Origin of the sequence: Myxococcus eversor (genome assembly GCF_010894455.1) — a bacterium.
GTDB classification, from domain to species: domain Bacteria; phylum Myxococcota; class Myxococcia; order Myxococcales; family Myxococcaceae; genus Myxococcus; species Myxococcus eversor.
In genome coordinates this window covers 1-49,726 of sequence record NZ_JAAIXY010000023.1, presented here as the reverse complement: position 1 = coordinate 49,726, position 49,726 = coordinate 1, and the positions used below count along the sequence as shown (strand labels likewise).

At 67.7% G+C, this 49,726-nt stretch carries 32 protein-coding genes and 1 pseudogene; 17 read left to right on the top strand and 16 right to left on the bottom strand.

What is annotated here, in order from left to right; translation table 11 throughout:
• The 5 genes and pseudogenes from G4D83_RS35955 to G4D83_RS35935 form a co-directional block, all read left to right on the top strand.
• A pseudogene (locus G4D83_RS35955) lies at positions 1-198 on the top strand (hypothetical protein); the annotation flags it as partial.
• Positions 199-254: 56 nt separating this feature from the next.
• The gene (locus tag G4D83_RS35950) at positions 255-1,784 is read left to right on the top strand and encodes a ChaN family lipoprotein (protein ID WP_163869419.1); all 1,530 of its coding nucleotides are present in this window, start codon (positions 255-257) and stop codon (positions 1,782-1,784) included.
• Between the two features lie 65 nt (positions 1,785-1,849).
• Positions 1,850-3,232 carry a formimidoylglutamate deiminase gene (gene hutF / locus G4D83_RS35945; RefSeq protein ID WP_163869418.1) on the top strand — a complete coding sequence of 461 codons (1,383 nt, stop codon included), beginning with the start codon at positions 1,850-1,852 and terminating at the stop codon, positions 3,230-3,232.
• An 85-nt stretch (positions 3,233-3,317) separates the two neighbouring features.
• Positions 3,318-4,454, top strand: coding sequence for an acetylornithine deacetylase (gene argE / locus G4D83_RS35940; RefSeq protein WP_163869417.1), 1,137 nt, complete (start codon positions 3,318-3,320; stop codon positions 4,452-4,454).
• 106 nt (positions 4,455-4,560) lie between these two features.
• The gene (locus tag G4D83_RS35935) at positions 4,561-5,166 is read left to right on the top strand and encodes a flavodoxin family protein (protein WP_163869416.1); all 606 of its coding nucleotides are present in this window, start codon (positions 4,561-4,563) and stop codon (positions 5,164-5,166) included.
• Between the two features lie 75 nt (positions 5,167-5,241).
• On the opposite strand, the gene mfd is transcribed toward G4D83_RS35935, so the two are convergent.
• On the bottom strand, positions 5,242-8,835 hold the full coding sequence (mfd, locus tag G4D83_RS35930) for a transcription-repair coupling factor (RefSeq protein ID WP_163869415.1): 3,594 nt from the start codon (positions 8,833-8,835) through the stop codon (positions 5,242-5,244).
• A gap of 238 nt (positions 8,836-9,073) precedes the next feature.
• On the opposite strand from mfd, the gene G4D83_RS35925 reads away from it, so the two are divergent.
• Positions 9,074-10,576: a PAS domain-containing sensor histidine kinase gene (locus G4D83_RS35925; RefSeq protein ID WP_163869528.1), complete on the top strand. Its 1,503-nt coding sequence runs from the start codon at positions 9,074-9,076 to the stop codon at positions 10,574-10,576.
• Here G4D83_RS35925 and G4D83_RS35920 read toward each other — a convergent pair.
• The 9 genes from G4D83_RS35920 to G4D83_RS35880 form a co-directional block, all read right to left on the bottom strand.
• The gene (locus G4D83_RS35920; protein WP_163869414.1) at positions 10,570-10,896 is read right to left on the bottom strand and encodes a hypothetical protein; all 327 of its coding nucleotides are present in this window, start codon (positions 10,894-10,896) and stop codon (positions 10,570-10,572) included. The genes G4D83_RS35925 and G4D83_RS35920 overlap by 7 nt on opposite strands.
• A 68-nt stretch (positions 10,897-10,964) precedes the next feature.
• A complete protein-coding gene (locus G4D83_RS35915) occupies positions 10,965-11,288 on the bottom strand; it encodes a c-type cytochrome (protein ID WP_163869413.1) in 324 nt (107 codons plus the stop codon).
• 51 nt (positions 11,289-11,339) lie between these two features.
• The gene (locus G4D83_RS35910) at positions 11,340-11,975 is read right to left on the bottom strand and encodes a pilus assembly FimT family protein (RefSeq protein ID WP_163869412.1); all 636 of its coding nucleotides are present in this window, start codon (positions 11,973-11,975) and stop codon (positions 11,340-11,342) included.
• 1 nt (position 11,976) lies between these two features.
• Complete coding sequence (locus tag G4D83_RS35905) at positions 11,977-13,191, bottom strand: PilW family protein (protein ID WP_163869411.1); 1,215 nt, start codon at positions 13,189-13,191, stop codon at positions 11,977-11,979.
• Positions 13,188-13,712 carry a type IV pilus modification PilV family protein gene (locus tag G4D83_RS35900; protein ID WP_240357007.1) on the bottom strand — a complete coding sequence of 175 codons (525 nt, stop codon included), beginning with the start codon at positions 13,710-13,712 and terminating at the stop codon, positions 13,188-13,190. Before G4D83_RS35900 ends, G4D83_RS35905 begins: the two co-directional genes overlap by 4 nt.
• Entirely contained in the window at positions 13,709-18,157 is a 4,449-nt protein-coding gene (locus G4D83_RS35895) for a pilus assembly protein (RefSeq protein WP_163869410.1), read from the bottom strand. Before G4D83_RS35895 ends, G4D83_RS35900 begins: the two co-directional genes overlap by 4 nt.
• Positions 18,158-18,198: 41 nt before the next feature.
• On the bottom strand, positions 18,199-18,918 hold the full coding sequence (locus G4D83_RS35890) for a hypothetical protein (protein ID WP_163869409.1): 720 nt from the start codon (positions 18,916-18,918) through the stop codon (positions 18,199-18,201).
• Between the two features lie 254 nt (positions 18,919-19,172).
• Positions 19,173-20,873 carry a hypothetical protein gene (locus tag G4D83_RS35885; RefSeq protein WP_163869408.1) on the bottom strand — a complete coding sequence of 567 codons (1,701 nt, stop codon included), beginning with the start codon at positions 20,871-20,873 and terminating at the stop codon, positions 19,173-19,175.
• A gap of 55 nt (positions 20,874-20,928) precedes the next feature.
• On the bottom strand, positions 20,929-22,278 hold the full coding sequence (locus tag G4D83_RS35880) for a bifunctional glycosyltransferase/class I SAM-dependent methyltransferase (protein WP_163869407.1): 1,350 nt from the start codon (positions 22,276-22,278) through the stop codon (positions 20,929-20,931).
• Positions 22,279-22,492: 214 nt separating this feature from the next.
• Between G4D83_RS35880 and G4D83_RS35875 the strand changes: the two genes are divergently transcribed.
• From G4D83_RS35875 to G4D83_RS35855, 5 genes are read left to right on the top strand one after another with little or no spacing between them, the layout of a single operon-like run.
• Positions 22,493-24,688: a GumC family protein gene (locus G4D83_RS35875; RefSeq protein ID WP_163869406.1), complete on the top strand. Its 2,196-nt coding sequence runs from the start codon at positions 22,493-22,495 to the stop codon at positions 24,686-24,688.
• Positions 24,685-25,941, top strand: coding sequence for a glycosyltransferase (locus G4D83_RS35870; RefSeq protein ID WP_163869405.1), 1,257 nt, complete (start codon positions 24,685-24,687; stop codon positions 25,939-25,941). Before G4D83_RS35875 ends, G4D83_RS35870 begins: the two co-directional genes overlap by 4 nt.
• Positions 25,942-25,950: 9 nt before the next feature.
• Positions 25,951-27,069, top strand: a complete 1,119-nt coding sequence (locus G4D83_RS35865) for a glycosyltransferase (protein WP_338041960.1) — start codon at positions 25,951-25,953, stop codon at positions 27,067-27,069.
• On the top strand, positions 27,066-28,520 hold the full coding sequence (locus G4D83_RS35860) for a hypothetical protein (protein ID WP_163869403.1): 1,455 nt from the start codon (positions 27,066-27,068) through the stop codon (positions 28,518-28,520). Before G4D83_RS35865 ends, G4D83_RS35860 begins: the two co-directional genes overlap by 4 nt.
• Positions 28,489-29,631, top strand: coding sequence for a glycosyltransferase family 4 protein (locus G4D83_RS35855; protein WP_163869402.1), 1,143 nt, complete (start codon positions 28,489-28,491; stop codon positions 29,629-29,631). Before G4D83_RS35860 ends, G4D83_RS35855 begins: the two co-directional genes overlap by 32 nt.
• A 3-nt stretch (positions 29,632-29,634) precedes the next feature.
• Here the strand turns inward: G4D83_RS35855 and G4D83_RS35850 are convergent, their stop codons facing one another.
• Together G4D83_RS35850 and G4D83_RS35845 are read right to left on the bottom strand one after the other, a co-directional pair.
• Complete coding sequence (locus G4D83_RS35850) at positions 29,635-30,780, bottom strand: glycosyltransferase family 4 protein (RefSeq protein WP_163869401.1); 1,146 nt, start codon at positions 30,778-30,780, stop codon at positions 29,635-29,637.
• A gap of 51 nt (positions 30,781-30,831) precedes the next feature.
• Complete coding sequence (locus G4D83_RS35845; protein ID WP_163869526.1) at positions 30,832-32,052, bottom strand: glycosyltransferase family 4 protein; 1,221 nt, start codon at positions 32,050-32,052, stop codon at positions 30,832-30,834.
• A gap of 244 nt (positions 32,053-32,296) precedes the next feature.
• On the opposite strand from G4D83_RS35845, the gene G4D83_RS35840 reads away from it, so the two are divergent.
• A complete protein-coding gene (locus tag G4D83_RS35840) occupies positions 32,297-33,868 on the top strand; it encodes a serine/threonine-protein kinase (RefSeq protein WP_163869400.1) in 1,572 nt (523 codons plus the stop codon).
• Position 33,869: 1 nt separating this feature from the next.
• Here the strand turns inward: G4D83_RS35840 and G4D83_RS35835 are convergent, their stop codons facing one another.
• From G4D83_RS35835 to G4D83_RS35825, 3 genes are all read right to left on the bottom strand, one after another.
• Positions 33,870-34,979, bottom strand: a complete 1,110-nt coding sequence (locus G4D83_RS35835; protein WP_163869525.1) for a glycosyltransferase — start codon at positions 34,977-34,979, stop codon at positions 33,870-33,872.
• A 139-nt stretch (positions 34,980-35,118) separates the two neighbouring features.
• Positions 35,119-36,261: a glycosyltransferase family 4 protein gene (locus G4D83_RS35830; RefSeq protein WP_163869399.1), complete on the bottom strand. Its 1,143-nt coding sequence runs from the start codon at positions 36,259-36,261 to the stop codon at positions 35,119-35,121.
• 3 nt (positions 36,262-36,264) lie between these two features.
• Positions 36,265-36,933, bottom strand: coding sequence for a class I SAM-dependent methyltransferase (locus G4D83_RS35825; protein WP_163869398.1), 669 nt, complete (start codon positions 36,931-36,933; stop codon positions 36,265-36,267).
• 233 nt (positions 36,934-37,166) lie between these two features.
• On the opposite strand from G4D83_RS35825, the gene G4D83_RS35820 reads away from it, so the two are divergent.
• The 5 genes from G4D83_RS35820 (at position 37,167) to G4D83_RS35800 (ending at position 48,768) form a co-directional block, all read left to right on the top strand.
• Entirely contained in the window at positions 37,167-38,684 is a 1,518-nt protein-coding gene (locus G4D83_RS35820) for an oligosaccharide flippase family protein (protein WP_163869397.1), read from the top strand.
• 19 nt (positions 38,685-38,703) lie between these two features.
• On the top strand, positions 38,704-39,654 hold the full coding sequence (locus G4D83_RS35815; protein ID WP_163869396.1) for a glycosyltransferase family 2 protein: 951 nt from the start codon (positions 38,704-38,706) through the stop codon (positions 39,652-39,654).
• A 1-nt stretch (position 39,655) separates the two neighbouring features.
• Positions 39,656-40,573 (top strand): glycosyltransferase family 2 protein, encoded by a 918-nt coding sequence (locus G4D83_RS35810; protein ID WP_163869395.1) that lies wholly within the window; start codon positions 39,656-39,658, stop codon positions 40,571-40,573.
• 169 nt (positions 40,574-40,742) lie between these two features.
• Complete coding sequence (locus G4D83_RS35805) at positions 40,743-41,771, top strand: ROK family protein (protein WP_163869394.1); 1,029 nt, start codon at positions 40,743-40,745, stop codon at positions 41,769-41,771.
• A 1,243-nt stretch (positions 41,772-43,014) separates the two neighbouring features.
• On the top strand, positions 43,015-48,768 hold the full coding sequence (locus G4D83_RS35800; RefSeq protein WP_163869393.1) for an RHS repeat-associated core domain-containing protein: 5,754 nt from the start codon (positions 43,015-43,017) through the stop codon (positions 48,766-48,768).
• Positions 48,769-49,213: 445 nt separating this feature from the next.
• On the opposite strand, the gene G4D83_RS35795 is transcribed toward G4D83_RS35800, so the two are convergent.
• Positions 49,214-49,582 carry a transposase gene (locus G4D83_RS35795; RefSeq protein WP_240357005.1) on the bottom strand — a complete coding sequence of 123 codons (369 nt, stop codon included), beginning with the start codon at positions 49,580-49,582 and terminating at the stop codon, positions 49,214-49,216.
• Between the last annotated feature and the right edge of the window lie 144 nt (positions 49,583-49,726).

Genomic DNA, 49,726 nt, shown 5'->3' with positions numbered 1-49,726 from the left:
AAGGGCAAGGACAACGGCGAGCGCTACTTCGTGCACACGTGGGACTCGGTGAACTCGGAGGGCTACCACGGGGTGTTCTACGTGGGCGCGGTGAACGCGTCGGCGCCGGCCATCCGCGTGGGTGAGCGAGGTCCGGGCAAGGAGGGCAGCAAGAAGCCCTTCGCAGTCGAGGCGGAGACCTTGGCGTCCTTCCGCTGACTCGGGGGCGATATTCCACCCTCCTGCCCGCGTTTCCTGCATGGCACGGAGGGTGGATGCGTCAGATAACGTATACGTTGTTGCTGTTGTCCTTGGGTTGGTTGGGTTGCACGGCCCACCGCGGCGCGCTGGACTATCCGGACCGGGAGGCCATCTACGACCGGCCGCTCGCGGAGATGTGGCCGGAGGTTCGGGAGTTCTTCACGCGCAACCAGCTGCCCTTCCGCGAGGACCAGGGCAGCATGGTGCTGGAGACGGACTGGCGGCAGGAGTTCGGAGGCTCGAAGATTTCGGGCTTCTTCCACCGGTACATGGTGGTGGGCCGGCGCGAGACACCCACGTCGAGCAAGCTCCAGATTTTTCGCATCACCAAGAGCCTGAACAAGACCCTGGCCAACTCGGGCAATCAGGTGGATTGGAGCCCCACCCGCGCCTGGGACATGGGGCCGAGGGGACCTCGTTCGGAGGAGGAGAAGGACGCATACCTCGCTGAGCCGACTCAGCCACAGAGCGCGCCGCTGACCTCGTCCGAGGACTGGGAGGAGGTCATCGCCACGCCTCGGGGAGAGACCTCGTTCTTCGCGGAGTCGGGGCAGGGGCAGCGAGACCTGGTGATGGAGTGGCGGGTGTTCCGCGAGGTGGCACCGCTGCTGGCGAAGGAGGAGAACGCGCCCAAGCCGGTGAGGGTGGCCAAGGCGCCGAGCGCGAAGGAGGCCCCGTCACAGTTCGCGGTGGAGTGCGGCCTGCCCATCATCGGCCTGGGCAAGCAGGCGAAGCCGGGCGCGGTGCTGCTCCTGGGCGAGGTGCATGGCACGCGGGAGGTGCCGCGCTTCGTGGCGCAGGCCGCCTGTCAGGCGATGGTGGCGGGCACTCCGGTGACGGTGGGCCTGGAGCTGCCACTGGAGAACCAGGGGCGCGTGGATGCGTTCCTGGACAGCCAGGGGACGGAGGCGGACTGGTTGAAGCTGATGGAGGCGCCCTTCTGGCGCAGCCCGTATCCGGATGGCCGTGGCAGCGAGGCGATGGCGAACATGCTGGAGCACCTGCGTCAGTTGCGCTCGCAGGGCCTGGATGTGGACGTCTTCGTGTTCGACCACCCGAAGGCGAACGGGCAGCAGCGTGAGGACGCGATGGCGGCGACGGTGGCATTCCAGGTGGAGTCGAGCCCGCAGCGCTTCCACGTGGTGCTGTCGGGCAACATCCACTCGCGCACCAAGAAGGGCCTGCCCTGGGACCCCCAGCACCGGCCCATGGGCTTGCTGTTGAAGGAGAAGCTGGACGACGTGGTGGCGCTGGACATGGCCTACGCCACGGGGACCACGTGGATCTGCTCGGTGGACTCGAAGGGCGTGAAGAGCTCGCTCGACTGCGGTGTGCGTGAAGCAAAGGGCAAGGACAATGGCTCCCGCTTCTTCGTGCACACGTGGGACTCGGTGAACTCGGAGGGCTACCACGGGGTGTTCTACGTGGGCTCGGTGAACGCGTCCGCACCGGCGGTGCAGCGCGGCCTGGGGCGTCCGGGCGCGGATGACAACACCGTTCACCCGGCCTCGGACCAGGGGTCCAGGGTGGCGTTCGTGCGCTGACAGCATCGCTGGCGGACCGTGTCTTGGCTGCTGCGGGACGCGGTCCGCTGGCATACGTTGTCGGGGTGAGCGACATCACTGTCTACCAGCCGGACTTCCTGTACGTGGGAGGCCGGCTCATCGAGGGGCTCGCCCTGGCCGTGGGCGCCGAGGGCCGCGTCGTCGACGCGTCGTCCGTGCCCACCGGGGCGAGCGTCGTCCGGCTTCCAGGCCGCGCGCTGTTGCCGGGCCTGGTCAACGGCCACTCCCATGCCTTCCAGCGCCTGATTCGCGGACGCACCGAGTACGTCGTCTCCGGGCGCGAGGCGGATGACTTCTGGAGCTGGCGAGAGGCCATGTATCGCGCCGCCGAGGCCCTGGGGCCCGAGGACGTGTACGTGGCCTCGCGGCAGGTCTTCGTGGAGATGGCGCTGGCGGGCATCACCACGGTGGGCGAGTTCCACTACATCCACCACCAGCATGACGGCACGCCGTATGCCGACCGGAACGTGCTGGCCCACGCCGTCATCCGAGCGGCGCGGGACGCGGGGCTGCGCATCTGCCTGTTGCGCGTGGGTTATGCGCGCGCGGGCTTCCAGGTGGCGGCGAATCCCCGCCAGCGTCGCTTCATCGACCCGGACGTGGACACCTTCCTCGCGTCGGCGGAGTCGCTGGCTCGCGAGGTGGGCGACGACGCGGCGGTCAGCGTGGGATTGGCGCCGCACAGCGTGCGCGCGGTGACGAAGGACTGGCTTTCCGCCGTCTCGAAGGTGCGAGGGTTCCCCGTGCACATGCACGTGGCGGAGCAGCCGAAGGAAATCGAAGCGTGTCTCGCCGAGCATGGGCGTCGGCCGGTGGAGCTGCTGTCGGACCTGGGGCTGTTGACCCCGGGCTTCACCGCCGTGCATGGCGTGCACCTGACGGACGAAGAGGTGGCCATGCTGGGCACCGCCCACGCGACGGTGTGCGCGTGTCCGTCCACGGAGCGCAACCTGGGCGACGGCATCGTCCCCGCGGACGCGCTGGCGAAGGCGGGGGCGAGCATCAGCCTGGGCTCGGACAGTCAGGCGCTGGTGGACCTGCTGGACGAGGCGCGGCAGCTCGAAGGGCACCTGCGGCTCGCGAGGCTGCGGCGCGCGGTGCTGGACCCGGGGGGCGGGGAGGTGTCGGGCCTGGCGGCGCGGCTGTTGGGCATGGCCACGGTGGAGGGGGCGCGCAGCCTGGGCCTGTCCTCGGGGACGCTGGAGCCCGGGGCGCTCGCGGACTTCTTCACGGTGGACGTGGGGCACCCGTCGCTGGTGGGCGCAAGTCCTTCGTCTTTGCTGGCCTCCATCGTCCTGGGCGCGGACAAGGCGGCGGTGCGCGAGGTGGCGGTGGCGGGGCGGCTGGTGGTGCGGGACGGCCGGCATCCGCTCGCGGAGGAGAGTGGACGCGCCTTCCAGGCGCTCGCGCGCACGCTGTATCCCTGACGGGGCGTGGGTGACAGGAGGCCCTTCCGGGGGCTGGCGCCAGACGCCAGGGGGTGGCATGACGCGGCCACCGGAGGTTGTCTTCATGAGCGACACGCTGCCCGCGCTGCGGGCCACCCTGACGGAGCTGGTGGCGATGGACACCACCTCCGCGCGACCCAATGCCCCGCTCATCGACTACGCGCAGGCGCGCCTGGAGAAGGCGGGCTTCAGCGCCGAGCGTCAGCGCTACACGGATGACGCGGGTGTGGAGAAGGTGAATCTGGTCGCAGTGAAGGGCGGCACCGGACGCGCTGCGCTCGCGCTGGTGGGGCACTCCGACTGCGTGCCGTACGACGCGGCGTGGACGGACGCGCTGAAGCTGACGGAGAAGGAAGGCAAGCTCTACGCGCGCGGCGCCTGCGACACGAAGGGCTTCATCGCCTGCGCGCTGCACGCCGCCGAGCGGGCCACGAAGCTCCAGGCTCCGCTGATGGTGGTGCTCACCGCGGATGAGGAAGTGGGACTGGTGGGCGCCAAGAAGCTGGTGGCGGCGGGACTGGGCCGCGCGCGGCACGCCATCGTCGGGGAGCCCACGAAGCTCACGCCGGTGCGCGCCAACAAGGGCTACTGCCTGGCGGAGGTGGAGGTGCTCGGCAAGGAAGGGCACAGCGCGTATCCGGACACGGGCGCGTCCGCCATCTTCCGCGCGGGGCGCTTCCTGAATCGCCTGGAGCAACTGGCCATGACGGTGCTGCGCGAGGAGCTGGACGAGGGCTTCCAGCCGCCCTTCACGACGGTGAACGTGGGTGTCATCCAGGGGGGCAAGGCGAAGAACATCCTGCCCGGCTCGTGCCGCTTCACGGTGGAGTGGCGGCCCATTCCGGGGCAGCCGACGCAGCGGGTGGCGGAGCTGCTGGAGTCCATCCGTCAGGAGCTGGTGCGCGACGAGCCCGCCTACGAGGCCCACATCCGCGTGCTGCGCACGGACCGGGGCGTGAATACGCGCGCGGACGCGGAGGTGGTGCGCTTCCTCACGGAGGCCAGTGGCAACGCGTCCACCACGGTGCCGTTCGGCACGGAGGCTCCGCAGATGACGGAGCTGGGCGCGGAGGCCGTGGTGTTCGGCCCCGGCGACATCCGCGTCGCGCACCAGACGGGCGAGTACGTCCCCACCGAGGACCTGGTGCGGTGCGAGGCCGTGCTGTCGCGCGCGGTGGCGCACTTCTGCGGCGAGCGGTGAAGGGCGCGCGGCTCCTCGTGCGTCGCGGGGCTCCCGTCGTTATGAAGTCGCAGACGGCGAACACCCCGTGCTCGCACTCCGGCCTCTTCCTTTCTGGACCGACGACATGAGCCCCTCCGCCGCGACGCCGCGCAAAGTCCTCTTCCTGCTCGCCAGCGCCCGTGAGAACGGCAACGCGGAGCAACTCGCGCGCAAGGCCGCTGAGCCGTTGCCACCCGGCACCGTGACGGACTGGCTCCGCTTGAATGAGTACCGGCACGAGGCCTTCCAGGACCTGCGCCACGCTCCCGGCGGCTACGCGGCACGGCCCGCGAACCCGGAGATGCTCGCGCTCGCCGAGCGGACCCTCGCCGCCGACGAGCTGGTCATCGTCGCTCCTGTGTACTGGTACGGCCTTCCCTCCAGCGCGGTGTCCTATCTGGAGCACTGGTCCTGGTGGTTCCGGCTGCCGGAGCTGCGCTTCCGTGAGCGGATGCGCGGCAAGGTCCTGTCGCTCGTGACCACGCACTCCTCCGACGAGGATGACGGCGTTGCCCAGCCCTTGTTGATGAGCCTCCAGCTCAGCGCGGACTACATGGGGATGGGCTGGCGAGGCGCCCTCATCGGCCACGGCAACCAGCCCGGAGACGTGCTCCAGGATGCTCGCGCCATGGCGGGCGCCCGTGAGTTTCTCCTGCGTCCCGTGGCTGTCGCGAAAATCGAAGCTGCCTGAGCTTGAGACGTGCTGGAGTGCGAGACAGAGGCTCGGGACTTCATTGTCCCGGGCCTCTTCTCGTTTCGGGACGGCTCAGCTCCGGGGCAGCGAGCAGTGGTCCAAATCCCTCAGCACCTTGCGCGCCTCGGCGATGAGGTCGTGGCCCTGGAGCCCCTGCGCCACGCGGGCGATGAGCTTCATGTCGGGCGTGAGGCGGTAGTAGCCCTTCGAGCGCTGCACCAGCCCGGCGACCTTCAGTCCATCCAGGAGGGCGTCCGCGCCCAGCGTCACCGCGACCCGCTGGGTGCCGACCTCCAGGCCGCGCAGCCGCAAGTCGCGCATGTCGATTTTCAAGAGCGTCAACTCGGAGAGGTGGTCCACCTCGTCGGGCGCCTCGCCGTAGCGGTCCACCAGCTCCGCGCGCAGGTCCGTCACCTCGTCGGGGTGGCTGGCCTGGCTGAAGCGCTTGTAGAAGACGAGCCGCTGGTGCACGTCCGCGACGTAGTCGTCGGGGATGAGCGCGGGCATGGGCAGCGTGACGTCCGGCTCGATTTGCACCTTGGGCGGCTGGCCCTGCAGCTCCGCGACGGCCTCCTCCAGGAGCTGCGCGTACATGTCGAAGCCAATCTCGGCGATGGCGCCGGACTGCTTCTCGCCCAGCAGGTTGCCCGCGCCGCGAATCTCCAAATCGTGGCTGGCGATGGAGAAGCCCGCGCCCAGCTCGGTGAAGTTCTGGAGCACCTCCAGTCGCCGCTGCGCGTCCCTGGTCACCGCCCGGCGCGTGGGCACCAGGAGGTACGCATACGCGCGCTCCTTGGAGCGGCCCACGCGGCCTCTCAGTTGGTAGAGCTGCGCGAGGCCGAACTGGTCCGCCCGGTTCACAATCATCGTGTTGGCGCTGGAGATGTCGATGCCGCTCTCGATGATGGAGGTGCACAGGAGCACCTGGTGCTTGCGCTCGGTGAACTCCAGCATCACCTTCTCGAGTTGCCCGTCGCCCATCTGTCCGTGCGCCACGCCGATGGAGAGCTGCGGCACCAGCTCTCGCAGCTGCTGCTCCATGGACGGCAGGGACTCCACGCGGTTGTTCACGAAGAACACCTGCCCGCCGCGAGCGACTTCCCGCTCAATCGCCTCCTTCACCACCATCGCGTCGTACTTCATGACGAAGGTGCGGATGGCGCGCCTGTCTTGAGGCGGCGTGGCGATGATGCTCATGTCGCGCACGCCCGACATGCTCATGTGCAGCGTGCGGGGGATGGGCGTCGCCGTCAGCGTCAGCACGTCAATCTGGGAGCGCCACTTCTTCAGCGACTCCTTCTGCTTCACGCCGAAGCGCTGCTCCTCGTCGACAATCATCAGCCCCAAATCCTTGAAGGCCACCTCTCCGCCCAAGAGCTTGTGGGTGCCGATGAGGATGTCGACCTTGCCCTCCTTGGCGCGCTTGAGGATTTCCCGCACCTCCGGCGGCTTCTTCATGCCGGAGATGACCTCCACCGCGACGGGGTAGTCCTTGAAGCGCTTCCTGAAGGAGAGGAAGTGCTGCTGCGCCAGCACCGTGGTGGGCACCAGCACCGCCACCTGCTTGCGGTCCAGCGTCGCCTTGAAGGCCGCGCGCATGGCGACCTCCGTCTTGCCGTAGCCCACGTCGCCGCAGACGAGCCGGTCCATGGGCTCCGGCTTCTGCATGTCCGCCAGCACGTCCTCAATCGCCTTGGCCTGGTCCGGCGTCTCCTCGAACTCGAAGTCCGCCTCGAACTGGGCGAAGTAGCGGTCCGGCGCGCTGAAGGAGTGGCCCGGGTGGGCGCGGCGCGAGGCGGCGATTTGCAGCAGCTCCGCCGCCATCTTGAGGAGCTGCTCCTTGACGCGCTTCTTCGTCTTCTCCCAGCTCGTCGTCCCCAGCTTGTCGAGCTGGATGGTGTCCGGGTTGCCGCCGGTGAACTTCTGGATGAGCCGCATGCGGCCCACCGGCAGGTAGATTTTGTCCCGGCCCGCGTACTCCAGGACGAGGAAGTCCCCGGGCACCCCATTCACCTCCATCTTCGTCAAGCCCGAGTAGCGGCCGATGCCGAAGTCGGTGTGGACGATGAGGTCGCCTTCCTTCAGGTCCTTGAAGCCCGCGCCGAAGGCCTCCATCTTCTTGCCGCGCTTGACGCGCCGACGCGCGCGGACGCCGAAAATCTCCTCGTCCGACAGCACCGCCAGCCCGCCCGAGCCGTCCACGAAGCCCTGGCTCACCTCCCCCGTGAAGAGGTGCGCCCACACCGACGACTCGTACAGCGTCGACGCGTCCGTCATCGGCTCGGTGTGCACCTTCACCATGACGTTGCGGTCCAACAGCAGCCGCTTGAGCCGGTCCGCCTGGCTCAGCGTGCCGCACGCCACCGCGCACGCGACGCCCGAGTCCCGCCAGCGCTGGAGCCGGTCCACCAGCGGGGACAGCGCGCCCTCCTCGCCATGGTGCGCGAGAATCGCCTCCCGCAAGTCTTGAGTGCCGCCGAACTGGAAGAGCACCGGCGGCTTCTCGGACTGCGTGAGCGACAGGCCTCCGCCCTCGACGACGCGGTATCCGCCCAAGAGCTCCGCGACGGCCTCGCGCGAGAGGAAGTGCTCGGCAGGCGGGCGCACCAGGTCCTTGCGCTCCTCGGCCGCGGCGAAGGTGCGCTCCAGCTCGTCCCACAGCGCGTCCGCGGCGCGCCCCAGCTCCAGCGGGTCGTCCAGGTAGAAGACGGGCGCTTCCGTGCTCCACGCGCGCAGGAAGTCGAACACCGTGGCCAGCCCGCCCTCGAACAGCGCGGGCAACAGGCCCTCGAGTCCGAAGCCGGGCATCCCCTCTCGCAGCGCGTCCAGCCGCTCGCGCAACTGGATGGTGGGCAGGTTGATGTGCTCGGCCACCGCGCGGGCGGCGGCCTCGGCGCGGGGACGGGTGTCCTCGGTGAGCAGCAGCTCCCGCGCGGGCACCAGGTCCACTTCCTTCAGCGCGTCCACCGTGCGCTGCGACTCCGGGTCGAAGGCGCGGATGGAGTCGATGGTGTCCCCGAAGAACTCCAGGCGCACCGGCTTGTCGTAGAGCGGGCTGAAGACATCCAGCAGGCCGCCGCGCACGGAGAACGTCCCCACGTCCTCCACCAGCGGGCTGTTCTGGTAGCCCATCCGGGACAGCTTCCGCGCGAGCGCGTCCCGGTCGTAATCCTGGCCCACCACCACCCGGTCCGTGAGCGCGGCCATGACGTCGGGGCGCAGCACGCGGCGGTGCAGCGCGCGCAGGGACAGCACCAGCACCGGGAAGCGCGTGCCTTGAGACAGGTGAAACAGCGCGCCCAGCCGCTCGGTGACGGCGGCGGCCTCCGGGGACAGCTCGTCGTAGGGGAGCACCTCGTCGGCGGGCAGCCGCAGCACGCTCGGCCGCAGCAGCGTGCCGGTGCCGCCCAGGAAGAAGGCGAGGTCGGCGGCCAGGGCATCGGCTGCCTCCTCGTCCGCCGCCACGCAGACGAGCGGCGCGCGGGCCTCACGGTGCAGGCGCGCCAGCACGTGGCCCCGGGCGGAGCCCTTCAGGCCCTGCGTGCGCGCGCGGTGTCCCGGGCGCAGCTCCGCCAGCAACCGGGCGAAGGTGTCACCCGCCACGCGAGGCTCGCCGCCCTGCCGCGCCGCCTCGCCATCCAGCCTCTGTGTGAAAGGAGTGTCCATGAGTGGACCCCTGAGGGCCGCAGGGTAATTAGGGGCATGCCCCTGACAGGTCAACGACAGAGCGCATTGCCTGTCGTGTGTCGGAGCCGACGCGACCCCGAATGCTGTGTCCTCCACGAATCAGCCATACCAGGGGTGGGTTGGCCGCATGCCCGGGGCAGGACCTACTCTCCTGCAAGGCATCGCTGGGGGGTGCCACACGCCAGCCATGCAATCCGGCCGTTGGATCAACAGGGTGATGAGCGGGGCGGGCGCACCCCCCTCCGAAGCAGTGATGGTGCTGCGCAGCGTTCGCTCCGCTGGGCACGGCATCCTGGACTTCGAGTGTGTCTCCGCGAATGCGCACGCGGAGCGCTGGCTGGGGCGCGAAGAGCGCTCGCTCGTCCGCCAGAGACTGCTCGAGGAAGCACCGTGGGTGGGCGAATGTGGCCTCTTCGCGGCATGTGTCCGGGTGGCGGTGCGCCGCGAGCCCGAGGTGGTGCGGATGGCCCGACAGTCGTCGGTGGGGCCCGTCTGGCTGCTGGCGCGCGTCTCTCCGTGGGAGGACGGCGCCGTCGTCTTCCTGGAGGATTTGACGGAGCGGATGGCCGCCGAGGAGACGCTGCGCAGGGACCATGACCTGCTGCATGCCGTCATCGAGAGCGCCACCGACGCCATCTACGTGAAGGACGTGGATGCGCGCTACGTGCTCATCAACCCCGCCACCGCGCGGGCCTTCAACCGGACGCCTCAGGACATCCTGGGGCGCACGGACCTGGAGCTGATGGGCGGAGACGTCGCGGGGCCCACGCTGGCGCATGACCGCGCGGTGATGGAGTCCGGCGTCACGGCCACCTACGAGGACTCCGAGGGCGGGCCGGGCAGCGACTGCATCTGGCAGACGACCAAGGGCGTGCTGCGCCGCGGCGATGGCACCGTCTACGGCCTGTTCGGCATCAGCCGGGACGTCACCGCGCGCCGCCGCCAGGAGCTGGAGCGGGACGAGGAGGCGCGCTTCCAGGAGCGCTTCATCGGCGTGCTGGGGCACGACTTGGGCAACCCGCTGGCGGCGGTGCGCCTGTCCGCCGCGGCCCTGCTGGCCCAGGCCACGCTGACGCCGGAGGTGCGGCGCGTGGCGCAGCGCATCGACGGGAGCGCCGAGCGCATGACGCGGCTGGTGAAACAACTGCTGGATTTCACCCGCGCGCGCATGGCGGGAGGCATTCCCCTGCGCCCGCGCGAGGTGTGCATGGAGTCGGTGTGTCGTCGCATCATCTCCGAGCTGGAGCCGGCCCATCCCCAGCAGCGGGTGGACCTGGAGGTGGACGGCGAGTCAACCGGCGTCTGGGACGAGGAGCGGCTGGGACAGGTGCTCTCCAACCTGGTGGGCAACGCCCTGCAGCACAGTCCGAATGGCTCGTCGGTGCGCGTGCGGCTGGCGGCGAGTGATCCGCTCTTCCAGCGCGTGGAGGTCCACAACGTGGGGCCGCCCATTCCGGACTCGCTGCGCCCGCGACTGTTCGCGCCCTTCCACCGCGCGACGCCCGAGCCGGGCATGCCCCGGCCGCACCGTCACGGGCTGGGCCTGGGGCTCTACATCGTCTCGCAAATCGTCACCGCCCACGGCGGGTGGGTGGATGTCGCGTCCTCACTGGAGGCGGGGACGTGCTTCTCGGTGACGCTGCCCCGCGTGGTCCAGGCCCAGGACGAGTCCCAGATACGCACCGGGCCTGAAGTGGGGCGGGCCGCCAGGCTTCAGTAGCGGCCGTAGCGGGCGGCCGCGCGCAGGCGAATCAAATCGTTGAGGACGCCGGGGTCCACCAGCTCCAGCGCCGCGGCGCCGGAGATGCCCGCGTAGCGGGAGCGGTAGTCCTCCTCGTCCTCCTCGTCGTCGCCCTTGTCGTCGCCGCCCTTGTCATCCCCGTCCCCACCGCCCTTGCCGTCATCGGGACGCAAGGACAGGGGCTCCGGCCGGGACACGCCCGGCTCGATTCGGGGAGTCGTCAACGCGTCCGCGCGCACGGAGGAGAACAGTCCCGCCATGGCCAGGCAGAACACGAGGGCGGTGGAGAGGGTCTTCATGGGCGGCTCCGTTTCTGTGTTCGGCTGACGCGGCCTCTCCCGGGGTTATTCAGCGCGCCTTCCGGCCCCTACTTCGCCTTCATGGTGCGGATGTATCCCACCAGCGCGTCAATCTGCGCGGCGGTGAGCTTGTACTTGAAGGCCTTCATCTTCGTGTTGCGAGGGGAGCCGTCGGCAATCGCCTGTCGGATTTCCGCGTCCGACTCGGCCGCCTGCCAGGCGGCCTGGCTCATGTCGACGATGGACTCCTTCTGACCCATCTTGGTCTGCGCCTTGCCGTCATCACCGTGACAGGACTTGCACTTGGCCTTCCACACGTCCACGACGTCATCCGCCGCGTAGGCGCTCGGGGCCAGACACAGGCTCATCACCAGGGCGAACCGCTTCATCATCGTCACTGCCTCCTCCTTGGGAGGAGGCAACTGTGGCACGGAATCTCGTGCTCAGGGAGTGCAGCCGACGGCCGTGGGCGCCAGCTCGCAGTCGGTCATGGTGACGTTGCCGGTGAGGGCGTCCACGTTGAGCACCCGGTCCGGCACGGCGACTTCCTGCGGCCCCAGGCGCTTGCGAAGGATTCGCAGCGTGCCCGCCGCCGGCGCCGCGCGGGAGGCGTCACACATGGCCGTGGGGGTCCCGGAGACGGGCCGGCCGGACTCCCCCAGCCAGCACACGCCGTGCAAGCTGGTGATGTCCAACTCGGGAGGCAGGGGGATGGCGTCGCCGACCTGCGCGCACGTGCAGCCGCTCGTGCCACAGGCGGCGGAGATGCACTCGGTGCGAGGACACTGGGTGCCCCAGGTGTCTCCCGGAGCGCAGTCCGGCTTCTCCCAGCGCAGGGCCGGGACGCTCACTCCGTTCTCGAAAGTCGTCGTCCGCGCCAGGCGCACGGCCTGCCGGGAGATCCGGGCCTGCTGCCGCGCCTCCTGGGCGGCGATGAGGATGGTGCGCGTGGCGGCGCCCGCGCGCTGGTTGCGCGTCAGCGCCTGGAAGCCCGTCGTCGCCAGGCTGGTGAGGAGCCCGAGGATGGCGAGCGCCACCATCAGCTCCAGCAGTGTCATGCCGTGTCGTGTGTTCCGCATCTCAGCCCCCCGCGTACCCGAAGTTTCGCGGCAGCACGCGAATGAGGAAATGCCGCCGCTTGTAGCCATCCTGGGGATTGCCCTCGTCGTCGAGCGTCGTGCCGGCGTCCCCCAGGAGCTTCAATGCCTGGGTGTCCGGCCTGTTCGAGCGCGCGGTGATGAGCAGCTCCACTACGCGCACGCGCCGCATCAGCTCGTCGCGCGCGCTGCCCGGTCCGAACTCGCTGGCCCCCATCGTGCCCGCGTCGCCCGGGATGAGGCTCCAGCAACCGGCGTTGTCGCACTGGTCCACCGCGGGCCTGGGGGGCACGGCCGCCGTGTCCGGGAAATAGCGAAGGGGGGCGGCCGGATTGTCCAGGTCGGCGACGCCCAGGCGGACGCGCAGCTGCTCGATTTCCTCCGAGAGCTGCTGGAACTCCTGGGCGCCCAGCGCGCCGTCCGGGTCCATCTCCAGCACGGGCCTGCCGCTGATCCAATTGACGCGGAAGATGCGCGACGAGAGGGGCAGCAGGAGCGGGTCCTCGTCGGTGTTGGCAATCCACAGCGCGGAGGTGTCCGCCCCGGTGCCGGTGCAGAAGCTGGTGGGGGAGTACGCCGAGGCGGCGGGCGCGCCCGGTATCCAACCCAGGTTGTTGTTGCCGCCGGGGGAGGGGACGTTGCGCGTGGCCTGGGCCACGCCCACGCAGGCGCCGCGCACGCCCGGGTCGGCCAGGACGAGGGGGGCTCCGGCGGGGATTCCCGCGTCGGTGTTGGCGGGGGCCGGAGTGTCCAGGCAGAGGGGCCCGACGCCTCCCTGACGGGAGTCGGTGCCGCTGCCCGCGCAGCCAATCATCCGCAGCGCGCGCGTGGCATCCGCTTCATAGATTTCCAGCACGTCGGAGCGCAGGTTCACGTAGACGCCGGTGGGCTGCGCGAAGCCGGCGGAGGGCCCCGCGTTGGTGTTCGCCCAGACGGCGTAGCGCACCTCGGCGTTCGAGCCGCCCAGGAACAGGGGCGCGCTGCCGAACCCCTCGCCCGCGCGTTGAATCGCGGGGGTGAACAGGTCGCGCGCCGCGCGCCCGGCGTTCTGGGTCTCCATGGTGCGCTCCTCGAGCAGGCCGCGCCGTTGGAGGTAGGTGCCCGCGGACACGGCGCCGGCGATGACCACCAGCGCGATGGTGCTGGCAATCATCATCTCGATGAGGCTGAAGCCCCGGGGGGGATGGAGTGGTTTCATGGTGACATCCGTGTCTGCAGGGCCACGGCGCGGCGGCCCGCGTCCGGGTCCAGCCAGCTCACCGTGACGCGCACGTTGACGACGTTGAGCAGCGTCTGGCTGGCGACGACGCGGACGAGCTGCGGTGAGCCTCGCTCCTCGCCCTCCATGGGCGGGTCCACGTCCACCGCGACGTCGTACTTCAGGCGGATGGGGTCTCCCGCGCCGGGGAGGACATCCCGAGGCGTGCCATTGGAGCTCCACCACACCGGACGCGTCTGGCGGTCCAGCGCTTCGATGTTGGCGCAGGGCCGGGCCGGGGCCGGGGTGACGCACTTCATGGCGGAGATGCGCTCCAGCTCCTGCTCCGCGATGAGGCCCGCCTGGGCCTGGATGAGGTTGCGGCGGTTCTGCTTGGCGGAGGCGAGCACCGCGAGCGCCACCCCGAGGATGCCGAACACCACCACCGTCATGGTGGCCATGGCCTCCAGCAGGGTGACGCCCCGGCGCGTACGTCGTGACGCGAGCATGAAGGTCCTCACGGGATGATTCCCTGGATGTTGCCGCCCGGCCTCACGTCCCAGATGAGCGTGCGGGACGTGCTGCCGTTGCCGGTGCCCGTCTCGTTGTTGAACTGCTTGCCGGCGCCGGTGCTGGTGATGCCGTTGGTGCCCTGGAAGAAGACGCGCTTGTCGAAGGCCACCGGCTGCGTGAGGCCATGGCCCTCCAGGCTCTTTCCGCTGTCCGACGTGGGCGTGCCCTGGGCGGCGCTGTAGGCATACATCCGTCCGCTCTCGTCCGCGTCGAGGCTGCACAGGTTGGCGGACGTGCCCACCGCGGTGGCTGTGTGCACGGTGCCTTCGTCGTCCACCGTGACGCCGCCCCAGACCACCTGCCGGTCGTCCAGCTCCCGCACCCACGCGACGCTCCTGCCCGTGCAGTTGACGCTCAGCGGGTTCGGGTCGTCGAAGGCCATGACGTGGTAGCGCGGACGCGGGTCCTGGTCGGCGACCTCGTTGTCGTCGTCCGGGTTGTTGCCCGTGCCCACGAAGATGCGCACGGACGTACCCGCGCCGGTGCGCTCCTGCGTCACGGCGATGTTGGAGTAGATGCTCTGCTGGTCGTTGTTGCGCACCCTGGCGTTGGTGGCCGGGTTCCGGTCATTGCGGGCGTCCGCGATGACACACGCGCTGACGGCCTTGCCCAAATCCCTCGACGCGTCCACGTCCCGGAGGTTGACGCGGAAGATGCGGCCCTTCGTGGTGGCCACGTAGACGACGTCGTAGTTGCTGTCGTTGTCGGCGTCGATGGCGACCGGGGCGCTGCCGATGCCCTCGCCCGCGTCGCCCAGGACCACGACTCCCGCGAGCTTCTTCTTCTGCGCCGTCCCGCCGCTCTGGTTCACCTGGATGGGCAGCCCCGTCTTCACGTCGACCAGGTACAGCGTGGCTCGCGTGGCCTTGTTGTTGTAGCTCTTGGGCGTGTAGTCGCTGGCGAAGGCCGCCACCCACTTCTTGCCGCCCTTGGCGCCGAAGTCCATGCGCACCAGGAGGGGGTTGTGGCGCGAGCCGCTGGTGTCCGGCAGCAGGTTGGGGTCCGGCGAATAGTCCCGGAAGGTCTCTTCCAGCGTCAGACAGCTGTTGGACGCGGTGGCGCAGGGGACTCCCGCGGTGGTGAAGCGGTCTCTCTGGGCGTCGAACTCCCAGAGGATGCCGGGGTAGCCGTTGGCCGTATCCGCGGGCTTGGTGACGTCCAGCGCGAAGAAGACGCTCTGCCGGGGGCCCGTGGGGCTGACGAGCACCGTCTTGGCGCCCAGCCGGTCCCCGGGCGTCGTGCTCAGCTTCCACATGTTGCCCGTCGAGGGGTCGTGGCCCTTGTCGGCCGTGTATTCGGCGTCCGAGCGCAGGTCCACCGCCGCCACCGCCGGCGAGGCGTCCACCGTGGCGCGCTTCGTCTTGTCCTGTCCGCGCACGTAGTTCTCCGCGAAGAAGCGCAGGAGCTTGCCGGGCAGGTACGCATACAGCTCATCACCGCTGCCGTACTCGCGCGACGACGAGCAGCCCGTGGCGTGGGCGAAGTAGCCTCGGAAGTCCTTGAAGCTGGTGCAGGTGTCGTCCCCCGAGCGCAGCTCTCCGAGGGACAGCGCGTGCAGGTAGCCCGTGGTGCTGCCGATGAAGGCCACCGCGTCCCGGTTCTTCAGGGCGTTGTTCCCGATGAAGGTGTTGCTGCGGAAGGCCTCCTGCTCGTTGGGCGACGCGCGCTTGACCCAGGTGGGCTCGCTGGCCGGCCCGACGATGGCCGCCGTCGACAGGTTGATGCCACCCATGGGCCAGGTGCGCCGTGTGACGGTCTCCCCGCCCGGCACGGTGGTGAACTTGTTGCTCTCCCAGCCATAGAGCCAGTTGCGCAGGGTGTTGCGGTCATTCTGGTTGCAGAGGCCGTCCTGGTTCAGGTCGTAGCGGCCCGCGAGCGAGCCGATGCAGAAGTTCTTCGTCTCGTCGTTGGAGGCCGGGGCGGTCAGCGCCGTGGGGAACAGCGGGCTGGCGTTGTTGCCTTCCGCTGACACGCTCTCCAGCGTGACGCGCTGCGGGGTGGTGCCAGGCAGCGTGGTGAAGAGCTGGCGCTCCAGCGGGTTGGTCGTCCGGATGAATTGGTTGAGCTGGTTGCCCGCGTTCCACTGGTCCCAGTTGTCCGATGCGTCGTTCTGGCTGGAGGGGTTCTCCGGCTCATAGAGGCGGCGCAGGTACACGTGGCCGCGCTCGGACACGTCCAGGCGCCGGTCATAGATGCGGTAGGACGGATAGAGCCGGTTCGAGGGAGTCGGTGAGTTCTCGTACCACGGGTCGGGCGAGTACCAGGTGCGGCCCGGAGTCTCGGACAGGCCGAAGATGATGGTGTTCGCCACGGGCAGCACGGAGGCGCGGCCGTACTGACCGGCCTTCTGCGCCTTGTAGGAGATGTTGACGTTGGAGATGGTCGGCTGGCAGGACTCGCCGGGGCTTTCGAAGATGGCGCGCCAGCACAACTGCGAGCCGGTGTAGCCGCGCTCCAGGAAGTCATTCACCGACCGGGTGATGTTGACGCGTGAGCCCGGCGTGGCCTGCGCGTCCGGGAAGGGCACCGTCACCCAGGACGGGTTGGGATTGGGCTGGAAGTCGGGGTTGGTCGTCTCACAGCGGTCCACGCACATCTTGCAGTCCAGCGACACCTGATAGGTGATTTGGGGCCGAGGCTGGTACGTCCCGCTGCCGTCGGGCTTGGGCAGGTTGATGTTGGGACTGCAGTCGGCCTGCACGCCATTGACGTTGTGGTACGGCGTGTCGTCGATGGTCATCTCGACGGAGGTGATGGTGTAGTCCTGCGCCACGTCGAGCGAGATGCTGGACACGATGTCCGACTTGAACGTGCCGTTGTTCTGCTTGTTGATGAGGATGACGGTGTCGTCGTAGGTGCGGTTGCCGCCCGAGTTCTGGTCTTCCCAGCCCAGAATCCAGACGCGGGGGTTGTCCACCGGGGCTCCCACCAGCGTGTGGGCGGCGCGCTGGAAGTAGGAGTAGACCGTCTGGTTCTGGGCCGAGTTGAACCGGACGTCTCCATACGTGGCGGAGCGCAGCCGGTTGTAGGCAACGGTGTCCAGCCAGCCGCTCCTCAGCTCCTTGGTGGTGACGATGTTGCCCGCGGTCTGGTGCAGGTCCAGGTTGAGCAGCGTCTTCGTGAAGAACACGTTGATGTCGCCGTGCCCCCACAGGTTGCACTGCAGGCGCGTGGTGCCATCGGGACGCGTTATCGTCTGGGTCATGAAGCAGGTGTCCGTGGCGTCGCCGTAGACCTGCTCCACGTAGGTGACGAGGAAGAAGACGATTTCCCGCCCGCCCTCGATGCGCCCCATCTTCTGCCGGCGGTCCTCCTCGTTGGGGGCGGCCTGCGGGTTCTTCCCGGGAATGAGCATGCCCCGGTTGTCGAAGGCACTGGCCTTGTAGTCCGGCAGGCCGTCCTCGGCGTCGCCCGAGGGCCTGTCCCAGATGGGACCGACGGGAGTCCTGACGCCGTTGATGTCGCTGTAGGCGAAGCGCGGCTGGAAGCACTCCGCGGTGGGCGAATCGCCCGCCGTGTTTCCATTGGGGCAGTGGTTGCCGTCATCGTCCGTGGCCAGATAGATGAGCTTGCCGATGCCCCGGTTGCCGTTCTCCGTCGCGCGCGGCTCGAGCAGGTTGGGGATGTGGGGGAACAGGCCCCGGTCGCTGAAGTACTCGTTGACGAGGTCGAGCGCGGCGCTGCTCGTCTTCATGTAGTCGTTGGTCAAGAGCGCGCTGGCGTAGTCCACCACCCTGCGGCCCACGACGCCTCCTCCCGGCTGGGCGCCATACCCGCCGCCGGGCCAGCGACGGGGGCCTCCCGTGGCGGCGTAGCTGGTGGGGGCATTGCAGGGGCCGGTGAGCAGGTCCGGCTCGCGGAGCGTCACGTTGGTGCCGTCGGGCCGCTTGTGGACGAAGGTCTTCGCCTGGCCGCCACAGCGGGGGCCCAGGCCGATGTACCGGTTGGGACTCAGGTTGTAGAGGTCCTCGTGGAAGTCCGGCACGCCGTTGTTGTCGGTGTCGAGCAGGATGTCGTCGTTGTTGTTGGCGGGGTCCTGGATGTCGACGTACCCGCCCTTCACCAGGTCGTCGTAATAGAACCAGCCCAGGGTGTTGGAGGCGCCGCCGCCGGCGTTGTCATGGACGATGAGCGCCTCCAGTTCCTGGTCGAACGGGAGGATGATTCGCTCCGGGTCCAGCACGCTGCGGTTGGTGTTGAGCCGCAGCTTTCCGTCGGGCGTCAGGATGATGGCGCTGGGGGTGCCGGCATCCGCCGTGAAAGGGGGCTGTTTGTCTTCGCCCGTGGTGTCGATGCAGGGGTTGTAGGAGGCGGTCCCTCCGTCCTGGGCGAAGGCCGCCAGGGGGACGGTGAGGGCCAGCGCGGCGATGATGAGTCTGTAGAGGCGCGGCATGGCGAAAGTCCTGGGGTAGGAACTGAAAGGAAGAGAAGGGGTCAGCACTCGCCGTTGTTGGCGGAGCCGTTGGCGTCCTCGGGCGAGCAACTGCCGCCGGCGCCGAGGCCGCTGGTGATGAGGGCGCGGATGATGACGCGCTGGGGTTGGGTGTTGTCGCGACCGCGGACCTCACCCACGGCCACCAGCCAGACACGGTTGTTGATGTCGGCGCTGCGGTTGCCGTCGCTCTCGTTGTCGTCGACCAGGAAGACCCGGTAGAAGAGCCGCTCCTGGGTGGGGTAGTCGAAGATGCGCACCCCGTCCGGGCCGGTCAGCTCCTGGTTGGCGGAGGCGACGTCCGAGTCGATGGCCGCTCCGGAAGACGCGGCCGCGAGCGAGTAGGGCGTCCAGGGGATGACCTCGTACCAGGGGACGGCGGCGGTGCTGGGCAGGCCCGCCTCACCCTGGACGTAGCCGTTGAGGCCCGTGCTGTTGTAGGCGTTGCCCAGCGCGAGGAAGACGGGGCCGAAGGAGCGATTGCCTCCGAGCAGCAGCCGCACCGTCTCCCGGGCCTCGGCCAGCCCCGCCTCTGCGGCGAAGTGGGCCTCGCGGTTGCGGCGCTCCTGGGCCTGCAACGCGCTCTCCGCCGCCACCTTGCGCAGGGACACGACGACGGCGGCACTGATGAAGGCGATGATGCCCAGGGCCATCAACAGCGCCATGCCCCGGGAGGCATGGCGGAGGTTTCGCGACATCGGGATGACGGACGGGGGATGCACCAACGGCTCCTTGCCGACGCGCGGCGGGACGAATGCCGGGGTGCACCTGAGCAAGCCTTGGGCCCGCTTCCCGGGAGCCCTCGCGCCAATGTTCTCGGCCGCTTGTCTTTGACGCTGGGTGAACGCTGACGCACCTGGACTGACAAACCTTTGCGGACATCGCAAAAGTTGCGAGGGCCACTTCTACCCATGTCAGGACGGGCGGTGTGTTTGTCCTTCAAGCAAGACAGGACAAATCACGAAATCGCGCAGTATCAGCGACCCGGGTGGGGCCAGAAGGACACTGCCCCGCTGGGAGGTGCGAGCCACACGGATTTCAGGAATTGGGTGGCTTTGCGGTCCGCGTCGTCATCCCGGGTGAAGCCGTGGTGCAGGGTGGCCAGGAGGAGCAGCGTCGCGAGCGCGGAGCCGAGCGCCGCCAGGGTGGGGCCGCGTCGTCCAGGAGACGTCGCCAGCACCCCGAGGACCCAAAGTGTCACACCGCAGAGGGCCCCCAGGAAAAGGATGCCAGCGATTGGCTGGGGGACGCCCAGGAAGGAGAGCACGGAGGGCGGGTAGAAGCCCGCGCTCAGCAGGGGCAATGTCAGCCCCCCCAGGACGTCCGACACGTCGTCTGGGATGTAATTGACGAAGGTGGCCAGCCCCGTGGTGAGGATGGCAGCCCCGCACAGCATGGCCGCCATCCCCAGGGCCCACGTCCGTCCGCCCGCGCGCAGCCGCTCCAGCCACAGGCCACAGGGCAGCAGGAGGAAGGGAATCAGCCCGGTGAGGTGGCGGGGGCCCGTCGTCCAACCCCAGGAGTCATAGGAGAAGGAGGACGTGAAGTAGAGGTAGCCGGCGAGGAGCGCCGCCGTCATCCACGCCAGGGCGCGCTGTTCGGCGGAGCCGTCCACGCCGCGCCGGAAGCACAGCCGTGTCAGGCCGGGAATGGCCAGCAGCAGGAACGGCGCGAGGGTGAACAGCCCTCGCAGCGGCGAGACGAGCGACAGGGTGAAGGCGCGCGGGTCCGGGGTGCGGATGCCCAGGAAGCCGCCCAGGTGCCACGGCTGGTAGCCGGAGTCGTTGAGGTACTTGTACCCACTTGTCAGCGGATGCCCGAAGGTGGCCTGGTGGTACGCCATCAGCGCCAGCACGAAGGGCAGCGCGCCCAGCGTGGCGAGCACGGCGGCGCGGCCCAGGCCCTTCCAGCGCTCGCGGGCCGGAGCGTCGCGGAAGAGGAAGGTGAGCGTGGCGTACAGCACCAGCCCGAGGACGCCCAGCGCGCCGGTGTACTCCGCCGCCACCGTGGCGCCGGCGCATGCGCCCGCGAGGACGTAGCCCCGCTCGCGCCACTCCCCGCGCGCGCAGCGCCACAGCGCGAAGAAGCCGGCGAAGAGCAGCACCGCCGTCGTCTGGTGGCTCATGAACAGCAGCGAATAGCTGAACGCCAGCGAGCCCAGGCCGTACGTCACGGTGAGGGCGTCGGCGACGGGCGCCGACAGGGATGCGCGGAGGTAGCGCCGCACCAGCCACAGCAGGCCGAGGGTGGGCAGCACGGTGAGCCACAGGCGAGAGAAGAAGACGAGCGGGACTTCGGGCACCGGCTCCGGGCCGGAGGCGGCGCGCAGCACGGCGTACACCGGCGCGGCGGCGAACGAGAGCAGCGGCGCCTTGCTGGGGTAGTACTTCCCGTCCTTCACGGACAGGTCGCCCACGTAGCCCCGCTCGCGCAGCACCTGGTTGATGTCCAGCGTGCCGTGCTCCACCAGCGAGATGCTCTGCCAGAGCCGACACAGCTCGTTGGGGGAGCGCAGCCCCGGGTGGTACGGAAACAGCAACACATACAGCGCCGCCAGGGCGACCCAGACCGCGCGAGGAGCGCCCCGGGAGGCCAGCAGGGGCGTCCCGGTGGGGCTGGGGGCCGAGGACTCCGAAGCGGGCTGTGACTCGGTGGCGGGCCCGGGCGCCACGCTCACGGTGCGGCGCTCCTCGGGGTGTTCCAGGTCGTCGATGAGGGGCTCGCGGGGAGGCTCACGCCTCGCCTCCGGTGACGCGAGCCACGGCGAAGAGGCTCATGCCCACCGGCAGCGTCACGTTCGCCTCGGCGCGGGCGAACAGCGGGGCCAGCGTGTCGTAGATTTTCAGCTGGAGCTTCGGCACGGAGCGGCGACGCAGGAGTCGACTGTTCACGAACCAGCCGGGCATGCCCACCAGGTTCATCCACTCCAGCTTCTCCACCACGAAGCCATTCTCTTCCAGCACGGCGCGCAGGGTGGCGGGGGTGTAGCGGCGGTAGTGGCCCACGGCCTCGTCGATGCTGCCGAACAGCTGCTCCAGCGCGGGGACGAGGATGAGCACCCGGCCTCCGGGCGCCAGAATCTGGCGGAAGCGGCGCACCGCGGACCCGTCGTCGGGGATGTGCTCCAGCACGTTGGAGAGGACGATGGTGTCCAGGCGCTCCTGCTTGAGCGACTCCCAGTCGGCCAGGGCCACGTCGGACAGGTACGGGCGGACGTGGGGGCGGCCCCGGAAGAGGTTCTTCAGGCGGTCGACGTAGAAGCGGTCGACCTCCAGCGCGATGAGCAGCTCCGCGCCGGATTCCAGCTCGCGGGTAATCGTGCCGATGCCGGCGCCAATCTCCAGCACGCGACGGCCCAGGTGCGCGCGGAAGCGGCGGCCCAGCCACTGGTTGTAATGGGTGGCGCCGTCCATGCGCTCCAGCGTGGTGTAGCCCTCGTGCTGGTTGTCCGCGTCGTCGCGCACGGTGGCGTAGCGCATCAGCGTGCGCAGTTGCGACAGGCGCGCGGCGCGCGGGCGGCGGGGCACGGCCTGCATCGGCGGCAGGGAGACCTCGGTGAGGCGGTAGAGCTGCGCGGCCAGCTTCACCACCAGCTCCGCGTCCACCGCGTCGTCGTCGCTGGTGAGGGTGACGGAGCGCAGGGCCTCCGTGCGGAACGCGCGCACGCCGCTGAGCGCGTCATTCACCGGCACGTCCGTGACGAAGCGGGTCATCTGGCCCAGGGCGCGCTCGGCCCACAGCTCCGGCTTCAGACCCGGCGGGCCCCGGCGACCGAAGACGGCGTCCGCGGTGTCCGCCTGGAGCGGGCCCATCAGCGACTCGTAGGCGTCCGTCGCGTAGGCCTCATCCGGGTCCTGGAGCACCGTCACCGCGCTCGTCACGTGGGACAGGGCCGCGCGGATGGACGCGCCCTTGCCTCCCTGGACGCTGAGCACATGCAGCCCGGGTCTCGAAGCCACGTCCGGCTGGCCGTCTCCGGCGAGCACCACTTCGGCGCGGCCGGCGAGGGCGCGGGCGAAGTGGGAGGCGGCATCCACGGTGGAGGAGTCAAAGGGGATGATGACGGAGTGCGGGAAGCTCACGTCGCGCTCCCTAGCACAGGCCGTCGGGATGCGCGCGTTCCACCCTGGAAGAAGGGTGGACGGGGGGCTTCCAGGCGACGGCGGAACGATGGACAACCCGAGGCGGACACGGCACGCTCGATGGCTGTTTCACGGGTGTGGGTGAAGGTCGGGGCCGGCATCCGCCGGAACGGGGCCGCACCGAAGCAATCCAGGCTCGCGGGAGAGACAAGACGTGGAAGGAACCGTGTTCGACCCGGCCGGTGGTAGCAGCGGCCCGACGCCCGCGGGATTGATGCTCCGCGCGCGGGCGCTGTGGCGACGCAAGTGGGTCGTGCTCGGCGTGGCGGTGGTGGTGGCGGCGCTGTCGGCCGTCTACACGCTGCGCCAGCCCAAAATCTACTCCGCCAGCACCTCGCTCATCATCGACGTGACGGCGCCTCGCTTCCTGGACGGCGAGGTGAAGGAGGTCATGGGCGAGGAGCGCAGCAACTACTGGTTCAACAAGGAGTACTACGCCACGCAGAGCGAAATCATCACCTCGCGCGCGGTGGCCAGCCGGGTGGTGGACAAGCTGGGGCTGTCCACGGACCCGGGCTTCCTGGGGCTTCTGGGGCTGCCGGACGAGAAGGCCCGGGTGCAGGCGATGCAGGGCGCGGACGCGGTGGGACTGCTCCAGTCGCGCATCCGCGTGCTGCCCGCGAAGGACTCGCGGGTGATGAACATCGCCGTGGACGACCTGGACGCGCCGCGCGCCGCGCTGCTCGCCAACGAGGTGGCCGGCGCGTACATGGCGGAGAACCTGGCGCTCAAGCTGCGCATGACGGAGGACGCGCGCAGCTGGCTGGAGGGGCGGCTGGAGGACCTGGAGAATCAATCCAAGGCGAGCGAGATGGCCGTCTACGACTTCAAGAAGGACGCGGACATGTTGTCCACGTCGCTGGAGTCGCGGATGAGCATCGTCAGCGACCGCATCAACAGCTACAACCTGAACCTCACCGAGGTGAGCACCCGCATCGCCGCGATGCAGGCGCGCGTGGAGGCCATCCAGAAGCTGCGCAAGGCCTCGCCCGAGGACGAGCTGTGGGCGGAGGCGCTGCCGGGGGCCAAGGACGGCTCCATCCAGGACCTCAAGAAGGCCTACACGGACGTGCGCGTGGCGTGCGCGGAGCTGTCCGAACGCTACCTGCCCGAGCACCCGAAGCTCCTGGAGTGCCAGGGCAAGCTGGCGGTGATTCAGGGAGACTTCCTCAAGAGCCTGCGCAACCTGGTGCGCTCCGCGGAGACGGAGCTGTCGGAGGGGGAGGCGCAGCGCAAGAACCTGGTGCGGCTGTTGGACGACGCCAAGGCCGAGGCGTTCCAGGTGAACAAGAAGTCCATCGAGTACGACCGGCTCAAGCGCGAGTCGGACAACAATCAGCGTCTCTACGAACTGGTGCTCAAGCGGCTCAAGGACATCGAGCTGTCGGGCCTGTTGCGCACCAGCAACGTGCGCGTGTTGGACCCGGCCCGGCCGCTGTTCGCGCCGGTGAAACCGAATGTGAATCGCAACCTGATGGTGGGGTTGGTGATGGGGCTGCTCGCGGGCCTGGGCGTGGCGCTGCTGCTCGACTTGCTGGAGAACAGCGTGGCCACGCAGGCGGACGTGGAGGAGCGGCTGGGGCTGGCGTTCCTGGGCGTGATGCCGCGCATCGAGGGCAGCCGGGTGCCGAAGGACCGGGACCTCTACGTGCACCGTGAGCCGAAGTCGTCGGTGGCGGAGTGCTGCCGGGCCATCCGGACCAACCTCCTGTTCATGTCGCCGGACACGCCGTTCAAGACGCTGGTGGTGACGTCCAGCGGACCGCAAGAAGGCAAGTCCACCACGAGCATCAACCTGGGCGTGGCCATGGCCCAGAGCGGCAACCGGGTGTTGCTGCTGGACACGGACATGCGCAGGCCCCGGCTGCACCGCGCCTTCGGGGTGCCCAACGAGCTGGGCATCTCCTCGCTGGTGGTGGGCGAGGGCACGCTGGACGCGGCGGTGAAGAGCACCGAGGTTCCCGGTCTGTTCGTGCTGCCGTGCGGCCCCATTCCGCCCAATCCGGCGGAGCTGTTGCACACGCGGGCCTTCGCGGAGCTGTTGAAGGCGGCGGCGGGGAAGTTCGACCGCGTCATCCTGGACAGCCCGCCCCTCAACGCGGTGGCGGACGCGGCGGTGCTGGCCACGCAGTGTGACGGTGTGGTGCTGGTGCTCAAGGCGGGCAAGACGAACCGCGAGTCGGCTCGACGCGCGCTGCGCTCGCTGGCGGACGTGCAGGCGCGCATGTACGGCGCCATCCTCAACGACGTGGACTTGAAGGCGCCGCGTTATGGGGACTCGTATCTGGCCTACCAGCAGGGCTACGGGCAGTACGCCGAGGAGTCGAAGGACGGGGTGACGCAGTCGTGAGCGCGCCCCGGGTGGGAGCGGGCCCGCGGGTGTTGCACCTGGGCAAGTTCTATCCGCCCGCGTCGGGTGGCATGGAAGGCCATCTCCGGACGCTGGTGCTCGGGCAGGCCGCGCTGGGCGCTCGGGTGGAGGTGATTTGCGCCAACCACTCGGCGGATGGGACAGGGACGAGTCACGAGTTCCTGGGGCGAAGTCCCACGCGCGAGGACTGGGATGGTCCGGTGCGCGTGGTGAGGCTGGGCCGCCGCGCCTCCGTGGCGCGGATGGATGTGTTGACGGACCTGCCCGGGGCGCTGTGGCGCGCGCTCGGACGGGGCGTGGACGTGGTGCACCTGCACACGCCCAACCCCACCATGGTGTTGGCGCTGGACGCCGTGCCCCGACTGCCGCCCGTCTTCATCACCCACCACAGTGACGTCATCCGTCAGCGGGTGGCGGGTGCGCTCTTTCGCCCCTTCGAGGCGCTCCTTTATGCGCGGGCGTGCCGGGTGCTGGCCACCAGTGACGCCTATGTCTCCGGCTCCGCGTTGCTGCGCGCGTTCCGCTCCAAGGTGCGGGCGTTGCCCCTGGGCATCGACGTGTCGCCCTTCCTCCAGCCGTCCGCCACCGCTCTGGCGGAAGAGGCCCGGTGGCGTGAGGTGGCCGCAGGGGAGCCGCTGTGGCTGATGGTGGGCCGGCTCGTCTACTACAAGGGATTGTTCACCGCGCTGGACTCCCTGACGCGAGTGCCGGGGCGGCTGGTGGTGGTGGGCGAGGGGCCGGTGGAGGCGGAGGCGCGGCGCCGGGCGAAGGCACTGGGCGTGGAGGCGCGCGTGACGTGGGCGGGCTACCTGTCGCCCGACGCCCTCGCCGGTGCCTATCGCGCGGCGACGGCGCTGTGGTTTCCCAGCAACGCGCGGAGCGAGGCGTATGGCTTGTCCCAAGTCGAGGCCATGGCCAGCGGGCTGCCGGTGTTGAACACAGCGATTCCTCACTCGGGCGTACCCTGGGTGAGCCGCCACGAGGAGACGGGGCTGACGGTGCCGGTGGGGGACGCGGTGGCGCTGGCTCGCGCGGCGCGCAGGCTGCTGGAGGAGCCGGGGTTGGCGGAGCAACTGGGACGCGGAGGGCGCGAACGCGCGTTGGGTGCGCTGCGGCACGACGTCATGGCGGCCCGCAGTCTCGCGCTGTACGCCGAGGCGCTGGGGCGTCAGGTTGCCTCGGTGGAGGTGCCGCCCGAGACACCCGGGCGAGCCGCTTCGGGAAGGGTCTGAAGCTTGCGTGTGCTGCATGTCTATAGCGGCAATCTCTACGGGGGCATCGAGTCCTTCCTCGTGTCACTCGCGCGCGAGTCGGCGCGAGCGCCGGGGGGCTCGGTGCATGAGTATGCGCTGTGCTTCGAGGGGCGGCTGGCGGATGAACTGCGCGACGCGGGGGCGGCGGTGCATGTTCTGGGGGCGGCTCGCGTGGGGAGACCCTGGACCGTATGGAGCGCGCGCCGCGCGCTGCGCTCACTGCTGAATCGCGGCGGCTACGCGGCTGTGGTGTGCCACGCGGCGTGGCCCCAGGCGCTGTTCGGCCCCGTGGTGCGCGCGGTCGGCGTGCCGCTGGTCTTCTATCAGCACGACGTGCTGTCGGGAGCGCACTGGGTAGAGCGCTGGGCGGGTGTCACAGCGCCGGACCTGGTGCTGTCGAACAGCCACTTCACCGCGCGCTCGCTGGAGCGCATCTATCCGCGCGTGCCGTATCGGGTGCGACATCCGTTGGTCCCTGCGGCGGCGGAGGTGTTGTCGGCCCCGGAGCGGGCATCCCTGCGCGCGGAGCTGGGGGCTGGGGAAGGAGAGGTCGTCGTCCTCCAGGCCTGCCGCATGGAGGAGTGGAAGGGGCACCGCCTGCTGCTGGAGGCGCTGGGGCGGATGCGCGAGGCGAGGGGTTGGAGGTTGTGGGTGGCGGGCGGCGCGCAGCGCGAGGCGGAGGCGCGCTACGAGGAGGGCCTGCGTGCCCAGGCGCGGGCGCTCGGCTTCGAGGGGCGGGTGCGGTTCCTGGGGCAGCGCTCGGACGTTCCGCGATTGATGCGCGCGGCGGACGTGCACTGTCAGCCCAACACGTCTGCGGAGCCTTTCGGGCTCGCCTTCGTGGAGGCGCTGCAAGCGGGGCTGCCCGTGGTGACGACCGTGCTGGGCGGCCCGCTGGAAATCGTGGACGCGACGTGTGGCCAGCTCGTCGCGCCCGAGGCGGGAGCGCTGGCCACTGCGCTGCTGCGGCTCGTGGTGGACGCTGAGGCGCGGCGTCGGCTGGGCGCGGGAGGTCCGGCCCGCGCCGCGGCGCTCTGCTCGCCGACTGTGTTCCTGCGGGGCCTGGATGAGGACCTGGGAGATGTCATCTCGGGAGTCGCTTCGTGAGCGCGCGTCGAACTCCACGTCCTTCCGTTCCCGCTCGCCAGGGACTCCAGGGGCCCGGCGTGCTCGGGCGTCGGCTCGTGCGCCGCACGTCAGAGGGGCCACTGGAGCCCCGGGTCGTGCACTCCGCTGGGTTTCTGTCGTCGAGCAAGCTGGTCCCCATCTTCATCGGCCTCCTCATCACCTGTCAGCTTGCGTTGCTGGTGGAGGCCATCGCTCCGCTGCGCGTCGTCGTTCGCACCATGGCGTTTGGCCTGAGCCTCGCGTTGCTGGTGCTGGTTCCGGGGCGCGGCCTCAAGCACCCGGCATTGCCCTTCGTGCTGGCGGCGCTGGGAGTCACCGCGCTCAACTTCTTCAACCCGGGTACCATCAGCCCACTGGGAGGCGCGGCGCAGTTGGGTATCCAGTTGTCCATCATCGCGCCGCTGGTCTGGGTGACGCGTCTATCCATTGACGCGAGAACCTTCCGCCTCACGCTCGCGCTGCTCTTCTTCTTCAACGTGGCGAGCGCGGCGACGGGTGTGCTCCAGGTCTACTTCCCGGGCCGTTTCCAACCGGTCGTCTCGTCCGCGGTGCAGTCACAGGGCGAATCGTACCTGCGCAGCTTCGAGTTCGAGACAGCCAGCGGCGAGCGCGTCTACCGCCCCATGGGGCTCACGGATATACCGGGTGGCGCGTCCACGGGCGCCTTCTACACGGTGCTGCTCGGCAGTGGCTTCTTGCTGTCGTCGCGAAGAGGGTTGACGCGGGGACTGAGTATCGGGGGCATCCTGCTGGGGTTGCTCTGCCTCTACCTGTGCCAGGTTCGTGCGATGGCGCTGATGCTGGGCGTCTGTCTGGTTGCGATGGCCTTCATGCTCGCGCTCACTGGGAGGGTGGCGCGGCTGGCGAAGCTGATCGCAGTGGTGGGAGTGTCGGCGGTGTTCGCCTTCGGGTGGGCCGTCGCGGTGGGCGGCGACGCGGTGCAGTCCCGCTGGGACAGCTTGTTCGCAGCGAGGCCGGAGGAAGTCTACCGCAGCAACCGTGGCTACTTCCTGGAAGGCACCTTCGAGCTCCTGCTCCCCGAGTATCCGCTGGGCGCGGGCCTGGGTCGCTACGGCATGGCCAACGCGTACTTCGGCGACAACTCCGACCCAGAGCACCCTCCGCTGTGGGCGGAAATCCAGTGGACGGCGTGGGTCTACGACGGCGGAGCGCTGGTGATGCTGCTCTATCCGTTGGGGCTCCTGGCGACGATGGCGTGGGTGTTTCGCCTGGCCCGGCGGCGCGAGGACCTGGGCGACGAATTCTGGCTGTGGGGCAGCGTCATCTTCGCCTACAACCTCGGTGCGCTGGCTCTGACCTTCAGCTACGCGTTCTTCATGAGCCAGATGGGAATGGAGTTCTGGCTGCTCAACGCGGCGCTCTTTGGCGCCTGGACTCATGCGAAGACCGTACACCCTCATCACCGGTGACTTCGTTGCCACCGGTGGCATGGACCGGGCCAACCTCGCGCTCGCGCTCTGGCTGGCGAAACAAGGCGGCCCCGTGCGACTGGTGGCGCACCGCGTGGCGGACGAGCTGCTCGGCTTCCCCAACGTGCGCTTCGTGCGCGTGCCCAAGCCCGCGAACTCCTATCTGCTGGGCGAGCCGTTGCTGGATGCCATGGGCCGGGCCTGGGCCCTGCGCACGCGCGCCGAGGGAGGCCGCGTCCTGGCCAATGGTGGCAACTGCATCGTCCCTGGCGCCAACTGGGTGCACTACGTCCACGGGGCCTATGTCTCGGAGCCAGCGGGTGGTGCGCTGCGCAGGCTCAAGGGACGGGTGAGTCACGAGCACTTCGTGCGCGAGGAGCGCAAGGCGCTGTGGCGCTCGAACCTCATCATCGCCAACTCCGAGCGGACGCGGACGGACCTGGTGGCGGCCACGGGGGTGCCCGAGGCGCGCGTGCACGTCGTCTACTACGGCGGTGAGGCAGAGCGTTTCCATCCGGTGTCAGCCGAGGAGAAGCGCGCGGCACGCGTCGCCCTGGGGTGGGCGGAGGAGCGTCGCGTGGCCCTGTTCGTGGGGGCGCTCGGTGACAGCCGCAAGGGCTTCGACTCCCTCTTCCACGCCTGGGCGCGGCTGTGCGCACGAGAAGACTGGAGCGTGGACCTCAAGGTGGTGGGCGTGGGCGCGCAGCGCGAGGCGTGGGAGCACGAGGCGCGGGTGCGAGGCTTGTCCCAGCGCATCGAGTTCCTCGGCTTCCGCCGCGACGTCCCCACACTGCTGTCGGCGGCGGACCTGCTGGTGGCACCCACGCGGTACGAAGCCTATGGGCTCGGCGTGCACGAGGCGCTGTGTGCCGGATTGCCCGCGCTGGTGAGTCGCTCGGCGGGCGTCGCGGAGCGCTACCCGGCCTCGCTGAGTGGACTCCTGCTGGATGACCCGGACGACGTGGAAGGTCTGGTCCGCGCGCTGGAGTCCTGGCGGGAGCACGAGGCGACCTGGGCTCCGCACGTGGCGGCCCTGTCCGAGAAGCTTCGCGCGTGGAGCTGGGACGACATGGCCGCCTCGCTCGTCCAGGTGATGGAGCGGGAGGGCTGAGCCTCAGCGCCGCGCGAGCAGCTCGTCGAAGAAGTCCAGATGCGCGCGTGCGACGACGGGCCAGGCGAAGCGGGTGACGGCTCGCTCGCGGCTTCGGGTGGCCAGCTCCCGTCGTCGCTCCGGATTCTCCAGCAGCTCCCCCAGCGCGCGCGTCCACGCGGAGGTGTCCGCCTCCGGCAGCACGAGCCCCGCGTCGCCCATGGTGTGAGGGATTTCGCCCGAGTCGCTTCCCAGGACGGGCACGCCGCACGCGAAGGCTTCGGAGAGCATGCGGCCGAACTGCTCCTTCCACCGGGGCGTCGTCTGGCTGGGCGCGCAGAGCACATCCATGGCGTTGAGCACGCGCGGGACTCCGTCATGGGACACCCCCGTGAGCACGCGCACGCGGTCTCCCTGTCGCGCGGCCCAGGCGCGCAGCTCCGCCTCCTGAGGCCCGCCTCCCGTGAACAGCGCGCGCCATGGGCTCTGGAGGTGTTCCAGCGCTTGCATCAACAGGGACAGGCCCTTCTCGGGAACGAAGCGCCCCAGGTAGCCCACCACGGGAGGCCCGTCGCTCTCCCATCCCAGCGCGCGTCGCACGGCGGCTCCCGAGGCGCGGTCGGGGCGGAACAGCTCTGTGTCCACGCCCATGGGGATGACTCGCATGGGACGCGACGCATAGCCCGGCCGGCCGAGCAGGTTGTCCTTCACCGTCGCGGCTCCGGTCACCCATCCCACGCTGCGCCGCACGACGAAGCGCTCCGCCTGGGCGAAGGGTGGGGGATAGTGCTTGGAGAGGTTCTGGAACGTGCTGAAGACGAAGGGCACGTGGCGCGGGGTGAGCATCGCCGCCTCGAGGCCCGCGAGGACGTAGGGCTCCTCCCAGGCATGGACCAGGTCCGCGCCTCGGAGGTGCTCGCGCAGCTCCGGGCCGTAGACGAAGGCGTGCGGCGAGCGACTCAGGAAGGCACGGATGCCATGGACCTTCGCGGCTTCGTCCGGTTCGTGCTGGAGGTGGATGTGGCTGAGGTCGCCGTGAAAGAAGCGGGGCGCCACGGCGGTGACGTCCCACGCCGCTCCGCCGACGCGGGCCATCTCGTTGGCGAGGCGCCGGTTGAGGGTGACGACGTACGAGTGCGAGACGGTGACGAGTCTGCGAGGCCGCTGCACGGGTGCTCCGATGAGCGGTGGACCAAACCAGAGCCCCCGAGGACGGTCAACTCAGCGCTCGTCCCGCAGCGTCCGGTACACGTCGAGAATCTCGCGCGCATAACGCTCGCGAGAGAAGCGCTCCACGGCGGTCTGTCGAGCCGCCACACCCAGTCGCTCACGCAGCGGTGCGTCTGTCAGCAGGCGCCTCAGCGCCGCCACCAGGGGCCGTGAGTCTCCAGGTGGAACGGTGAGGACATCCGTGCCGTCGGTGAGGGCCTCGGCCGCGCCGCTCGCGCGCGAGACGATGGCGGCCCGCCCGCAGGCCAGGGCCTCCGCGATGGTGAGGCCGAAGGGCTCGCGCCGGGTGCTGGCGTGCACGAAGACGTCCAGGGCGCGGTAGACGGCGGCGGGCTCCGCCTGGAAGGGCACCAACCCCACGCGTCCGGAGAGCTTCCAGTGGTCGATGAGCTGGCGCAGCTCCGCCTCGGTGAACTGCGAGCCCGGCGTCTGGTACAGCGGCGCACCCACCACGTAGAAGCGCACGGACACCGTCGGCTCCAGCCGCGTCAGCGCCGCCGCCGCTTCGAGGAAGACGTCCTGCCCCTTCCAGCGCGCATAGGTGGCCACCAGCCCCACGCGCAACGTGCCCGCTGGCGCAGGAGGCATTCCCGCGAGCGCGTCCAGGTCCGCCGGGACACCTGGGGCGAAGCGCTCCGTGTCCACACCGTTGTAGACGACGTGGACGGGCACCCGGCCGAGCACCCCGCGCGCATCCTCACCCACGGCGCTCGAGTTGGCGATGGCCGCCGACGCCAGTGGCGCCAGCGTTCCCAGCGCGCGCCGCACCAGGGGCCGCTCACTCAAGAAGTCGTGGATGTGCCAGACGCGCTTGAGCGGCAGGCCCGCCGTGACGGGACTCAACAGGTGAGTCTTGATGCCATTGGAGTGCAGCAGGTCCGGACGCAGGTTCTCGACTTCGTGACGCAGCGCACGGCCGTAACCGGCCAGCAGCGCGGGCGCGGGCAACAGGCTGCGCGCGAAGCGCCACGTCTCCCATGAGGTAGGGCCCCGCAGGGCGCTGTCGCCCAGGCTGGACAGCTCCTTCGGAAGCGGGAGGAGTCGCGCGTCGACGCCCAGGGCCCGCGCCGAATCGACCAGCAATCCCTCGGAGCCCGCGAGCAGGAGGAGGGACAGTGACGGGTCCAGTTGGCGCAGGCAGGCCATCAGGTCCAACAGCGCGCGCTCGGCGCCACCGAGGATGCCCACCGGATTGAGGAAGAGGACGCGCACGCGCCTGTGACCGAAGCAGAGCCCTCCGGAACCGTCAATCACCGGAGAAATCAAGTCAGATGAGTGAATCCAGGAAAGCGTTCTGATACGGACCCGCATCGGGTTTCAGTGAGATGGCTTCCACCGGGCGTGCCGAGCGATGATGCGCGGGACGATGAGCCCATCTCGAAAATGCCCGCGCTGTGGGGCGGACCATCGACCGGGTGTGACGGTATGCCCGCAAGAGGTGTTTCGAGCCGGCGTCGTGGCACGGGCAGGTGCGTATCGCCCGGACTCGGAAGAGGACACGGACGAGGCCACGTTCAAGCGTGAGCGGCATCAGCTGTCGGAGCCCGTGCGGCCCCTGGTGGAGGGTGTTCCCGCCGCGTACGCGGCGCGGGCGATGAAGTGGGAGGAGTCCGTCACCCGCGACGTGCTGGTGGGCACGAAGGTGGGCGACTACCTCATCAAGCGCCGCATCGGGCGCGGCGGCATGGGCATCGTCTACGAAGGGGAGCACGCGGTCATCGGACGCAGGGTCGCCATCAAGGTGATCCGCCCGGACTTCGTCGAGGTCGGCCGGGCGCGGGACCTGGCCACGGAGGCGCGCTCGGCGGCGGCCATTCGTCATCGCGGCATCATCGACATCATCGGCTTTGGCGCCATCCCCGACGTGGGGCAGTACCTGGTGATGGAGTACCTGGAGGGCACCCCGCTGGATGAGGTCATCCACCAGCGCGCCCCCATGCTGGAAGCGGAGGTCATCAAGATACTGGATGCGCTGCTGAGCGCGCTGGCCGCGGCGCATGGAGTGGGGGTCATCCACCGCGACCTCAAGCCGGGCAACGTCTTCATGGTGCGCGAGGCCGACGGCAGTGAGTCCGTCAAGGTGCTCGACTTCGGCATCGCCAAGCGCAGTGAGGCGCCGTTCGGCAGCACGCCGCAGACGCACGCCAACGCCATGGTGGGGACGCCCGAGTACATCGCGCCGGAGCAGGCCTGCGGACATGAAGTGAGTCCGCAGACGGACCTGTATGCCGTGGGAGTCATCGCCTACGAGATGCTGACGCGGAGGCTGCCCTTCGAGGGTGAGTCGGCCATGGCCATCGTCGTGCACCACGTCCGCACGCCGCCGCCGCCGCTCGCCAAGCACCGGCAGGTGAACGCGTCGCTGGAGGCCCTGGTGATGAGGCTCCTGGCGAAGGAGCCGTCCGAGCGGCCCGCGTCCGCGGAGGCCGTGCGTCGCGAGCTGAAGCTGGTCCTCGCGGGGTTCTCCGAAGGAGTTACACGGCTCTCCGCGCCGCCTCCGGAATTTCGTGCCACGGAGCTGCTCCAGGCCCTTCCCATGATGAAGGGGAAGGCAGGGCGTCGAGGCCGCCGTGTCGCCATCTCCGAGTCCGACCGTCCGACGAATGTCCTGGTGACGCCCACGATGTTGCTGGAGGCGACGTCGCTGGACCACAAGGCCGTGCGCCCGCTGCGCTCACGCAAGCTGTTGATGGGCGGCGCGCTGGTGCTCGTGGTCCTGGTGGGCGGCTGGGCCTTCCTGTCACAAGCCCGGACGCGCGCGGCCCGTCGTGATGCGCCTCGTGCGCGCGTCCAGAAGACCGCGTCTCGGGGGATGGGCACGGTGGTGCTCAAGGTGAACGGGCCTCCGCTCCAGGAGGTGTTCGTGGATGGCAAGAGCCACGGCGAGAAGTACGTGCTGGAGCTGCCCGAGGGCACCCACCGGCTGGAAGTGCATGGCCGTGGCCGTGAGGCCTCTCACAGCAGCTCCATCGACATCCGCGCGGGTTCGTTCATCGAGCACCACGTCACGCTGCCGTCGCTCCTGTGAGTCAGCGCGGGAGTCGCTGATACGCATCCAGGATGGCGCGGGTGTGAGCCGTCCACGTGAACTGTCCCGCGCGGGCGATGCGGTCGGCGCGCGGTGGAGGTGGCACGCGTCCTGTGAGGAGCGAGTCGACCGTCCCGGTCCACGAGGAGAGGTCTCCGACGGGACAGTAGAGGCAGGTTGCCTCACCGACTTCACGCAGCACGGGCAGGTCGCTGGCCACCACGGGTGCACCGCAGGCGAGGGCCTCGATGAGCGGGAGTCCGAAGCCCTCGGCCTCGCTGGTGATGAGCACGGCCTTCGCGCCGCGGTACAGGCCCGCGAGCGTGGCGCGCTGCTGGAACGGAGGTTGGAACAAGGCGTCGCCGATGCCGAGTCGCGCGACGTGCTCCCGCTGCGCCGAGTCCAAGGCGCCCCCCTGCTGGACGAGGCACAGGTCTGGATGGCGGGAGCGCAGCGCGGCGAAGACGTCGAAGAGCACGTCCAGGCGCTTGCGAGCAATCGCGCTGCCCACGTGGAGCAGGTACGGCCGGCTCGCCAGCGGTGCGAGCACCTCCTGACTGCGGTCTCCTGGAACGGGCTCCTCGCGGTACTCGGGAGCCGTGCCGAGCGGCGCCCAGACGAGGCGGGCCGGGTCCACCAAGCCATGCGCGAGCAGCTCCGCGCGCACGGCCTGGGAGTTGTGGAAGACGATGGCGGCGCGTTCGAGCCCTCGGAGCTGGGCCGTGGCCATGAGGCGGAACCACGCGGGGCGGGCTTCACGGTGCGGCTCCACGATGGAGCGGAACGCATCCAAATCGTGGCAATAGACGCCGGTGCGTGAGGCGGGGAGCGCGTGGACGAGCTGCGCGTAGGAGTGGTCCACGATGTGGAACGCCTCGAACCGGCGCCGCGCCAGCAGCGCGCGCGCGGGATAGAGCCCGAAACGAGTGAGGAGGCGGTCCGCGTTGAACGCCGCGCGATGCGAGCCCAGGCGTGGGAGCCGACGCACCACGGAAGGCAGGGCAGGGCGCAGCGCTCGCGCGGAGACTTCGTCCGGGCAGGCGGCCAGTCCGTCGAGGAGCGACTCGCCCACGAGGTCCATGCTGTGCCAGCCCTCCTCGCGAGGGTCCATGAGCACCGCGAGTCGGAGGGGCACCGAGGACGTCACGGGATGTTCCCTGGAGCGTGAAGGGCCATGGAGTGCGCGAGTGAAGACCTCGCGAGGGTGATGTTGGAGACGATGCCACGAGGACGACCTCGCGGCTCGGGAATCACGGGGCCGCGCGCAGCAGTGCTTCCACGGTGCGCTCCAGCGCGAAGCGCTCGCGGTACAGCCGGGCCGCGCGTTCGCCCAGGGCCGCGCGCTCCTCGGGCTGGGACAGCAGTCGCTCCGCCACGCGGACGAGCGCCTCCGGGGTGAGGTTGTCCGCCAGGGCGACGGCGCCCGATTCACGCCAGATGGGCTCGGTGAGATGACCCGGCTGGGTGACGAGCGGACGGCCCAGGGAGACTCCCGCCATGGTCGTCGTGCGGCGCGTGCTCACGCCATCCGGGTAGGGCTGGACCAACAGGTCCATGGCCGCGAGATGGGCCGCGACCTCCTCGGATGCCAGGGCATCTCGTGACTGGACTCGCGAGGCGAGCTCCGGATGGAGGGCGCCCAACTCCTGGACGAACCCCTGACTGCCTCGTCCTATCAGCAGGGCCTTGCGCTGCCCGTCCGCGCGAAGCAGCGGTACCAGGACCGACATCAGGGGCCCGCCGATGTGGGCCCCATAGGTGCCGAAGTGTCCCAGCCACGGGCCCGCGCCCAGGGCCGTCTGCGTCTCCGCGCGGGCGGTTGCTGGCACCTGGGTGGGGAGGGTGCTGGGGATGGGGCACCACTCCGCGCGATGTCGGAGGCGCGGGGGCAGGTGCTCCGCCCAGGAGGGAATGGACACGAAGGCGCGGTCCGCCACCTCGCCCACCAGTCGCGCCATCACCCGGGTGACACCCGCGAGCAGTTGATGGCGTGGCGCGGCCGAGAGGCTCCAGGGGTACACGATTTCGTGGAAGAAGACCCAGCGCTCGTCCCGATGCCGCGAGGCGAACCACGCGCAGAAGGGCACGTTCATCGCCTTCATCCCGAACGCGTGGGGCACGTACTGGAGCAGCAGCCTTCGAGGCGCACGGTGGCGATTCAGCTCCCGCGTCAGGTGCGTCAGTCCCGCCGGAGTGAAGAGCCCGGACATGCGATGCACGGTGACGCCGTGCTCCATGCGCGCGCTCGCCTCTCCTGGTGCCCAGACGTGGACCTCCTGGTCTTCTCGGGCAAGCGCCTGAGCCACCAGCGCCGTGTAGTCGCTGACGCCGCCGGGTTGGGGTGGATACTCCCCGGTCAGCAGGTGCCAGGAAATGGGCGAGGCTTCACCCACGGCTCAGCAAGCTTCCATGTCGCGCATGGCGAAGAGCTGGAAGGCGTGCTGGGGAAAGCGCGTGGTGAACGGCTCTGTGAGGATGGACAGCCGGCTGCCCAGCCGAGAGGGCCGGATGCGCGGCAGCGCGAAGTCGCCACGCAGGGGCTTCCAGCCACTCATTCCGATGACGCGATAGCCGCGCAGCTCGAAGTCATACACCTCCCACCCGGAGCGGTGGACCTGGTGCACGTTGTTGTCCCACTCGTCCTGGGGCAGGAAGCCGTTGGGCGTGAAGACGACGACGCGCTTGCGTGCCAGCGACTCCATCATCTCCAGCAGCCGGTAGCCCTCCGGCTTCTCGAAGTGCTCGATGACGTCCAGGGCGATGACCGCGTCGAAGCTCTTGGGGGCGAAGTGCTGGCCCACCTGGAGCAGATCCATCTGGTGGTATTCGTGGTGGATGTTCGCGACGCGGCTGCGCTCGATGCTCGCCGAGTAGCCATCGACGCCCACGGTGCGGGAGAAGTGATGGGCGATGTTCTTGAGCGGAGAGCCGTAGCCACAGCCGATGTCGAGCACGCTGTCACAGGTGCCCACCAGCGCCTCTCGCAGGGTGCGGTGAAAGACCTCGTGCTCGCCGACGAGCACCTCGCGCTTGAGGAACTGGAGGAGGGAGTGGCTCGGTGACATGCCGGGCGGACCGTATCCTCGCGGCTTCCTGGGTGGCAACCTCGCCTCACGTAGAGCATCCGGGCGGACGAGCGAGCCCGGCGCTTCCTAGGGCGGGGGTTTTCGCGTTGCTTGTGAGGGTGGGACGGCCTCGGTAGCATCTACGAGCCCATTCGAGCCGCATGCCCGAGTGGATGCCGTCCACGTGGGCCGGCCCTCCTCATTGAAGCCCGGGAGCGGGCCTCCCTCTTGCGATGAACGCGACCGTGGCACCCGAGGTGGACACCGGCGAGGTGAAGGCCCGTGCCTTGAGAGGCATGGTGGTCCTGGTCGCGCGTACGGTGGCCTCGCAGGGCTTGCGAGTGGTGAGCGCCCTGGTGCTCTCCCGACTGTTGTTCCCCGCGGACTACGGCCTGTTCGGCATCGTCGCCTATGCGTCCTCGCTGGGAGTGTTCCTGGGGGACCTGGGGCTGAGCGCGGCGCTTGTGCGCCAGTCGCACGAGCCCACGCGGGATGAGACCTTCACCATCTTCTGGTGCCACCAGGCGCTCACGGCCGTCATCGTGGCCGCCGTCTGCGCGCTCGCGCCTCGCCTCACGGAGGGCTATGCGCTGGGACAGGAGGCGGTGCCCATGGTGTGGGCCATGGCGCTGGGCCTGTTCCTGTCCTCGCTGCGCGTGATTCCCCTGATGACGCTGGAGCGAGCCCTGGCCTTCTCCGCCATTGCCCGCGCGGAGCTGGTGGAGAACGTGGCTCAGGTGGCCAGCACCCTGGCCCTGGCGGCGGCGGGACTGGGCGCCTGGGCATTGGCGCTGGGCACTCTGGTGCGCGGCGCCGTGGGGCTGGTGTGCATCGGTTGGGCCTCTCCGTGGCGCCCGCGCGGGACGTTCCGCGTGGGGGTGCTCCGGCGGCTGTTGGGCTTCGGGCTGGCCTTCCAACTGCCGCCGCTGGTAGCGGCGTTGGTGGCGGGGTGGGTGCCGCTGGTCGTGGGGCACGTCCTCGGCAAGGACGCCGTGGGGCTGGTGAACTGGGCCTGGGCGCTGGCTTCCACGCCAATCATGTTGAGCGTGGTGCTCAACCGCGTGGCATTTCCGGCGTACTGCCGGTTGCAGGACGACCCGGTGGGCTTCGCGGAGTACCTGCGCACCTCGCTGCGGCGGTTGTCCACGGTGCTGTTGTTGACGCTCCCCGTGGCCGTGTTGGGGATGCCGGTGCTGGTGCCGCTGTTCTTCGGCCAGCGCTGGGTCGAGGCGGTGCCGCTGGTGCAGTGGTTCAGCCTGGAGTGCCTGCTCGTCACGATGATAGGGCTCCTGGCCACGGCGCAGAACGCGGGAGGGCGCCCCTGGGAGCGGCTGGTCGTGGTGGTGGGCGCGGGAGCGGCGAAGTGGGGCCTGGGCACGTGGGCCATCCATCACTTCGGATTGGCCGGAGTGGGGCCGGTGGGGACGGTGGTGGTGCTGGGGGAGGTGGCGGTGACGGCGTGGCGCGTGTCGCGGCTCAACCCCGCGCTGCGAGGCCTGGCCGCCCGGGTGCTGGAGCCGCTGGTCTCTGTGGGGCTCCTCCTGGCGATGACTTTCATCGCGATGCACTCGTGGTGGCGTGGTGGCGAGTGGGGGCGCTGGGGGACGGGAGTGGTGGTCTTCGCCGGGCTCGTGTTCGTGCGGGAGCGAATCCCCGGGACGCTCTCACTCGTGGGCGAGGTGCGCGACATCCTCGCGTTCATCCGAGCGAGGCGGGATGCTCGGGTGGTCCCGGCGAGTCCGGTGTCATGAGAGGGACGTGAGGCAGCCGATGACGAAGCCGGACCTGGTCATCTCCATCGTCAACCACAGCAACCCGGAGTTGCTGCACGACTGTCTGCGGACGCTGTACGCGACGACGCGGGAGTGCACCTTCGAGGTGTGGGTGGTGGACAACGCCACGGACGGTCGTGGCGTGGAGGCCATGCGGCGCGACTTCCCCCAGGTGCGCTGGCTCTTCAACTCCGCGCGCAAGGGTTTCTCCGCCAATCACAACCAGGTGTTGAGACAAGCGCGAGGGCGCCACTTCTGCATCTTCAATGACGACACCCTCGTTCATGAGGATGCGTTCGATTCGCTCGTCCGATTCATGGATGAGAATCCACGCGTGGGCATGGCGGGTGCGCGGCTGTTGAACGCGGACGGCACCATCCAGAACTGCACCTTCAGGCCCATGTCGTTGTCCGGGCAGCTGTTCGACCTCGTGTTCCTGCCGCGTCCCTTGCACTTCCTGAAGACCAAGGACATCGACCCCGCGCAGTACGGGCACGAGGATGCTCGGGTGAGCTGGGTGCTGGGGGCCTGCATCGTCGTGCGGGAGGAGACGCTGGCGGAGGTGGGGTTGCTCGACGAGGAGCTGTCTCCGCTGGGAAACACGGAGGACACGGACTGGTGTGTCCGAGCGTGGAATGCGGGCTGGGAGGTTGGCTTCTGTCCGGAGGCGATGATTACGCACCTGACGAGCCGCTCGTTCCGTCCCTCCGCCACGGGGCCGGACAAGGTGCGCATCGAGCTGTGGCGCACGCGGGTGGCCTACTTCCGCAAGCACCATGGTCGGCTGCGGGAGTGGATGCTGCGCGCCATCCTGGTGGGAACGCTGCCATACAACTCGCTGGTATTGACGCAGACGTTGCTGCGCGGGCGCATGGCGCTTCCGGAGTACCGGCGGCAGCTCGCCACCTTCCTGCGCATCTCCGAGATGGGGCTGCGGACGCGACTCTGACATGCCCTTCTTCTCCATCGTCATCCCTACCTACAACCGGGCGAGGCTGCTGGAGAGGACGCTGGCCTCCGTGTTCGCGCAGGAGGAGCGGGACTACGAGGTGCTCGTCGTGGACGACGGCTCCCAGGATGACACGCTGGAGGTCCTCGCGCGCCAGGGCGAGCGGGTCAGGGTGTTCCAGAAGTCCAACGCGGGCCCCGGTGCCGCGCGCAACCTGGGCATCCAGGCGGCCCGTGGCGAGTACGTGGTGTTCCTGGACAGCGACGACCTGTGGTTCCCGTGGACGCTGGCGTCCTACCGGCAGGTGCTGGAGGTACACGGCGCGCCGACGGTGGTGATGGGCACGTCGGTGACCTTCCGTGACGAGGAGGAGCTGGCTCGGGTGGCTCGGGAGCCCGTGAGGGCCTCGCTGTTCACGGACTATCTGGCGAGCGCCCTGGACCGGACTCCGCGCACCGCGTGTGTGCTGGCGGTGAGGACGGAGGCGCTCAAGCGCGTGGAGGGCTTCACGCCGCTGCGCATCGTCGCGGAGGACCATGACCTCCTGTTCCGGCTGGGGACGGAGCCGGGCTTCGCGTGGGTGCGGACGCCGGTCATGGTGGGCTACCGCAGGCACGAAGGCTCCGAGTCGACGATGCTGGAGTCGAGCCATCAGGGCATGGCGTACCAGTTGATGCAGGAGCGACTGGGACGCTATCCCGGTGGGGCCGAGCGGAGGCGCGAGCGGCTGGAGATGTTGCTCTACGCCACGCGGCACGTCTCGCATGTGATGGTTGATTACCGGCGCATGGACCTCGCGTTGGACTTGTATCGACGCGGCCTGCCGTTCCACCTGGAGGTGCCGCGCTGGCGGTACCTGCTGGGGTTCCTTCCGAAGCTGGCGGTGACAAGGGTGTTCCGACGCCTCACGGGGCGGTAGTCAGCGGCCTCGCAGGCCGGCTCTCCCAAGCGGCATCCGTGTCCTCGCCCGGTCGTACGCCCTCCTCGCCATGTCGACGACCTGCCTGGCGAGCCGGTGACGGAGGTCGGGCCGGGGCTGCGCATCTTCCATGGGACGTGCGCATGCGCGTGGCTGCCGGAGGCACGACATGGATGAGATTCGCTCGGTGGGGACGGAGAAGGGCCGTGGAGCGCCGACCCGTGGCACGGCGAAGGCTTGGGGTGGCATCGACCTGGGCGGAACGAAGATTGAGGCGGTCATCATCGATGAGACAGGCAAGCCGATAGGCCATGCCCGCCATCCGACGCCGGTGCAGGGCAAGCCGGGGGAGGTGGTGCGGGAGATGTATGGGACCCTGGAGGAAGCGGCGGTGACGGCGGGGCTGTCCTCGCGGCGGCTCGTGGGCGTGGGAGTGGGGGCGCCCGGCGCGGTGGACGCGAATGCGGGGACGCTGGCCCGGGTGAGCAACGTGGGGCGTGGGTGGACTGAGCCCTATCCCATGGCGAGCGACCTCTCGGACCTGGTGCATGGCCGGGTGGTGCTGGGCAACGACGTCCAGGTGGCGGTTGCCGCGGAGTATCGCCTGGGCGCGGGAAGGCCTTATCGCTCGGTGCTGGGGGTGTGGTGGGGCACGGGCGTGGGCGGGGGCCTCGTGTTGAACGGGGTGCCTTGGAGGGGCCGTGGGGCGGCGGGTGAAATCGGTCACATGGTGGTGAAGCCAGACGGGGCGCGGTGTGGCTGTGGTCGCCGTGGCTGCATGGAAGCCTACGCGGGGCGTGCGTGCCTGGAGCGTGATGCGCGCAAGGCCGAGGAGGAGGGCGAGAAGACGGTCCTCTTCGAGTTGATGAAGAAGAAGCAGCGCACACGCCTGACGAGCAGCATCTGGAAGAAGGCGCTGGAGGACAAGGACGCGCTGGCCACGAAGCTCATCGACCGGGCACTGCGGATGATGGGGGTGGCGATTGCCTCGGCCATCAACCTGACGGACGTGGACGCGGTCATCCTGGGAGGCGGCCTGGGCACGAGGCTGGGCGAGGAATACGCGGACCGGCTGTATGAGGCCATGCGCCCCCACATCTTCATGCCCGATCGTCAGCCCCCGGTGCTGGTGGCGGAGCTGGGAGAGCTGTCGGGAGCGATTGGTGCGGCGCTGCTCGCGGAGTCTCCAACGAGTTAGAGCCAGTTCTCCGAAGGCTTGGCTGGGTCCATGTGCGGTTTGTCCGGTTGAGAATGAATTACAAGATTTGCGTATCTGGCAGAAGCCTCTGCAGATATGCATTGAAGGCAGTCTGTCAAGGCATAGGGCAATCATCGTTCATGCATGACTCTCACAGCTTAGAGTCCGACGATTTCCTCATCGCGAGTGTCAGAGGTTGACTGTAAACTGGCGACCACTTGGCTTCAGATGCCCATTCCGCACCCAGCGGGATGGGAGTCGCGGGAGAGGGAAGATGTTTCGGACGGGGAGTCACAGCGCGTGCGGACGGCCGCGGGGACAGTGGCGAAGTGTCGCAGTAGCGGTTGCACTCGGCGCGTGGGGGCTTTGGGGCTGCGATTCGCCCGTGGAGAAGCAGCCTGTACCCCCGAAGGACGTGAGTCCGGTGGTGCGCGAGTGGCGCCCAGTGCCGACGACGAAGCCGGCGGACAAACAGGTTGGGGATGATTGCAGTGTGCACGGAGCGTCGGAGTGTGTGAGTGGATTGTGTACACGTGTGCGCGCGCAGCGAGGCTTGGGGTATGTGTGTAGTACACGTTGTCAACAATCTTCGGAGTGCCCGAGCCAGTGGCGCTGCGTCAGTGTGATTCCTGGAGCGAAGGAGGCAGCTTGTTTGCCGCCCATGCCCGCGACGGCGCCCGCAGCCAGAGGGACTTGAGACACATTCAGATGAAGTCCTGTGGTCTGTGAGTCGACCAATGCTCCGCTTCACCAGCCTGGATTCGCGAAGGCTCGCGTATTGCCATGGCTGATGTCACGAATGTTGAGGATGAGGTTCAAGATGACTCCGAATGCTAGGTGGCGTTTTGTAGGTCAGCGCAGTGGAAGATGGATCGTTGTCTTGTGCGTGGGACTGTTGGCGGCCTTTGGAGCCGTGGCACTTGATAGTGAGCCCACGATTCCTGAGGATGACCTGAACCAGTTGGTGGAGGGGGCTGGTTTTAAGACTCAGATTCCATTGGGAGGGGCAGGAGAATTTGGAGCGTCAGGAGAAAGCCCTGTCGCGCTTGGCTCGCTCAAGCCCAGTTATACACAGTCAGACATCTCAATCGCAGGTCCCTTTGGCGCTCTGACACTGGCTCGGTCAGCATCAGGAGCGCCTGGGGCTTGGCGTGAGGGCAAGACGACTGCTGGGGTTCAGGGGTCGCCATTCGGGTTCGTCCGGGATTCCAATGGATTCTTCCGCCTGCGGTGGTGGCACAACTTGCATAGTTACGTCTCTCAACGCACCGAACTTCCGGAGGGATGCCCGTCTGGTGAAGAGTGCGATCCAGAGCCGCATACCTACTGGGACTTGTATGGTGGGCCTGCCGGAACATCAAAAACATTCGAGGCCTGTGATGGATATGGTTGCTTCGGAAGCAACTATTCGGAGCAGGACCTCAAGTTGCAGTACCTGGAAGATGGGTTTGTCGTACATACGTCCAGTGGACGTTATCATTATAAGGCTGTTGGTGGTTCGATGGGACTTTGGTTCCTCAGTTACATCGAGTCATCTCAATACGATGAGGCGAATTGCCTTGAAGAAGATGCAGGAGTTGACGTTGCGGCGTCCTGTCATCGGCGCAGTGCACGATTGCATTATGAAGTGCCCGAGGAGTGTGAGGCCGGCACCCAGGCTGAAACAGCTCTGACGATCGGGGCAAATTATCCCAGACTCAAGTCCGCTGTGGCCGCGAATGGGGCCAAGCTCGTCTTTCAGTACCAGCGGTTGCCAACGCGCGCTCCGCACACAGTGGTGAGTGGAACCAGGACCCACGAATGTGTCCTGGCGTCTGTCGATCTCGTAGGACGTGACGGAACCGTGGAGCCCTCCGTCGTTACTTATCAGTACGCGGATGGGGCCGTCCCAGATGCTGGAGTTCAATCCGTGGCGGGTCTGCTGGCGGGAGCCGAATGGCCTGACCGAGATGGGGGGGCGGCCCCTGACTCCAAGCTTGAATATGCATATCAGTCAGGCGATGCCGGAGTCTGGGAAGTAAGGCGGAACGGCGTGACCATCGTTCACCAGATGCTTGGCGGCGACGGCGGCACGGTGAGCGAAGATTACGATGGTCAAGCGTCACGCGCCGCAGGTGACCGCTACACCGTCACTGCCCAGGAGAATGGATGTTGGCCTGGTGTCTTCCAGCCGACGGGCGCTTGCAGGACTCAGAACCAATACTTCACAACGTTTGCTAGAAGTATTGGGGATGGGGATGGCTACTTCGCGCAGTTGGTGACTCAAAAGTTCACGGTGCAATCGACAGGCAGTGGCCCTGAAGGAGACCAGGGGCCGACGGTCCGTGGGTTGGTCACGACGGTTCAGTGCGGCGATCAGCCATGTCCCGGAATCGAGGCTCCGTTCAACGCCTCAAGTGCCGAATGGTATGTAGGAGCACTCGACGCCGGCATCATCATGGGCCAGAGGCGAGGAGTTGAGGTTGCCACTGGCGAACTCCACTCCAATGGTGCCCATACGGTCTACGACCATGAACTCATGCCGAGTGGCATTACTCCGGCGTATCCGGGGTTCTTGCCATCCGCCGAGTTGCGCACGGTGTACCAAGGAGCTTCAGGCTCGGATGGGACTGGGGCACTGCTCAAGAGTGAGTTCAAGTATCTTTACGGAGGCGCCGGCCGTTCTGCGCCTATGCGCGCATATGAGCAACAGTTGGAGATGGTCACCACCTCATCGTCATTTAGCGATGAGGATTCGAGCCTGAAGGTGGAGACTCGGCGGCAGTATGACCCGGTCACAAATCGGCTGAATGCATCAATTCGCACAGGATATACTTGGGTCTTCTCCACGCAGACGCACAATTGGTCTCTCGAAGAGCGGTCCGTGGGGACCTTCTATCTCACGCGGAATGTCTGCTCGGGGCAATCCGTGAATGACGCTCAAGGCCGAGTTCGAACGGTTATGGGACCGTGTGCGGTGGCGGAGGGTAATTTCACGGAGTGCGCCTATAGGGACCTCAATGAGGACCTCGAAGCGGACCCAGTTCCCATTGGAGTCTTTGATTACTGGGACTCGACGGCGGTGGGCGACCGTGCGGGGCGGCTGAAGTCAAAATCGGTCTATCCCAATGGCTGTGGCTCTACGCCCGTCGTCACGTATTACGATGCCTATGATGCTCGAGGGCGGCTGTTGCAGACGACGGACGCCAACGGGGTCGTCACCCGTTATGAGTACAAAGGCACCAGGCTCCTGAAGAAGATCGCTGCCGCCGGGGATGCACAGCTCCAAGCAGTCACCGAATACGGGTATGACGACAACGCTACGCACGGTGATTATATCAAGCCCGAGGCCACGCCCTATGAGGTGCTATGTTACCGGAAGAACACGCTCCCGAACGAAGGGTGCAAGGGCGGCGAACTCACCACGTTGCTTCAGTGGAAAGCCAAGTCCGCGTGGCTCACGGGTGCGACCTACACCGAGCGAGTGGATTATTCGTACCATCTGGGACGCCTGCGCAGCGAGACCTTCCGGGATGCCACGGGCCAGGTGCGGCGGACGCGGTACTACCAGGGAGACCCGCTGCAGAGGCAAACATTTGAGGCGTGGGGCGCAGCAGGGCCCTCCGTGGGCGCTGACACCCGCTATTCGCAGACGAGTCTCTTTGATAGGCAGGGCAATCGTGTTGGGCTCGGACAGCCCTATCAGCCCACGGCATCGGATCCGGAGCCGTTTTGTGGTGGTTTCGATCCAGCCACCCTTGGCACGGGCATGTCGCGTCAGCCCGCGAGCCCGCATTGCAAGGCATTCGCATACGACAGGCTGAACCGGCTCGTGGGACTCTTGGAGCCGGTCGACAGTTCGAGCAACACGGGCGAAGCGGCGAAGATGTGCGTGACTTATGACAACGCGGGGAACCTGCGGAGTCTACGTCAGGGGTGCCCCCGAGGGGGGAACGCAGGGGATTGCAGCCTGTGTGGGCAGCCTCTGCTGGAGTATCGGCATGACGATTTTGGCCATGTAGTGAGAGTAGATGCCCCCTGGGGCACGGGACCGCAAGACGCCGAGTCCGGGTCTGCAGGGCGGGGGCGCTTCCAATATGAGTACGATGCGGCAGGAAACCTCATTCGCAAGCAGACGCCCACGATGGCTGCTGCTGCGGATCCGCAGTGGGTAGAGAACGCCTATGACCAGATGAAGCGCTTGTTGAAGTCAGAAGCGCTGAAGTTTGAGGGAGGAGACAATAAGAGGGAGACGCTATTTGAATATTTCTATGATCAAGCAGTGACTCCTCCGTGGGGGTGCCCGGGATTTGCTCCAAGCAAGCCGTCCAAGGCAATGGGGCGTGCACAGGTACTCACCGATTCTTTTGGAGACAGCTGGTACCAGTATGACTCCCACGGCAACATTATCAATATCTACCGAAGTCGGGCTCAGACGGGGCTCAGTCCTCGCTCTGGGTTGTGTTATGACGCGGTCGGCCCCAATAATCCATCGTCCGCGAGATATTACGACAGTGGTGGCAGACTGCTGTCGGAGATGTATCCGGGGGGGCGCCTGTTCAGCTACACCTACTACCCAGGAGCAACAGGTCTTTCCCACCGAATCGAATCGGTGGATGTTGTCCTGTTCAATGGAGTGAGCAGCACGTCAAATGGCTGGGACTCGTCCATCCGGATTGTCGAAGACATCAAATGGGAGCCTTATGGAGGGCTGCTCTCGTACGTGATGATTGCCCCGAAGGCACCTGTGGGCGCTCAGAAGGCTCGAGTCCATTACCACACGGATGGGGTGAATCAGCCTCTCTCTAGTTGCAATAGCACCGCCTTCGCGGGAGGGACGGACACGACGGGGCGTATCTTCGGCCTCACTGTGTCGACGCTAGATGCCGGCGGGACATTGGGAGACATCCTCAAACGTGTGTACACGTGGCGGGGCGACCAACTCCTCCAGGAGGACACGTGCATGCTGGAGACAGGGAACGTGCCCCCCACCTCGATTCGTTACGCGGATGCAACGAGTGGAGCACCAGGATACGACGCGCGGTTGCAGCTGAAGAAGGCGCATCGGATCGCCAATGCCTCTGCGACCGCGGGAGGGTCTTTCGAGAGTCGCGCGTATGCGTACGACGCGAGAGGCAACCGGACCCTGGATGTTCAAGATGGATGGCGATTCAAGGGCGAATACAACAGCAGTGGCAGTCCGCGTGTGGATCTACTGATGTCGCGCACCCTGGAGGGGACTCAGTGTGGCGGCTCGATTTGCCCACCGCGCTTCACGGTGACGCAGAGATACAATTACGACGCAGATGGGCGGGTGAGCCAGATTGCGACGTACAAGAAGGAGTCGGATAGCGTCTCGTCGCCCTTCTATGCGTTGACCCTTGATGCAACGACAGACAAAGCACATGCTGCAGTGGGGGCTGTGTATCGTCAGGTGACGGACAGCGAGGGGCGCACGTACGAGTATTTTTATGATGCGGTAGGACGGAGGCGCCTGAAGCGACACTGGATGAGTTCGCCAGAGATGTTGTTGGAGGACGAGTACTTTTACGACGGGACGCGACTGGTGGAGGACTGGGGACACACCAGCTTCAATCTGGGCACTGCGGACTCGGTGCATGACGAGTACATCTGGCTGGGAGATAGGCCGATTGGCTTCTTCAAGGTGAGGATCAGTCAGGCCGGGCAGAGGGTGAAGGACTTCGAAGGGGATTGTCCGCGGAACGGAGAGGCCGCGCCGTGTGGTCTGTACTTCCTGGTGGCAGATGGGCAGGGGAAGCCGGTGTTGGCGCTGGACTCATACCGTCGGGTGACAGGAGTGGCGGACTATGACCCGTACGGGCACGTGAACCGGACGACGCTGGTGGCGGACTCGCCTGTGCTGGGGACTGGGCAGAATGCTCTCATGGTGACGGCCCAGGTTCCGAAGTCGAGTGCATTGGTGTCGCAAGTGAGAGCACGTTTCCCGCTGCTGGATGTTCAGGGAATCAGTGGCGTGTACTTGGCGGATGGGAGCGGAGTGTTGCTGAACGATGTGAATGGCCAATCGTCTCTGCTGAGTAACGTGACAATGGCCGGGGCCATTTCGAGCTGGGTGGTGCCGAGTTCAATCGGAACAGTGCAGGTGCGCTACCAGTCCGCGTCAACCTTGGGGGAAACCCAAGAGGCGGCACTCGGGAGTGTGGAGTACCGTCGGTTTCAGTCAGGGGCGGCGCCGGTTTGGACGCCACTGCGCTTCCCTGGTCAGTACCACGACGAGGAGACGGGTTTCTTTGAAAACTGGAACCGCTTCTACGACCCCTCAATCGGCCGGTATTTGGCGCCCGAGCCCATGATCACCCGGCCTGGTTGGTTGCTCGAGGGAGGCGTGGCAGGGCGAAGTGCATTCATCTATGCCTATGCGGGGAACAATCCTGCGGGATTTACTGACCCAGATGGCTTGAGAATTAGCTATTACAATAGCAAGGGGAAGCCGATTTCTGCCTTGTCGTCTGTTGAAGATTTCATGGCAATGCTCACTGCAATGGCAGTGGTTGATGTGCTTGCCTCAAGCGATGATGAAGTAGTTGCCGAGGCTATGGTGGCGATGCGCGATTCCCCACTTTATGATGTGAAAGTGACGTTGAATGTGAAGAAGGAAGGCGCGAGCAGTTCGAATGGGACCACCGATGAATTGCAGACTGGTAGTGATGTGCTTGTCGCTTCTGCTGCGTTGATATTTCATGCGGTTGGTGGGCAGAAACTCGACTCAAATGGGAACCCGATGTTCACCCCGAAAGGGTATAAAATTTGGGCAGGTATCCCCGCATCCATGCCAGGGACGTTTGCCCATGAGATGGGGCATGCTGCGTCTAATTTCAATCGGTGGCGAGCGGGGCTGCCTCCAAGTCATGGCTATGACCCTAAATCAGGATCAATGGCCGTTCGATTCCAGGGTGCGTATGTTGGAGACCCGAGAGCAGTGCCGAGAGTTCCATATTCGGGGCCGATGCCGAAGCAGTGGGGACATATGGAGTAAGGAGTAAGGTGTGAACATTCTGCGAGCCGTACTCATGGCCTTGCTTGTCTCTGCTCAGGGCGCTGACGCAATAGAACTAGAGCCGCCAACGGTTAGGAGTCCATATGTGGTAGTAAATCCTGCCGACGCGCCCAGCCGGAAGAATAATAAGAAGTGCTCGATACGAGGGCGAATTCTTGTGCGGGGAGAAATTCCGGACGGAGCAAAAGTGCTCGTGGTGCAAGGGGTGGTTGCGCCATCAGGCCGCATCATGCCCAATGATGTGAGTGTCGCGAATGGTGCGGTTGATAGATTGGGAAGGTTTGAAATTGTGACTGAGTCGCCTCTGCCACTCGTTTTCACTAGCGTTGTTCCTGGCTACGAGAGTGCTGTCATAGTTCTCAACACCTGCCGCGTATCACTCGATTTCCACCTCTAAACCAACGATCTCGATTCTCGCACGACGTCAGGAGGCACGCCTGAGGTCGGTTCGGCGCAGGGATGGACAGGCAGAGCGCTGTTCATTCCGCGCGTTGAGGTAGGCATGTACCCGCGCCATGAGCTGAGCCATGGTGCGGCAGCGGTGATTTCGCGTGACGTTGGCGTGCAGGTCCAGCCACACGCGCTCGATGCGGTTACCCTGGGGACAGTAGGGCGGCAGGAAGTGGAGCACGATGCGCCCTCCAAGTTGGGCAAGGGCTTTGCGAGTCTTCTGGCTGGTGTGGACCGCGGCGTTGTCCAGCATGAGGTGGATGCGGGGAGCGCGCCGATACTCACCCGCGAGGCGCCAGAGCAACTGGATGAAGAGGTCGCTGGCCTTGGATTTGCCCTCCACCCACGTCAGCTTCCCTGTGGGCTTGATCCGCTTCAGTGGACACCAAGGAAGAGGCAGGTACGGTGTCCAACATGACGGAAGTGAAGAAGCCACGACGTCCCCGGCGTAGCTACACGGAGGAGTTCAAGGCCGGGGCGGTGAGGC

What these genes read in the sequence shown, in the direction of transcription:
- G4D83_RS35820 (WP_163869397.1), top strand. Translation starts at nt 37,167, where the DNA reads ATGAACGCGACCGTGGCACCCGAGGTGGACACCGGCGAGGTGAAGGCC.
- G4D83_RS35810 (WP_163869395.1), top strand. Translation starts at nt 39,656, where the DNA reads ATGCCCTTCTTCTCCATCGTCATCCCTACCTACAACCGGGCGAGGCTG.
- G4D83_RS35895 (WP_163869410.1), bottom strand. Translation starts at nt 18,157, where the DNA reads ATGCCGCGCCTCTACAGACTCATCATCGCCGCGCTGGCCCTCACCGTC.
- argE (WP_163869417.1), top strand. Translation starts at nt 3,318, where the DNA reads ATGAGCGACACGCTGCCCGCGCTGCGGGCCACCCTGACGGAGCTGGTG.
- G4D83_RS35905 (WP_163869411.1), bottom strand. Translation starts at nt 13,191, where the DNA reads ATGAAACCACTCCATCCCCCCCGGGGCTTCAGCCTCATCGAGATGATG.
- G4D83_RS35935 (WP_163869416.1), top strand. Translation starts at nt 4,561, where the DNA reads ATGAGCCCCTCCGCCGCGACGCCGCGCAAAGTCCTCTTCCTGCTCGCC.
- G4D83_RS35805 (WP_163869394.1), top strand. Translation starts at nt 40,743, where the DNA reads ATGGATGAGATTCGCTCGGTGGGGACGGAGAAGGGCCGTGGAGCGCCG.
- G4D83_RS35950 (WP_163869419.1), top strand. Translation starts at nt 255, where the DNA reads ATGCGTCAGATAACGTATACGTTGTTGCTGTTGTCCTTGGGTTGGTTG.
- G4D83_RS35855 (WP_163869402.1), top strand. Translation starts at nt 28,489, where the DNA reads ATGCGAAGACCGTACACCCTCATCACCGGTGACTTCGTTGCCACCGGT.
- G4D83_RS35910 (WP_163869412.1), bottom strand. Translation starts at nt 11,975, where the DNA reads ATGCGGAACACACGACACGGCATGACACTGCTGGAGCTGATGGTGGCG.
- G4D83_RS35835 (WP_163869525.1), bottom strand. Translation starts at nt 34,979, where the DNA reads ATGGACCCTCGCGAGGAGGGCTGGCACAGCATGGACCTCGTGGGCGAG.
- G4D83_RS35920 (WP_163869414.1), bottom strand. Translation starts at nt 10,896, where the DNA reads ATGAAGACCCTCTCCACCGCCCTCGTGTTCTGCCTGGCCATGGCGGGA.
- G4D83_RS35815 (WP_163869396.1), top strand. Translation starts at nt 38,704, where the DNA reads ATGACGAAGCCGGACCTGGTCATCTCCATCGTCAACCACAGCAACCCG.
- G4D83_RS35825 (WP_163869398.1), bottom strand. Translation starts at nt 36,933, where the DNA reads ATGTCACCGAGCCACTCCCTCCTCCAGTTCCTCAAGCGCGAGGTGCTC.
- G4D83_RS35915 (WP_163869413.1), bottom strand. Translation starts at nt 11,288, where the DNA reads ATGATGAAGCGGTTCGCCCTGGTGATGAGCCTGTGTCTGGCCCCGAGC.
- G4D83_RS35925 (WP_163869528.1), top strand. Translation starts at nt 9,074, where the DNA reads ATGAGCGGGGCGGGCGCACCCCCCTCCGAAGCAGTGATGGTGCTGCGC.
- mfd (WP_163869415.1), bottom strand. Translation starts at nt 8,835, where the DNA reads ATGGACACTCCTTTCACACAGAGGCTGGATGGCGAGGCGGCGCGGCAG.